This window comes from Pseudoalteromonas sp. ABE4_541 (assembly GCF_056312285.1).
Window position 1 is genome coordinate 57,672 of record NZ_JBSVEM010000018.1, and the last position, 57,671, is coordinate 115,342.

Here is a 57,671-nt window from a genome sequence, read left to right on the forward strand (position 1 = left end):
GTGTATGGCATGAGGTATTATCTAATACCTCATTTTAAAATATTTATTTAAATTAAAAACAATACGTTGTAATCAACTTTTGCAGTATCTCCTGTGTAGGCTTAATCTTCTCCATCGCTAAAAACTCATCTGGCTGGTGCGCTTGTTCAATGCTGCCCGGACCCATCACAATCGTTTCACAACCTAATTGTTGAATAAAAGGCGCTTCAGTGCAGTAATTTACAGCCACAGCTTTAGTATTAGAAAGTTTTTCTGCCATACGTACTAGTGCGCTATCGGTGCGGCCACTAAAAGCGGGGATGGGATCATGTAAATCAATCACTTCAACACTATTCGGGTATTGCTCGTTAATGGGCGAGACGGCATCAAGCAGCAACATTTGTAACTGTTTTATACTCAAACCCGGTAAAGGCCTTAGATCGATATGCAGCTCACAACAACCGCAAATGCGGTTAGCGTTATCGCCACCATGAATGTGCCCTAAGTTTAAAGTTGGGTAAGGAATAGCAAAATCAGGGAGTGAATATTTATTCTTTAATTCTTCTTTCAGCTGTAATAAGTTTGCAATTACTTTGTGCATCACTTCAATGGCATTGAGTCCTCTATCAGGATCGGAGCTATGCCCTGAGCGACCAAGAATACGTATTGCACTACTCATGTGCCCTTTATGTGTGTACACAGGAGTCATATCGGTTGGTTCGCCAATCACACACTGTGCGGGTTTTAAATCAGCGTGCTTTGCTATTTGCTGGGCACCGGCCATGGTTGTTTCTTCATCGGCCGTCGCTAAAATGATGATGGGAGCTGTTTGCGTACTTGATTGCGCATCTAAGCTTTGAATTGCATTCAGTACAAAAGCAAAAAATCCTTTCATATCAATTGAGCCGAGCCCATACAGCTTATTGTCTTGTTCTTTTAGTTGGAACGGATCATGGTTCCAACGACTGTCATCAAATGGCACAGTATCCGTGTGACCCGCAAGCATCAGCCCACCACTTCCTTCGCCTCGTTTGGCGATCAGATTGAATTTCCCTGGAGCTGAATCTAGTTCACTGATCTCTACTTTAAAGCCTAAATTTTCGCACCAGTTAGCTAATAGTTCTATGACTGGACGGTTGCTCATGTTGAGTGTGGGATCGAGTGCACTGACGGAGGGGTGAGCAATTAATTGCTCATACATAGTTAAAAAATTCGGGTTGGTCATAAAAAATCCAAAAATATTTATTTAAAGTATTTGCATAACAATTTAAAGGTGTTTAGTATGAATATCAATTCACTTTTTTAGCATAAATATTTTAGGTGCTGGCATGCGACGATACTCATTCACCATTTAATTTCATCTAGACCCATAAACGCAATATAAAAAGAGAGCTTTAGTAAAAAATGTTGAATGTAGCCTTAGTAGGTGCCAGCGGATACAGCGGCGCAGAGTTAGCCAGTTTAGTAGCAAAGCATCCCAACTTCTCCCTGTCGGGTTGTTACGTGTCAGAGCAAAGCTTGGATAAAAACAAGTTATTGAGCCAGTTATATCCTGAGCATGGAGTTTTGCTCGACACGCCCTTATTACCTTTAAATGAAAAAGCATATCAAGAAATTGAGCTATACGCGGATTACGTGTGTTTATGTACCGATCATAAAGTGAGTGTAGAGCTGGCACCACGCTTCCTTGAAATGGGTAAAAAAGTGTTTGACTTATCAGGTGGTTATCGTTTATCTAACAGCAGTGATTATGATACTTACTATGGCTTTAACCACCCATATCCCCAGTGGCTTGAACAGGCCGAATATGGATTGGCGGAGTGGAACGCACAAGCAATCGCCAAGGCGCAACTCGTAGCGGTTGCAGGTTGTTATCCAACGGCTGCTTTAAATGCGCTTAAGCCACTCAAGCAAGCTGATTTAATCGCTGATGAAAAAATTATCATCAATGCGGTCTCTGGTGTCACTGGTGCAGGTCGAAAAGCCAGTATTAATACGCACTTTTGTGAAGTATCGCTTTCTCCCTATGGTCTGTTTAACCATCGCCACACTCCCGAAATCAGTCAATATCTTGGTCATGAGGTGTTATTCACCCCACATTTGGGCAATTTTGCGCGCGGCATTTTAGAAACCATTTATGTGCAGCTAAAGCCAGAAGTTACGCTTAACCAAGTTGAACAAGCGTATCAGGCCTTGGCCGATGAGCCGCTGATTAGACTTAAAGGGGCACAATTACCTTCAATTAAGAGTGTTGCAGGTTTGCCTTATGTTGATATCGGTTGGCAACAACAAGGTGCACAACTTATTGTTGTTGCTGCCATTGATAACCTACTCAAGGGCGCGGCAGGTCAGGCCTTGCAATGCATGAACCTCGCGAGTCAGTTAAATCCAGAGTTAGGCTTAAAAGGAGCTTGGTAATGCAAACTTGGGTTATCAAAGTAGGTGGCGCGGTACTGGACAAAGAAGATGCGGCCAGCGCTTTATTCAATCAGCTTGCTCAAGTGAGTAAGCAAGATAACAGCAAGCAGTTTGTTGTGGTGCATGGCGGTGGTGCGCTGGTTGACCGTTGGTTAACTGATGCAGGGTTTGCGACTGCAAAACATCAAGGTTTGCGTATTAGCCCCAAAGAACAAATGCCTTACATCGTTGGCGCTTTGGCGGGATGTGCTAATAAGCAGTTGATGGCACAGGCCATTACCGCAGGTTTACAGCCCGTAGGTTGTTGTTTATACGAAGCGGGCCTTTTTGCACAGCAAAAATTGAAAGCGCTAGGGCAAGTAGGTGAATGCATTGAAGGTGCGCCCAGTTTATTGGCGGCAATGCTTGAGCTTGGTCGAACGCCACTGATTAGTTCTGTGGGTATTGGCAAGAATGGACAATTGTTTAACGTCAACGCCGATGAAGCTGCAGCCGCGATTGCCAGCCACCTTAATGCTGAACTGATTTTTATGACGGATGTGGAGGCGGTGCTTGATGCCAATAAGCAACCTCTGCATCAACTCAATCAAACACAAATTGAGGTGTTAGTCGAAACAGGAGTGATAGTGGGCGGAATGGAGGTCAAAGTTAAGACCAGCCTTCGCGCAGCCCAACACTTACGACGTGGTGTGTATATCTCAAGTTGGCAAAAGCCAGAAAATCTTGGTGCGCTACTCGAAGGCGCACACGTTGGTACACAGATCACTCCATAGGAAAGCACATGATACAACACTTTTTAACCGGTCTAGAGTTAGACCAAGCAAAGATTTTGAAACTATTACAACTTGCGCAAAACATTAAAAATCAGCCGCAAGAGTATGCTCATGCATTGGCGGGTAAGTCGATAGTCACGCTTTATGAAAAACCCAGTTTACGCACTCGTTTATCTTTTGACATTGGTATCAATAAATTAGGCGGGCATGCTGTGTATCTTGATCAGCAAAATGGCGCAATGGGCTCTCGTGAGTCGGTCAAAGATTTTGCTTTAAATATTTCCGCATGGGCGGATGGATTGGTTGCGCGCGTCAATCATCATAGCACTTTAAACACTTTGTCAGAACATGCCTCTATTCCAGTGATTAACAGCTTGTGTGACCTTTATCACCCGTGCCAAGCCTTAGCCGATTTTTTAACACTGCAAGAGGTTCATGGTGATGTGAGTCAGCTCAAACTCGCTTATTTGGGGGAAGGTAATAATGTCACTCATTCTCTCATGCTGTTGGCTGCAACGCTTGGTACTGACTTTGTGGCTGTATGCCCGAAAGGCCACTCGCCGGACGCACAAATCGTAAAACAAGCCGAGCAAATTGCGGCAGCTAACGGCGCATCAGTATTGATTAGTGACCGTGTTGAAGCCGCAGTAGGGGCGAATGCTCTGTATGCGGATACTTGGGTGTCGATGGGCAACAACGCGTGCTTGGAACAAGTTAAGCAAACCTTTTTGCCGTACCAAATTAATCAATCGCTATTACAGCAAACGGGGGCGAGTACGGTTTTGCATTGCCAACCTGCGCACCGTGAATATGAGATCACCTCCGAGGTGATGGATGGCGAGAGTTCAAAAATTATTCAGCAAGCAGAAAATCGTATGCATGCCCAGAATGCGCTGCTGGTATCACTGTTAAATCCAAATTACGTGTAAGGAAGTAAAACAAAATGAGCGAAATTAAAAAAGTAGTATTGGCGTATTCTGGCGGGTTAGACACTTCGGCGATTGTGCCTTGGTTGAAAGAAAACTACGGCTGTGAAGTGGTGGCGTTTGTGGCGGATGTTGGCCAAGGCGAAGAAGAGCTTGTAGGCGTAGAAGAAAAAGCCATTGCTTCGGGGGCATCTGAATGTCACATCGTGGATCTAAAAGAACAGTTAGTTAGCGATTACATTTATCCCACTTTAAAAACTGGCGCGATTTACGAAGGTACCTATTTACTCGGTACTTCAATGGCACGGCCAATTATAGCCAAAGCACAGGTTGAAATTGCACGTAAGGTAGGCGCGGACGCATTGTCTCATGGCTGCACTGGCAAAGGTAATGATCAGGTGCGTTTTGAGTCTTGCTTCGCTGCGTTAGCGCCAGATTTAAAGGTGATTGCACCTTGGCGAGAGTGGGACCTATCGAGTCGCGAGTCACTGCTTGAATACTTAGCTGAGCGTAATATTCCATGCGCTGCATCGGCAACAAAAATTTATAGTCGTGATGCTAATGCTTGGCACATTTCTCATGAAGGGGGTGAACTGGAAAACCCTTGGAATCAACCGAGCGAACAAGTTTGGACTATGACGATATCTCCTGAGCAGGCGCCTGATAAACCAGAGTTTGTGTCGGTTATGGTAGAGCAAGGTCAAGTGGTTGCTGTTAATGGTGAGCGCTATAGCCCTTATCAATGCTTGGTTCAACTCAACAATATAGCTGCAGCGCATGGTGTTGGTCGTGTTGATATCGTGGAAAACCGGTTGGTTGGCATGAAATCGCGTGGTTGTTATGAAACGCCGGGAGGCACGGTGATCATGGCTGCATTGCAAGCGATTGATGAGTTAGTGCTTGATAAATCGAGTCGTAAGTGGAAAGAAACTCTCGCCAATGAATTTGCGCACTTGGTGTATGACGGCCGCTGGTTTACACCTTTAAAAGAGTCAATTTTGGCGGGCGCTGAAGCGTTGGCACAAGTTGCTTCAGGCGAAGTCGTGCTCAAGTTATACAAAGGCCAAGTGAGTGCAGTACAAAAACAGTCTATCAATAGCTTGTACAGCGAAGACTTTGCAACATTCGGTGAAGATGATGTATATGACCAATTACACGCTGAAGGGTTTATTCGTTTGTTTTCACTTTCTAGCCGCATCGCGGCGTTAAATAAAAAGTCGTAATACAGAACGTTAGGAGAAACATTATGGCGTTATGGGGCGGGCGTTTTTCATCAGGGCCTGATGCGGCATTTAAACAGTTTAATGACTCACTGCCATTTGATTATCAACTGGCTGAGCAGGATATTGTTGGCTCAATCGCATGGGCTGGTGCACTGTTGCAAGTCAATGTGCTGAGTGAACAAGAGCATCAAGACTTAATTGCTGCATTAAATCAATTGCTTGAGCAAGTTCAAGCCAACCCATTAGAGGTAGCGAGCGCAGGCTATGAAGATATTCATTCATATGTTGAAGCGAAACTGATTGAACAAGTGGGTGATCTGGCTAAGAAGCTGCACACGGGTAGAAGCCGCAACGATCAGGTTGCAACTGACTTTCGGTTGTGGAGCCGACAAAGCGCAGAGCAATTGCTTGCTGCGTTGGGCGCTCTAAAGTCGGCGTTTGTTGATTTGGCAGAGCGTGAATTAGGCACTATCTTGCCTGGTTACACGCACTTGCAGCGTGCGCAACCCATCTTGTTTAGCCATTGGTGTATGGCTTATGTTGAAATGCTTGAACGTGATGAGTCACGCTTGCAAGATGCGTTAATGCGCTTAAATGTTTGTCCACTGGGCAGTGGGGCTTTGGCCGGTACTGCTTACCCGATTGATAGAGAAGTGCTTGCCACCAATTTGGGTTTTAGTCACGCCAGCCGTAATAGTTTGGACTCGGTATCGGATAGAGACTTTGTGGTTGAATTGCTCAGTGTTGCTAGTATTTCAATGATGCATTTATCCCGATTTGCTGAAGATTTAATTTTTTACAATTCTGGTGAAGCAGCATTTATTGAGTTAGCGGACAGTGTGACATCTGGCTCTTCATTAATGCCACAAAAGAAAAACCCTGATGCACTAGAGCTTATTCGTGGCAAAACGGGTCGAGTTTTTGGGGCATTTAGCGCCATGATGATGACTCTTAAAGCTTTGCCGCTTGCGTATAACAAAGATATGCAAGAAGACAAAGAAGGTCTTTTTGATGCGATGCCAACATGGTTGGCATGTATTCATATGGCAGAAGCTTGCATTAAAGGCCTAAAAGTGAATGGCGATGTAACACGTGAAGCGGCAAAAGGGGGGCATTCTAATGCCACCGAGCTTGCCGACTACCTAGTTGCGAAAGGGATCCCATTTAGAGAAGGACATCATATTGTTGGTCAACTTGTGCAAATAGCCATCGCTCAGGGCAAAAGTTTGGAAAGTTTGAGTTTAGAAGTATTCCAAGAAGTTTGTCCTGATATCGATGACGATGTTTATCCTGTACTAGAACTTGATGCCGGTATAGCTGCGCGTCAGGCGCTCGGTGGTACATCAGTGACGCAAGTCGAGCATGCAGTCCGTAGTGCGAAAAAAAAACAGCAAATCTTAGTGAGGGATGCGACTTTAAATGATGTAGATGCGATTGCCGCTTTAATTCAACATTGGGCAAAAGTCGGCGAAAATTTGCCGCGTGCTAAGAGCGATATGATCCATTCAATCAATGAGTTTGCGGTTACTGTGGTTAACGGAAAAATAACAGGCTGTGCGTCATTGTATATTTATGACACAGGACTTGCTGAAATACGCTCTTTAGGTGTTGATCCGCAAACACCGGTAAAAGGGCAAGGTATGCAATTGGTACAGCATTTACTCACCAAGGCCAAAAAGCTCGCACTTAATCGCATTATTGTATTAACGCGAGTGCCAGGTTTTTTTACTAAACAAGGATTTAGCTATTGCACCAAAGACACTTTGCCTGAAAAGGTTATGAAAGACTGTGATCTCTGCTTACGTAAAGAGCACTGTGATGAAGTGGCGATGGAATTCATATTAAAGGTAGCAAAAGGTACGGTGATCCCGTGTAAGTTTGTTGCTTAAACTCCCTGAAAGACGCAAAAAAGCGCTTGGCGGATCCCAAGCGCCTTTTTTATTTCTAACCCTTTAACACCTAAAAACTTTTTGATTTCAATCCCTAACTTTTAGTGTCAATAAAATATTGGCCCAACATTTGCTTCACATTCTTCATGTAACAAAAAGGTTAATTTTTGTACTCTTCCAAAAAGTTAATGAGGTTGAAATGAAACTATTACATTTATTAGGTAAAAATGATAAAAAATTGAATATATCGCAAGATGCTGGTCAAACTTGTCAACTATCTGATAAGGTACTAACAAATAAAAAGTTATTAGTTAATGTCTTCGGATCTCGAGGTGGCGGCGTTTATCCTCCGAGGAAAAATAACTTTAGAAGTTAATAGTAAGGGTGTCACTTGTTTGGTGAGCTAAGTCTACATTTTGATACGATTTTGTTGTTGGGAATGGTTCTGGCGTTTGTGTTTAATTTCTTTTTCTTTTGTTTGAAATTAACACAAAATACGTCATTGCTCATTACATCAGGGGTAATGGCAGCTTCCTATTTTCTGAGTAATCATTTCTTCGATGTAGTCTTCAGCTCTGAGTTTCGTTACTTCTTTTGGTTTACCTTCGATGTATTAACTATCGTTCTTATCGGATGGGGTCATTGGTATTTTAAGTTGAAACATTCGGTTGCTTACTTTTATGTGATGTTTGGCTTAGCTGCCAATGGCAGTCTACTTCTTGCTATGCATGTTGATACTTATATGATTGGAACTCGGGAAGTTTGGTGGTTCTGGCCTTTCTATAGTGCATCTATCAATTTCTTTGATCTGTTAATGGTTGTAGTGCTCATTTTGAACCGGGATGTACTTTTATTGTTGCGCTTTTGTCATCAAATTAAAGGGAGTACAAAAACATCAATGGTGTCTACAAAATAAACAGGCTTTGCTAAATCGCCAGATCGTAAGAGATTAACACTCTTGGCCTTGTTTGTATGTTGCACATAGATTCTTATTTCAATGACTTTAAAAAAATTCTTTTTCTATGATTTGGCAGATATTCTGCTCATGATTAACTTGGCAACGATGACAGTTGCATTTTTCTACTACTTATTTTTTAAGAGTGGGAAACATGAGAACAGAGGCTCTGTACTGCTAACGTTAGGTTTGACGACGGTATCTTATAGCCTGTCTTTTACAGGATTGGACTGGCACGTTACCCCATTTATCATGAACCCTTATATCTTATACATGATATATGATCTTGAGCTAATTTTGTTACTTTGGGCGCTGCATACCTTGCTGCGGCTGCGTTACAGTGTTGCATTTTTCTATTTGTTGGTGTTTTCTATCGCAAACAATATACAGTTTGCTGTTATGTACGTGGATCAGGTCATATATGGTCAAAAAGAGGCATGGTGGTTATGGTATGTTTATGCTGGATTGGGCAAAGTTTTTGCAATATGTTTGAACGTGGGTATATGCACGAATATAGATTTTTTGAAGCTTAGAGTACTTAAGGAAAAGTTATTTTCGCTGTTTGCTCGAAGCTAAGAAGTAGAAGAGCAAAAGTAAAATACAAATTGAGCATTTTATTGTTTAATATTTTTTGATACTTAACCTCAACTTCGCTTACGCGAGGTTGAGGTCAGCTTGCAAAAACAATGCTTGTTTCATCACCCATATTCAAATGTCAGGTTAACTAAAACTGGTATTCCCAGCTTAATTTAAGCGCACCTTTGGTGTCGTTGTCTTTATTAGTATATTTGTCTTGCCAAGCGCTCACACTCGCCTTTAGGAGACCTTTAAACAGGCCCTGTTGGTAGCCCACTTCAATTAAACTGCGTTCGGTATTCAAATTCTCAAAGTCGATAAACTTGAGTTTTACGAAGCCGCCAAACCCGGACATGCGGTGATAATTACTAGCCAAAGTGATACTTTTTGCTTGTGGTCCAATTGCAGCGCCTAGCCATTGCTGGCGCTGAGTATACTCACCACCACCTAGTGCACTACCAAATTGACATTGAAAACTTGGCTGTTGTGCTTTGCAGTCAGTAATGCCATCGGTGTATTCCAAATAGCTTTTTATACGATACTCATGGTTGCCCATAAAATGTTCAATACCAAAGGTATATGACGCCTCATCAGGTAAAATACCAGAATCGTTATTACCAGCAGCTTCGGCATATATCGCTAAAGGTAAAGAGAATAGAGTGCCAGAGTATTTAGCATCAAGGCTACTTAAGCGCTGTTTTACACGTGGTTTATTGTTGAGTGTGGGTTGCTCTAGTACAAAATCGCTTGCGATGGTACTAAATGCTAACTCAAGCCCCTTGATTGGGGAGCTGGATAGACGCAGTCCCCATAAATCACCGCTTTGGGTATCGGTTAACTTTGGTCTTTGTTTCGCTTTGATTGCGGTCAATTGCCATGGGCCAACAAATGAGAACAAACTTGGGCCGGCGTAATTACTATTTGCACGACTTAAGCGTATCGCTTGCATTGGCGCTGCGTTGTTTGACAACATCAGTGCGTTTTCGTTAGCAGGTCCCCACCAATAATTTAGACGTTCAGCACTGAGAGACCAATTGCCAAACAGCAAAGCTAAATGGCTGCCGTAGTGGTTTATCTCTTTCTTATCCAGCGCGTTGTTGGTGTAGTTGACCTGTACTTTAGCGCTGACGTTCTTTTTTGTAATAATGCTATAGCTTTCGATACTTGTTTTGGCTGCATCACGCTGTCCAAAGCCATCTAAAGTTTCAGGTTGACTGTCATAGAGCGCTTTAATACTTGAATATTTCTTGCGCTTAGCTTGTACTAATGCGTGACGCACATGTGCGAGTGCAAATTGAGCCGATTCAGGTACGTTTTCAGCCTCAATCATCGCTAAATCTTGTACTATCCCTTGCCATAATAGTGGAAATTGAGTGACGGGCCGGCTGATCAAGCCCTGGCTTACTAGCAAATCGATAGAGTGTTTGAGCTCGACTTCTTCCGTGTTTATCCAAGGACTAGCAATACTTTGGGCACTAAAGGCGAGTGCAAAACTTAAAGTCAGGTTTTTTATTTTCATCCGTGTAATTTTTCCTGTAAAGCTCTAGCTACAATAGGATGAACAAATTCACTCACGTCACCGTTATGTAGCGCCACCTCCTTAACTAATGTTGAAGAAATGAAAGAGTTACGTTCTGAAGGTGTTAAAAATACGCTTTCAAGGTCAGGATTTAACCTTCTGTTCATGTTAGCCAGCTGAAACTCATAATCAAAATCTGACACGGCGCGTATGCCTCGGAGCAATACATTAGCTTTTTGTTGTTTTGCTAAGTCGACTAAAAGCCCTGAAAAACCAATTACTTTGACGTTTTTGTGTTCGGCCAGTACCTGCTCGGCTAAGGAGACTCTTTGCTCCAATGAAAAGCAAGGTTGCTTGTTGGGGTTATGAGCGATAGCAAGTAAAACGACATCAAACATTTTGGCGGCACGTTTAATTAAATCGGCATGGCCGTTGGTCAACGGATCAAATGTACCTGGGTATAAAGCGGTAACTTTCATAACACTACATCGTTAAAAAATTTGCTCTATGGTAGCAATATTTTACAGACATTTCACTGGTCTGCTTTGCACATTAGGCGCTTATATCATATACCCTTTAGTGCTATTTTCACTTTCGCGGATTGGCTATACTGGCCCAGTTAGCGAAACGCACATCCTAATATTTAACGCGTGTCATAGAGAGCAGGATATGAATACCAAGGAAAAAATAATTCGTACCAGTATTGCGTTGTTTAACCTACATGGTGAACGTGCAATTACCACGAATCATATTGCATCCAATCTGGGGATAAGTCCCGGTAACTTGTATTATCACTTTAAAAATAAAGAGGATATCATTCGCAATATCTTCTCCTTGTATCGAGAGCACTTGAGTACTCACTTTAAACCGCTGGATACGGATTTTGAGCCTCTTGAGCAACTAACTAAATATTTAGATTCATTGTTTGAGCTCATGTGGCGTTATCATTTTTTCTACGATAATCTCACGGATATATTGGCCAGAGATGGTGTATTGAAAAAACAATACATTGAGTTTCAATCGGATCTCTTTGCACAAGTGCGTTTGGTAGTAATCGGTTTAAGAAACAGTCGCGTGATTGATATTAGTGACGCTGATGCGACAGAACTTGCGCATATGTTAAAGATGACAGTGAGTTTTTGGACGCCTTACGTTAAGGCGCGTCGCATGACCGGCGTGCTTGAGCAGCAAGATATTTACAACGGTATTGTGAAAGTATTAATGCTATTCAAACCGTATTGCACTGAGCTAAGCGTTGCAAAAATTCAACAATTACAGACACAATACCAAGAATTGGCTGACCAATCTCTTCCCAGTATTGCCTAGATAAACAACTTATTGGTTTGTTTATTTCCTAGACGCATAGAAATTTGCTATAATCGCGCGCCCGATGTTCCGGCGCGCATTCGCCCGCAAAAGAGTTATTTTCTATGCTTAAATTTATCGTCAAACTACATCCTGAAATTGCTATCAAAAGCAAATCAGTCCGTAAACGCTTCACTAAATTATTAGAGAAGAACATTGAAATCATCTTAAGTCGCTTTGACGATAAAGTAAGGGTAAAAAATAACTGGGACAATATCGCGGTTACAAGCGAGCGTACTTGCGAGAAAACGCGTGCCGTTTTTATTGATAATTTGAAACGTATTCCAGGGATAGTGCAATTTATTGAAGTGCAAGAGACACCGTTTAATAGCCTCGATGATATATATCAACGCACGCTTGAACTAGCTGGACATACCATAGAAAACAAAACATTCTGCGTACGTGTAAAGCGCAATGGTCAGCATGATTTCACATCAAGTGATGTTGAACGCTACGTGGGTGGCGGTTTAAATCAAAATGTACCCGGTGCAAAGGTTAAACTAAGCAAGCCGGAAGTCACCGTAAAAATTGAGATTAAAGGTGAACTTGCCTACATTGTCACTCATACCCACTACGGCATTGGCGGATTTCCATTACCCACTCAAGAAGAAGTCTTGTCTTTGATCTCAGGTGGTTTTGATTCAGGTGTAGCGAGTTATCAGATGATCAGAAAAGGTGCACGTACGCACTTTTTATTCTTTAACTTAGGTGGTGCAGCGCACGAAATTGGTGTGAAGCAGGTCAGCCATTATTTGTGGAAGCGCTTTAGTTCAACGCACCGTGTTAAGTTTATTAGTGTTGACTTTGAGCCTGTTGTGGCTGAAATACTTGAGAATATCGAGAGTGGGCAAATGGGCGTTGTCCTCAAGCGTATGATGATGCGTGCTGGCAGTAAAATTGCTGAAAAATATGGTATTCCTGCGCTTGTAACAGGTGAAAGTATCGGCCAAGTATCAAGCCAAACATTAGCGAATCTTAATGTGATTGACCGTGTAACTGAAACGCTGATTGTACGTCCACTTATCCAGCATGATAAAGCTGATATTATTAAGATTGCCCGTGAGATCGGCACCATAGAAATGGCTGAAGCTATGCCAGAATATTGTGGTGTGATCTCTAAAAAGCCGACGGTTAAAGCCAAACTCGATACGATTATCGCGGAAGAGCAAAAGTTTGACTTTGATGTACTAGATACCGTAGTGAGCAACGCAGTGATTAAAGATATCCGCGACATTGAAGCGGAAGCCAAAGAAGAAGTGAAAGAAGCTGAAACGGCCAGCGAATTACCAGAAAATGGTGTTGTGCTTGATATTCGCTCGCCGGACGAAGAAGATGCCAATCCTCTTGAAATAGAGGGGGTAGAGATAGTGCACTTACCTTTCTTCCGCCTTGCAACTAAGTTTGCCGATTTACCACAAGACAAAGAGTACTATTTATATTGTACTAAAGGGGTGATGAGTCAGCTGCAAGCGTTGATCTTACATGAAAATGGTTTTATGAATGTAAAGGTTTATAAGCCAGAGTGATGAATTAACTTAATACCATCACGAACATTAAAAAAGCCGATTTCTATCGGCTTTTTTAATTTAATGACTTAACCAGCTGAAGTAGTTGCAGGTTATAAGGTGTGGCGATTTGACTTCGCTTGCCAAGCATAACGATGTAACCGCAGATGGCATCTATTTCTGTTGTTCGACTGTTTATGACATCTTGTAGCATTGAAGAGGCATTCAGTTGCGTGCGATCCATCACCTGATATGCGGTCTCTAACGCCTGCCAAAGGGGTATGTGAATGCCCTCAACTTGGGCGACATTACATGCTTCATTCAATAAATCGATAATAGTACCAGCGAACTGTGGCTTTCTGAGTGCGCCGTTTGGGACTTGGTGAATGGCTGTTAGAGGATTAATCGCAATATTGACCAGCAGTTTTTGCCATCGAAGAAGATTAATATCGTTATGAATATCACAAGGAGCAAAGGCATCCGAAAAAAATTCCTGATAAGTTTGCTCTATATCAACTTCGGCCGGCTCGTTGCAGGCGCCAAGATAGGTATCACCATTGCCTGTTGCTTTAACATGGTTAGCTGCCAGCTTTAAAGCCCCCATTGAGGTACTGACAAAATAGAGCCGTTGACTTGGTTGCAGCTGATTTTTTATTTTACCGAGATCTTGCATACCATTATGTGAAATAAATAGGCACGCATCGTGTTGTAAATAGGGTTGAATATCAGAGAATGCTTGCTGCAGCTGATAAGCTTTGACGCAAACAAAACAGTGCGAAATAGCCATTTTAGCAAGCGCGCTGGTATTACAAGGTGTATAAGACGCGTTTATTTTGCTGGTGTGGTTATCTAGAGTGTAAAGTAGCTCGCTTGTTGAGGGCTGCCTGCCGACCACAGTGACCTTGTGCTTTTGACTTAGCTTTTGCGCGAATGAGAGCCCAATTGCCCCTGCGCCAACAATATGCACATTAGCCATGTTTTTTAAGTCGCCATTTGTATATTGCACAATAGGTTAAGTAATAACTGAGCGCGCCGGCAAAGTCGGCGATAAAATCACCCAATGAGGCTTCTCTGTAGGGGAGGCTGTCTTGCATCACTTCAATGCCAATACCATAACTCGCTAATAGCACCAGTTGCGCTATCATTGGCCATTTGAAGGCGTGATGCATGATAAATGCGAGGCCAAAAAAGATAACAAAATGAACGACTTTATCGGCATGCTCGATGCGTATACCGGAATGTTGAAATTCTTTAGCAAATAAAAAAGTACAAATAGCCAAAGTGATTAACAGCAATACTTGATAAACCCGTCTTGTCACAAAAAGTCCTACTAAATGATGAGCTCTAAATTAGGGCCAGTATATCACTGAAAACTGGCTGGTGGGTGAATATCACATTTTTACCCACATTCTAATTTTGATTGATATAATTGCGTTATTCATATTTTAGGAGAGTAACATGCCTTCTTTTGACATTGTGTCTGAAATCGAAATGACAGAAGCAAAAAACGCGGTTGATAATGCTAAGCGCGAACTTGAAACACGCTACGATTTTCGTGGTGTTGATGCCTCAATTGAACTGACAAATGAGGTGATCACACTCAAAGCGGAAGCCGATCCACAAGTCATGCAATTATTTGACATTTTGGCTAGTAAAGCGTCAAAGCGTGGTCTTGATGTGTCGAGTCTTGAATTGAAAGACATTGAGCGAGCTGGTAAAAACGTATCGCGTAAAGTGGCTTTGAAACAAGGGATCGATAAAGACATGGCCAAGAAATTGGTTAAACTAATCAAAGATTCAAAAATTAAAGTACAAGCCGCAATTCAAGGTGAAGAGGTGCGTGTTACAGGTAAAAAGCGTGATGATTTACAAGAAGTAATGCAATTAATTCGTACTTCTGAGTTGGGTCAGCCATTCCAATTTAAAAACTTCCGCGACTAATTCTTTTTGCCCACCTTTCAGTGTTGTAACAGAGCGCACATATACTAAAGCAAGCTAAATATATAGCTTGCTTTAGATTTCTAGACGTCCATTGACAATCTTTTCTAAAGTTCGCACAATAGCGCCTCTTTTCAAGGTGCTTGGCTTGATGATTTTAACGATCACATTTGATTATGGTGTTTTCAAAAATAGCTAAGATAATCGGGAAGTTGGTGACAATCACAGGAGTGAGCGAAATCCAGCACTGCCCCCGCAACGGTGATGCCACTATGGGCTAAGTCCGGAGACCGGCCTTGATGTACTTTACTTGTTTTACTTGTGCGGTGGGCGCAAGTTTGGGGATATCATGCAAAACAAATCTATGCTTGCGGTGGCTGTGTTCGCTGCTGTGTCATCATGTGTATCTGCACAAACAGATACACAATCTATTGAACGTATTACGATTACGGCTAATAAATTTGAACAACCTATCAATAATGCTTTAGCAACGGTTAATGTGCTTGAGCGTGTTCAAATTGAGCAAAGTAATGCCCGTGATTTACCTTCTTTGCTTAATACCATCGCCGGTGTTGATGTGGTTCGAACGGGCGGTTTTGGACAAACTGCTAGCGTATTTCTGCGCGGTGCTGCAACTAAGCATTTGCTGGTCTTAGTCGATGGTGTACGTATAAGTGATGCCAACTCTGGCAGTGTGTCGTTTACCAACATTCCAGTAAACAGCATCGAACGTATCGAAGTTGTAAAGGGCGCGAGAGCCGCTATTTATGGCTCTGATGCGATGGCTGGGGTGATTAATATCATTACGCGTCAAGCACAACAGCATGAAATCGCCCTAACAGCTGGCGGCCATAATTATGTGAATTACCAGCAGTCGGGTAAGTTATCATCGGGAGATTTGTCTTTAAGTTTTAATCTTGGATATGAAGATACTGATGGATATGACGTAAAGAGTAAAGATTCTGCCGCACCACTGAGCAAAGATCATGATAGTGATGGTTATACCAATAAAAACTTTGGGTTTAACTTAAATTATGATCATGCGCTTTTAGGGTCTTTGTCGGCAATTGCACAGTACAGTGAAGGGGATGGTGAGTATGATAATGAATGGGGTAATGATGCCTATGAGTTTGAAAACTACACCGGCCGGTTCGCATGGGAAAAGCGAGTTGATAAACTTGTTCATCACGCTAGTGCGAGCTTCTCACAACAGGAGAATACCCAAACGGGTACGCCCAAGCATGATGTGTACAGCACAGAGCGAGTAGAGTTCGAATATAGAGCATTGTATGACATCAGTGACGCGTTAAAAGTCAGTGCTGGTTTTAATCAGCTAACAGAAGATTTAGGTAACGCGACTGCTGAGTTTACTCATTCAGAGCGAACCAACAAGGCAGCGTTTGTCGGTGGTTTTTATGATGATGGTACGCTGTTGGCTAATGCCGTGGTAAGAACTGATGACTATGACTTTCATGGCCGTGACACAACTTACACCGCAGGTTTGGGTTATGTCGCTAATAAGTACGTGACGTTTAGAGTCAATCACGGTACTGCTTTTAGAGCGCCCACATTAACCCATGCATTCGTAAAAAACAGTCCTTGGTATTTGCCAAACCCCAGTGTAAAACCGGAACAGGCGAGTAATAACGAGTTAGGTCTGTCAGTTAAAACGGCAAGCGCTCGCTTTGATGTTGCCGTTTTTCATAACAAAATTGACAAAATGATTGTTAGTTTGCCAAACACTACGGGTAAGTATGTCGCACAAAATGTGGAACAAGCCACTATGAAAGGGGTTGAGCTATCGGCATCGACTTCAGCTTTTGGCTTTGAGCATGATATGAATTTGACTCTACTTGACGCGAAAGACAAGTCGACTGGCAAGAAATTGGTTCGTCGCCCAGATACAGCGTTTAATTATACCTTGTCTAAATCATGGGATAATTTGGATGTGAGTCTGGCTATGGTATATCGTTCTTCACGACCAAGTATCACACTGTATAACAGCACAACATTTAGTAGTTTAGAAACTAAGTTGGGAGGATATACACTGTTCAATTTAGCTGCGAATTATGCGTTGTTTGAAAACTTTAAACTGACCGCGCGAATTGAGAATTTAACCGATGAATCATACTTTACTGCCGCGACTGGCGTAGCCAGTAACGGAGACATTTTAGGATATGTACCTATTGGTAGACAGGCATTTGTGGGTGCAAATTTCAGTTTCTAAATAATGAAGCTTTTGATTTAACGTGCAAAAGGCGAGTTCAGAACTCGCCTTTTTTAATGGTTAGTCATTGATATACTCAGCATAGGCGTCTTTAAACTTGGCGAGCTTGGGAGCAATTAAAATGCTGCAATAACCTTGGTTAGGGTTATTTTCATAATAATTTTGATGGTAATGTTCAGCACCATAAAACACAGAGGCTGGGCTAAGCTCAGTCACAACCGGCTCAGCGTGGTATGTTTGTGCTCGCTCTGTGGCTTTTTTTGCTTCCTCATGCTGTTGTTCGTCATGATAAAACACCACGCTACGATATTGTGTACCGATGTCATTGCCTTGACGGTTCAGTTGGGTTGGATCATGCAGTGCAAAGAACATATCAAGCAAAGTTCGATAACTGACGATACGTGAGTCAAACGTCAACTCGACGACTTCAGCATGCCCTGTATCACCGCGACAGATCTGCTCGTAACTGGGTTGCTCAGTACGGCCACCACTATAGCCAGAATGTACCTCTAGTACACCTTTGACTTTGCGAAATGCAGCATCAATACACCAAAAACAGCCGCCACCGAAGGTAGCGATTTGACTATGACTCATGATCAAATTCCTTATGTTTGCTCGCCTGCTCATTGAGTTTTTGAGTTATGAATTCAGGCGACTGTGTGTGTTTAGCCAACAAATTATAGGCACAAGGAATAACAAATAGTGTCAGTATGGTTGCGACACTGACACCCGCAAATATAACAACCCCGATAACCATGCGACTTTCTGAGCCAGGACCTGTGGCAAGCACCAGTGGAATGGCACTCATCACAGTTGTTAGTGAGGTCATTACGATAGGTCTTAAGCGTTGTACCGACGCATCCAAGATCGCTTGTTCAAAAGCAACGCCTTGATCGCGTAATTGATTTGCAAACTCAACAATTAAAATGCCGTTCTTAGCGCTTAAACCAATCAACATAACGATGCCAATTTGGCTATAAATATTCAAAGTACTGTCAGTTAAGTACAGGCCATACATGGCCCCAACGAGCCCAAGAGGTACTGTTAGCATGATGACTAAAGGATGCACAAAACTTTCAAATTGTGCTGCCAATACAAGGAAAGTGACTGTCAGAGCAAGAATAAAGACGTAGGTCATTGCCGACGCGCCTTCATAAAACAATTGAGATTCGCCTTTATAATCTACAGCGCCGTCAATATGATTTTCTTCGCTGGCAACCGTATTCAAGAATGTGAGAGCTTCAGCCAAGGTGTAGTCATCAGCTAGGTTTGCCGTGATGGTAATAGCACGCATACGGTTGTAGCGGTTAAGTCGAGCTGCGGTGGCTTCTTCGGTAATGGTGATCAAGCTATCCAGAGGCACCAGTTCTTGTGTGCGAGACTTAACGAAAATGTCGTGAATATTACTGGGCGCACTGAAGTCCGATTTTGTGCCTTTTAAGATCACATCATATTCTTCACCACGATCAATAAACGTTGTAACGCGTCGCTGACCTAGCATTGTTTCCAATGTACGGCCAATGTCACTAACAGACACGCCTAAATCTGCCGCTTTGGTTTTGTTTATACTAACCAAAAATTGTGGAAAGGTTTCTTTGTAATCGTGATCAATACGTACAAGCCCCGGATTTTGACGTGCACGATTGATGATTTTATCGCGCCACTCTACAAGCTCGTCGTATTCGTTTCCTTGTAACACAAATTCGACTGGACGAGATTGACCGCCACCACCGATACCACGACGCATAATGGCAAATGCACGGACATCTGTGACTTCTCTCATTTGTGCACTGATCTCACCCATAACCTCCCAAGTTGAACGCTTTCGCTCATCCCAGTTAGGCATACCAATGATAGCAACGCCACCGCGTCCGCCCCAACCAGGAACCCGGACTAAAACTCGGCTGATCTCTTCTTTATCAACGTAAGGAAGCAGACGTTGCTCTATTTGCTCCATGTTGGCAAGGTTATTTTCATAGCTTGCGCCTTCAGGGCCATTCATCATGACGAAGAACGTCCCTCGGTCTTCTTTTGGGGTCAATTCTGACGGTATCTGTTGCAGCAGGGCGTAACTTGCAAAACCTGCCAGTGCCAATGTCGTGATTAGACTATAGCGACGTTTCAGGTTATCTTGCAGTACCTTTCGATAGCTGCGTTCTAACCCATTGAGCCGTTTCTCCATCCACTGGCTTAAGGCTCTTTCCTTTGCGCTCGGCTTGAGTACTTTTGAACATAAAGCTGGTGATAGAGTCAGTGCTGTGACACTTGAAAACAACACAGCGGCGCTAACGGCCATTGCAAACTCCGTAAAGAGCGCGCCGATACGACCATCCATAAATACCAATGGTACGAACACTGCAATTAAAACTAAGGTGGTGGCAATAATGGCGAAACCGACTTGTCTAGCACCACGAAATGCAGCAAGTAATGGTGGTTCACCCAGTTCAATACGGCGGTGAATGTTTTCCAGCATAACGATGGTGTCATCAACGACTAAACCTATGGCTAAAACCAACGCAAGCAAAGTGAGTAAGTTGATTGAATAGCCCATGGCTAACAAAAACATAAAGGTAGCAACGAGTGCGACTGGTACAGTCACGGCCGGCACCATAGTGGCGCGGATATTACCCAAGAACAAAAAGATTACCAGCACAACCAAGCCCATGGCAATTGCTAGTGTTCGATAAACTTCTGTAATAGACTCGCGAATAAAAATGGATGAGTCGTAGCTATCTTGAATGGTGGTGCCTTCGGGCAGGTTGCGCTTTATTTTTTCAAGTTCAGCGCGGGCATTGTCTACAACATCAAGGGTATTGGCTTTGGCCTGTTTTACGATACCCAAACCAATCATATTTTTTCCGTTACCTCGAAAGGTACTTTCGTCATCCACCGCTTCAAGGTGTACATCGGCGACTTCTTTGAGTCTTACCAAATACCCTTGTGCACCGCGTTTGATGATCAAATTAGCAAAATCTTCCTGCGTTTTATAACTACGTGCGATCCTAACTGCAAAATCCCTATCTAATGATTCAATTTCACCTGCGGGTAGTTCAACGTTTTCTCTGCGTAATACTTGCTCAATGTCACTGCTCGTGACATCTCGTGCCGCCATAGCCCGCCTATCGAGCCAAATTTTCATGGCATATTGACGTTCGCCGCCAATTCTTACATTGGATACACCATCGACTACAGCAATTCTATCTACGATAAAACGCTGCGCATAATCAGACAGTTGCAAGGTGTTCATAGTCTCACTATTTAATACAAACCACGCTATAGGGCTTTCATCCGAATTGGACTTGGACACCTCCGGCGGGCGTACTTGTTCTGGCAAGCTGTCTAAGGCGCGCGATACTCGCTCTCTTACATCGTTAGCGGCATCATCGATGTCCCGATCGATATTAAATTCAATGGTAATGTTTGAACGACCATTCCTGCTTGAGGAGTTAATACTCTTGATCCCCTCGATGCCGGAGATACGATTTTCTAAAACCTGTGTTATTTTGGCTTCTACTACCTCACTTGAGGCTCCTGTGTAGTTAGTGCTTACACTGACTATCGGCGTTTCTATGTCTGGATACTCTCTGAGTGGTAGCATGGTAAAGGCAACGATGCCAAAGGTCAGTAATAGTAGGTTGACTACAATGGCAAAAACCGGGCGTTTTACAGCCGTATCTGTGATTTTCACGCGCTTCTCCTAGCCTTTCACTAATACTTTGATGCCAGGACGGATTTTAATAACTCCCTCCGTGATCACTTGTTGACCCTCTTTTACTCCGCTCGATATCGCAACCCAGCCGTTGAAGCGAGCCAAAATGTCGACTTGTATTTGTTGAGCTTGAGATTTTTCATCGACGATAAAAACAAAGTGTTTGTCTTGACGGGGAATAATACTTTTTTCAGGCAACATTACGGCTTCAATATTCTGTAGCTCAATATCGACGTGTAGTAGCATACCAGGTCGTAACAAGCTGTCGTTATTAGTAAAGCTTGCTGCAATTTCTACACTACGGGTGTCGCTGTTTATGCGTGGGTCAATATGGGTAATTGCACCAGAAAAGCTTTTGTTTGGGTAAGCATCGCTGCGTGCGCTGACAGTCATACCCACTTTTAAGTCTGCAAGGTGCTTTTCCGGGACTTGAAAATCAACCTTAATAACGCTGATGTCATCTAATGTTGTAATGGCGGTGTTTGAATTTATATAGCTGCCCACAGACACTAGCCTTTTGCCTAATACCCCTGTAAAAGGCGCTGTAACCAGCCGTTCATTGAGTTTCGTTTTTTCTAACTCTAATTGTGCTGCGAGTGCCTCGACAACCGAACGTTGTGTCTCGAGTTGTGACTGAGCCGTGGATTGGGTTTTTGCGAGCTCTACTAAGCGCTTCAATTGTCGTTTTTGCTCTTTCAAGTTGATTTGCAATGACTTAAGCGCTAATTGCTCTTGTTTATTTTGTAATTGAACCAGCTTTGCACCTTGTTTTATGGTATCGCCGTCGCTAAAGTAAATGTCTGTAACATAGTCACTTTGTGAACTGTAAACGTAAATGGCGTTATTTGCTCTAGCACTGCCAACAGCAGATAACATAACTGCCTGACTTTTTAGTGTTGCAGTTTCTGCAGTTACCGCAGTGGTAGCGGAAGACAACCTGTTTCCTTGTCCTTGAGAGGCTGGAAGGTAGAGATAACCAATGATGATAACTAATATTAAAATAATAAACGGAAATAATGCTTTACCAGCTTGTTGTCTATACATATAAATATACCGCCTGTTGAATTAGTTATTAGTTTACAAAATAAGGCTCTCGTGCATAGAGGTGGTATCCCATAATTTTGTGATTTGACCGAAAACTATAGGGTAATATCAGGGCTTATTTGTAAATGAAAACAAAGAGATCAAAACGAACACCATGTAGCACCTGTCTAACATTACGTTATATAGTGCTTTGGGCGATCATTATGTTCATTTTTTACTTTGGCTATTATGAATAACAAGCAAGCTAAAATTCGTCCTTCTGCTAATCGATACAGTATAGAATTTATGTTGGTCGGCGGTATAGGTTTAGTCGTGATCATGTTGTTTGTTTCTCTACGAAGCACGCCTATTACTGTGGTTGAGATCTTTTTATGTGCTGCTGCGATCATGTCAATTTGGCTAGGGTTTTTAAAAAGCCAAGAGCCATTTTATAGTTTACTTATTGATAGTAAAGGAATATGTTATGTGCACCGTTATGGAAGCTGGTCTTTGACTCATGATAACTTTCATTCGTGCGGTATTCCTACAGTCACTCAGGGGGTTGAAATTCTTGAGTTAAATGCGGTTGCTATTAAACTTAAGAATATAGATGAGTTTTTACAAGCATTAAATCCTAGGCTAGCAGGAAAGTTACTGATTGAGCAGCGTTATATTTTTTTACAAGTTGTTAAAACCCATTGCAAAAATGGCAACTGCCCATCAGAATGGTTAATAGAACCAAGTAAGTATCGCTCTGCTTCGGGCCATGTTTATGCAGGCTTGATAGCGATGTTTGCAAATAGAATGCATAATCTTAAAACGTTAACAGGGTATGATTTATTGCTACCGGGAAACGTTTTGGATAGGGATATATGGCATTTCTCAACCTTATTAAACCGCTGGAAGTTAAATCCAGATGAAGTGGTAGGAATTTTGCTGGAGCAGCAAACCACTTCAAAGCAGATGTAACAGGAACAACCCATGAGCGCAGAAAAAGCCTTTATTAAAAGTGGACGAAACACCGTCATTCATAAAGAGAAAAAGCTCGATTTAGTGATTGTCAATGGTGAAGCGCACCCAAAAATAAAAGTGACCCCTATGGGGCTTGTGCCTTTTAAAGAAGAACTACCAAGAAACCGCCGAGAAGCGAAAGAGCGCTACTTGGAGGTGGTGCAGATTTCTAGTCCTGATGTATTTGGAGAAGTAAAACGTTTGCTGTTTATTCAAGCGCTAGATGGTCGCGAATACAAAGTTGATTACTCTAAAATAGGTACGAAACTGTTTGTTAGAATTCATCAAGACAGTTATCTTTAATACTTTGCTAAGGAGCATAAATGCAAAGTTATAAAGCGCTTTCTCTACTCTTTTGTTGCTTTTTGACCGCTTGCGGTGGTGGCTCAGATGGAAAAGCCAGTACAGAAAATGCCAGTATCAATGCTGGTGAAGACATAACTGTAGTAGAAAAATCAGAATTTACGCTGACAGCTCGCACTTCTCCTAGCGGTGGTACCGTGAGTTGGCAAGTGATCAGTGGTCCCAGTGTCGAAGGCTTCCCACAAGATGGAGAAGAAATTTCGGTGACAGCGCCCGATATTAAATCAGATAGCACAATACTGTTTAAGGCAGGTTATATCGCGCCAAATGGTCAAACCGTTTCAGATCAAGTATCAGTGGCCGTTACTTCTCAAAACCAATTGCCTTTACCCGTTGTCACGCAGACACTGCCCGAAGAAGGTCAGGCAAAGTACTTAGACACAATAGAACTTAGTGCTGCGGATTCATCAGATCCAGATGAAAATGGCCAGGTTGTTGGTTACACATGGCAGTTACTCTCAGGGCCAACTTTGACATTTGCTTCAACGTCAGAGCAAACGTTACGCTTTGTGCATCCATTATTAGTGAATAATAGCGCCGCTAAGTTTCGCTTAACTGTGACTGACGATGAGGGCGGGAGTGCAAGTACAGAATACAGTGTTGCTTTATCTCAAGCCACTAACCCAGTCATTGCACATGCAGGTGAAGCTAAAACAGCAACCGAGTTTGATACCGTTGTATTAGATGCTTCAAAAAGCAAAACAGCTTCTGGTCAATTTAATTGTATTTGGCAGCAAGTAGGGCAAAGTACTTCGGTAGCAATTAAGCAACCTCAGCTATGCATAACGGAATTTGTCGCACCTGATGTGGATGTAGTAACTGCGATTTCATTCCAAGTAACGGTGACAGATCCCAATGGTTTAAGTGCTGTGGATACGACAACGATTAGCTTGGAGCCCAAAGCCTTGGGTTATTTGCAAGATACTGGACTAACCAAATGCTACAGCAACACTGTAGAGATTGCGTGTGGTGACAATAACTATCCTCGCCAGGACGCGGATATGGGCAGAGATAGTGTTGCCGCATTTTTAGATAAAGTGGGTACTGGTCGTGTTACATTTGACTACACAAAGTTGAACCAGTTTGCCGATGAGTTACCAGATAATACCAGTGAATTTACTTGTGTCAGAGACAATGTTAATGGCCTTATTTGGGAGATAAAACAAACCAATACAGGCGTTATCCCTAACACTGAGTTAAGAGATGGTGCCAATCATTACACTTGGTACCTAAATTCGAGTGGAGCAGCTCTTCCTGGTAGCGTTGCAGGTTTACCAGATTCTACATGTCCCAGTGATGCAAACTGTGGTATTCAAGCTTATATTGACGCTGTAAATAGCAGTAATTTTTGTGGCGGTAGTAATTGGCGTCTACCAACCTATGTTGAATTAATGACTTTAATTGATTTTGGCCGAGAAGGCGGCGAGCATCTGCTTGACCCTAGTTTTTTTCCTAATGTACCATCGGTGTCAGCACTGGGCCATCTGTATTATTGGACTACACAAACGAGTGTGGATGGGCGTAGCTTGAGCCAAGCCTTTATTTTAGATATAAAAACAGGTAATGATTTGGCTTATCCTAAAGCAAATACTGCGTATGTGCGTTTAGTAAGAACACCATAGAGGATTTATGAGAGTTTTATTGCTAACAACTGCACTGTTGGGTGCGTGTTCATTACAGGCTGAGCAAACATGTGTTGATGAGGCGTCTGCACCAAAAACAACGCCATCGGATCGATTTGTTGTGAATAGTGATGGCACTGTACTCGATAATAAGACGGGGTTAATGTGGCAAACATGTGAGTTTGGACAAAGCTATGATGCACAGAATAAAACCTGTAATAGTGCTGCTTTACAAGTGGACTGGCAACAGGCGTTAATGGCTGCAAAAAATAGCGAACATGCCGGTTATAAAGATTGGCAAGTACCTAATATTAAAGAGCTAGCAAGTATCGTAGAGCATGCTTGTGTAGAACCCTCCATTAATCTTCAAGTCTTTTTATCAACACAAAACGATAACTATTGGACGAGCACAACAGCAACCACGCAAGTTGATCACGCTTGGGCTTACCAGTTTGCTGATGGTAAAAACAATATTAAGGCGAAAACGTCGGACATTTTCGTGCGTTTTGTTCGTTATGCCAAATAGCTTTGGCATTGTATAAAAATTTGCTACTCTTCATGTCGATTTTTGATGAGGAGTTGCACGCTTTTGTTTCGTTCAGTTAGTTTATCTCTCCTGTTTTTGGCTTTTTCTAGCTCTGCAATTGCAAAGAATAAATGTGATGTGGAACTAGGACATGGCTTGATCATTACTGATACTGAGATCCGTATAGTCGATAACGGACAAACTCGTGTGCAGATCAATAACGACAACCAGTTGCTGGTTCGAGGCTATTGGATCCAAATGTCTGACCAAGAGACTCATGTTTTGCAAGAGTACGCCAGAGGTATTCGAGATACCGTTCCTGAACTCGTAAATTTGGCAACTGATGGTGTGAACCTGGGGCTCAGTGCCATCGAACAAATGGTCGAAGGGATGTCTGACAAAGAGCCCGAAGTGCTCAAAACGCAGCTTCAATACGTTGAACGAGCGCTGATGGATAAGTTTAAACGTGGCGATGACTTTTTTTTTATAGCACCTCAATCACTGTCTAAAATAGACGACTTTTTTACTAAAGAGATCAGCAAAAAAATCCATTCTGCGGTGCATGGATCTCTAGGGGCGATTCTGATGTCGCTTGGTGATGCGTTTAAATCGCGCGAGGGAAATATTGAAGAAAGGATCACAGACATGGGACAGCGAATGGAAATTATTTCTAGAGAAATTGATAAGTCATTGCAAAAGAAAGCACAACAGCTGGAAAGTAAAGCAGAAGAATACTGTGAGTGTTTGAATACACTTGATAAAACAGAAGAGCGTTTACAGGCAATTGTGCCAAGTATGGTGGCCTATGACTTGGTGCAGATCCGTTCTTAAAAGCGATACACCCGCTTAGCGTTGTCATGGCTCAGTTTTTGCCACAAAGCATCATCATCGCAGAGCAGATAGTATGCTTGCCAAACCTGCTGATAATGATTGCGCATCAAACATACAGGATAATTTGATGCAAACATCACCCGTTGCTCACCAAACTCATTTAGTAGTACTTGCAATAACTGTTTAGCGTCTATTGGGCTGGCAACGTGCTCTTGCCCTGAATACTTGATGGCTACATTGTCGCATTGTGCCATGCAGATGAGGCCTACTTGCCAGTTTGTCTGTGATTGAATAAAGCCAGCATGATTTATCACGACGCGTAGTTTTGGAAGCGATCTACAAACTTGTGCAAACCGGGAAACAATATCTTGATGATGTAATTCAAATTGTGCTTCAAATAACAAGCGATTATGCGCAAGTAGTGTGAGGTTATGCTTCACATTCGGATGGAGCAAACGCTTGGCATCTTCGCCTTCAGTAATATCTCTTATGCCACAAAAGTGAGGAGCTTGTAGCAGTTGATTAAGCTGTTCTGTAAATTGTGCTGTGGGTTGTGTGATGTCTAAATAGGCAACTGCTTTATAGGGAAGCTGGCTGACAATAGAAGAAAGCCAATAGAGCTCTTTACTTGGCTCTTGATTATCGAACCCCGCTTCAATGTGTACAAATCCCCCGAGCTCAAAGTGTTCCAGCTTCAGGTCGCTAATATCATGGTTCTGTCGAATTTTATCGAGATTTGGCCAAGGAGGGGGGTTATTACCAACGAGCCAGTGATATTGACCCTGCGATAAATCAAAAAGATGCAAATGAGGGTCAATAATTTTCTTCATTGTGTCGTATATCCACCATCAATGCTTTGCAGACTACCCGTGATAAAGCCTGCGTCATCACTGATTAAAAACGCAACCAGAGCTGCGACTTCATGGGCTTGACCGAGTCGACCGAGTGGTTGTAATTTAGCTTCTTCAGCAACGATGTCTGTTTTGTCAGCGCCAGACTTTTCGCAATATTTGTCAATAGCAGCGTGAAACAAAGGTGTTTCAATTGTGCCCGGACACACTGCATTGGCACGAATATTAAATGCTGCGTAATCAAGCGCCGTTGTGCGAGCCATGGATGCAAGCGCATTTTTTGTTAGGTTGTAAGCGAAAGAGTTAGGCTTGCCAACCAGCGCCTGATCAGAAGAAATATATACAACTGCACCATGCCCTTGCTGCTTCATAGCAGGTAGCACTGCTTGCGTAGCTGCATAGGCTCCTTTTACATTAAGTGCAAAAAGCGCATCTAAGGTTGCTTCATCTGTTTGTTCAATGGTGGCGCTTAGGTGCTTACCAGCGTTGGATATAAGTGCATCAACACGTCCTGTTTTGTCAATGACAGCTTGTATTGCTTGCTTAACTTCATTTACTTTGCTGACATCACAGGCAATATAATTACCGACATCAGAAGTTTGAATGTCTAAGTTGAACACTTGGTATTGTTGACTGAGCAGCTTTTCGACAATGGCCAAGCCAATGCCAAAGCTGCCACCTGTTACAATGGCAACTTTTTCCATTATTTGTATTCCTTAGTGTCCGCAGCCACCATCACCATGCACATGTCCATGCGCTAATTCGTCAGCGGTTGCTTCGCGTACAGACACAACTTCAACATCAAAAGTCAGCGTCTTACCTGCAAAAGGGTGATTTAAGTCACAGTCAGCATTGAAACGGCCAACTTTAACCACAGTAACTTGATGACGACCTTGATTAGATTCAACAATGGCAGACATGCCTGGTTTCCAAACTTTACTGTTGCCAAGTCCTTGTAAGTGTTTGATTGGAATACGTTGAACTAAACCTTCTTGATATTCGCCATAAGCATCTTCAGGAGATAATGTTACGCTGAATTTATCACCAACACTTTTTCCATCAAGTGCTTGTTCAAGACCTGGAAGCATACTGTCGTTGCCGTGTAGGTAACTAAGGGCTTCACCAGTTGTGCTGGTCTCGATTTGTTCACCCGCTTCACTTAATGTGTAGTGAAACTCAACGGCGGTATCTTTTACGATTTGCATAGCGCTATCTCATTTATTGACTGTTTGCCCGCATTTTACGTGAGCAAATGCACTAGCGCTAGCGGTTAGAGCGTGTTTCTGGTTTCACGAGTTGCTCCAAGTCGGATAAATAGACTTTTGATGGAGGTTTTTTTTGTGTTGTTTGTGCTTTGGGCAAGTGCAAGATCAGAACTTTGTCTGTTTTGAGTACTTGGTTAGCTTTGAGCTTATTCCATACGATCAAGTCTCGTACAGACACGTTATAGCGTTTGCTTATTTTCCATAATGAATCACCTTCACTAACTTTATGGTGAAACTCCATGGTCATTGGCTCTGGCTTTAATTGTTGTGCTAAGTATGGGCTCAGGTGGTTCTCAACTACCAGACGGTCAAACTTTTGAGCTTGTGTCACTCGGAGTTGCTCGCCCGCGCGTATCATGTCACTGGTTTTGTTATTAAGGTGCTTAATCGTTTTAACATTGGTGTTGAAGCGCCGCGCTATTCGGTACAATGTATCGTTTTGTTTGACTGTGTAGGTATAACTAAAGTAGCGTTTAAAAAACTCACTTTGATGCAGCTTTACGGGTGTCATGGGTAATAGAACTTTATGAGGTCCATTGGGGGAGCTTTGGTGCTTAAGATAGCCAGTATTAAGCTTATGTAAACGTGACTTATCAATACCCGTAAGTGAGGCTAAAACAGAAAAGTCAAATTGTTGGCCAATGTCTAATTGAGTTGTTAAGGCATAGTTTGGTAGTTTTGGCCGTTTAAAATGCGCATTGCCCGTTTGTAGTAGGTAACTTAACGCTACCAACTTAGGAACATAGTCTGCGGTTTCTTTTGGCAAAGTAAGGTGCCAAAAGTCGGTGCTTTTTCCCCTTCTTCTATTTTTGGCAATCGCTTTCTTCACTCGACCTTCACCGCTGTTGTATGCAGCAATAGCGTGAAGCCAATTACCTTTAAATCGTTTGTGTAGATCACTCAAATAATCCAGTGCAGCTTCAGTTGAGGCCAGTACATCTTTACGTCCGTCATACCAGTGATCGGTGGTGATGCCAAAATGATAAGCGGTAGCGTTTACCAGTTGCCAAGCCCCCACGGCATGCTGTGTAGACGAAACACTTGGCCTAAAGTCACTTTCAACAAAGGGAAGTAATACCAGTTCCATGGGCATCTGTCGTCGTTCGACCGATTCAACAATGTGGTAGAGGTATGGCTCAGCCCTTTTTGAGACGGTCGTCAGATAATGAGGTTGTTTCAAATACCAGTCTATTCTTTCGTTTAATCGCTTGTTAGGCTTAATGTCAAACCGCAATTGCGAGCTGATCCGTTGCCACAAGTTGGTAACGGGCTTGGGCCTTGGGTTGGTTGAGCCATCAACTAAGGAAATAGAAGCCGTTTTTTCAGCTACTTGCTTTTCTTCAATGTCTTTGTGATGTGTAGGCGCTAATGCCGTGAGTGATTGCGCAATGGCGACCACATCATTCTTCGACTCAGGTGCTGCATCGTGCGTGCTTTGACAACCAGTTATAAATAGCAGCAAAGCGAAGGTGGCGTAGTTAAGTTGTTTTACCGCCTTTAAAAAATAAAGATGATTACTGAACATGGCGCGCAGCCTCTACTTGTTTACTCATATGGGCCAGTGCTAATTGATAGTGATTGAACAGACGAGTTTGTGTTTGTTCATCAGTATCGTAATTGGGCGCAAGTTGAAGCTTGGCTAGACTAAAATCTAATTGTTGTTCTAAAGCGGTTAAAAAGGCGATAGAGTGACTCAATGCTTGAGTTTTGAAGGGCTTTCCGTGCGCGGGTAATAACCATTTTATTGCTTTATTTGCAGACAGCGCACGTAGCTGTGTTATCCACTTGTTTAGGTTGGCATGTTGTACTATCGGCAATGGATCGGCACTGTTTCCGGCGATCATAGCCCCATTTTGAGTGTTAAATACAGTTAGATCCCCTGCACCAAAAGCATTGCTAGCGTTGACTGTGAGTTTGATGCCACCAAGATTGAGCGAGATATGTGCGCCTTCTGTCAGACCTTTAGGTGGGCTCAATTGCAGTTTTCGCCAATCGGCTAAGCGAGCCTGAGCCAACTGTAGCCTACTTTGCCATTGTTTTTGAACTTCTTCATTTGATTGGTTGAAACGTTCACGGCTTAAAGAGAGGCTTTTTTCTAGTGCGGCCATTTTTTCAATCAGCTCGTTTTGATATTCGGGTAAGGTTTGCAATATGTGATCTGCGGCATACCATTTGGCACTTGGAAATGCTCTTTGCAGCAATGCCATTCCAAGTATCTGCTCTTTTTGAGCAGAGGTACTGAGCAAATAGCAAACCGGTACTTTAAGTGTATTTTTAGCGGTTAGGATCATCTGTTCAAGCGCAGTAAAGTCGCCATGCGCATTAACGATAGCTGCACAATTATGGCCAACAAAGATAGCTTGATTTTCTTGGATATAAGAGGCAGCTTTATCTGGTGAAATTAGCCAGGTTGATTGATCAACCTGATGCCATTGACTTGCCCAAGTGGCACTTGAAAATATGCTGAATAAAACTGCAAAAATAAACTGCATAGCTGGCCACCAATTACAACCCTAAAGGTGATAATTTAACCGATATTATGCTTCATTGGAAGTTGCTAATTGCCTGCTAGGTGGTTTGTTAGCTTATCTATTAGGCTTTGCTGTTGTTCTTTTTGAAATTTTTCTTGTCGTGCGCAAGCTTGCAAATCATGGCATAAATGCAGCGCCGCAAGCAGAAGGGCATTTTGCTCATTCTTTACTGTTGATTTCTTTTTCGTTTCTTCAACGCGTTGATTGAGTAGCGCAACAGCGTCGAGGAGCACTTGTTCCTGCCCCTCGGTACAAGCAAATTGGTGGGTCTTGCCTAGTAAGGTGACCTCAACTTGAGTGTTATTGTTACTCATTAGCTAGCCTGAGTGGCACTTTGTAGTTTTTCTAAAAGATTAGACAGAGTGTTACTAGCATCTTTTTGCTTTTCTTCACTTTCAAGCACTTCTAACTGTAAAGTTTCGTTTTCGTCGATAAGTTTACTGTTTAGTTCTTTAAGCTCTGAAAGTTCATTATTTAATCGCTGATTTTGGGCAATTAGTTGGTCAATTAGCTGTTCGAGTTGGGGAAGTGTATCGTTATTCATAAATGCGCTCTTATCACAGTGTTTTGTCATGCAAATGTAAAACAAAGTGGCTAAGGATGCTAGTAAATACGCGGCTTTATACTGATTTTTATGTCACTTTGGGTGATAATAGTACCAACTCCTAATTTTATTCAGAAACGGTTCAGCAAAATGAGGCCGTTTGTTATAGGCGACCGTTATGCTCAGTTATCGACATTCGTTTCATGCGGGTAATCCCGCTGATATTTTAAAACATCTTGTACTAGCTCAAGTGCTTGAGTATATGACTCGTAAAGAGAAAGGTTTTGACTACATTGATACGCACTCTGGGGCTGGTTTTTTTGAACTGAGCGGGGATGATGCGCAAAAAACGCAGGAGTATTTAGATGGCATTGCCAAGCTTTGGGATTATCGTGGTGACAATGCGTTAATTAACGATTATGTAGCGCTTATCAAATCATTTAATGAGCAGGCTTTAGCTTTCTACCCAGGCTCGCCAAAAATAGCCGAACATTTCTTACGTCGTCAGGACAAAGGGTGGTTTTTTGAGTTACATCCAAAGGATTTAGTTTCACTGCAAAGCAACATGGCTGGCAAAAAGTCACTAAAAGTGCGTGGTGAAGATGGCTTTAAAGGTTTAATGGGTCTCGTTCCGCCAGCCTCGCGTCGAGCGTGTGTATTGATGGACCCACCTTATGAGATTAAAACGGATTATCAGCAAGCAGCTAATATGATCATTAAAGCACACAAGCGCTTTAGCTCAGGTACTTACATGATATGGTATCCAGTGGTATCTCGCGAACGCATTGACTTGTTAGAGCAAACTTTGATGGACTCAGGCATTCGTAATATCCAGCTATTTGAATTAGCAACTGAGCAAGATACCGAGCGCCATGGTATGACCGCATCAGGTATGATTGTGATCAACCCGCCTTGGACCTTGAAAAATAATATGGATGTTGCATTGCCGGAGTTGGTCAAGTTGTTAAGTACACAGAGCGGCTTTTATCGAAGTGAGCAGCTCGTTGCAGAATAATGTTGCGAGGCCCTATAAAGGGGCCTTAGCTTATTATTTTTTTACAAACTTAGTCAAAATAACAATTCGTTGACCTTCCACGCGTCCTTCAATATGTTCAGGGTTAGAGGATAAACCAATGTTGCGAACTGCGGTGCCTCGTTTAGCAACTAAGCTGCTGCCTTTGACGTCAAGGTCTTTTATCAGCACAACCGTATCACCCGCTTGTAAACGAACACCATTACTGTCTAAGTGGACGATATCTTCTTCTGCGAGTGCTTGCTCGGCCCAAGCTCTTGTATCGTCCTCTAAATACAGCATATCTAAAGCGTCTTGTGCCCAACCATGCTCAGCAGCTAGGCGTTTTAGCATACGAAATGCGACTACTTGTACTGCAGGCACTTGGCTCCACATGCTGTCATTTAAACAGTGCCAATGATTGGCTTGCAGATCACTGCTTCCTTCAATTTGAGACTGACAAGTGTGACACAGGTATACACATTTATCCGAGTGTGCTTCTGTAACTGGTGGTACTTCATAAACAGATAGCTCGCTCTTACTTGTACACAACTCACACTGGTGATTGCTGCGCTCTTGTAAGGTCGCTTCGATACTCATAATTCATTTCCCGAGGCCAAAACGCCATTATACTGCTCAGTCGTACACAGCACCAGTGTTGGGGAGCGTTTGTACATAATGTAAGGTGATCGCTTCAAAGTGTTTTTTTGCATGCAGTTTATCGATGGCTTGGTTGATCCTTGACAGCAAAGTATGATGTTTTGCTTGCAAACGCATATGCAGTTTGCCTTTGGAATGTATTTGAGTGAAAAACATTTTGACGCCGAGCTTATGCGCCCAATACAAAGTGGGAAGATCCCCGATGATCGCGTACTCGATGCGACCTCTTGCAAGGGCCTGAACAAGTTCTTTCTCTGAGTTAAAGTCAATGCGCTCAAACTTATGGTCATTGTGGTAATAATAACCTCGAACAGTGCCGATATTTTGTCCGTGGAGCACTATCGGCTGCTTCATTTTTTTACTAGAGACGATATATTCGTCTACTGAAATAATGGCATTAGAAAAAACATAGCGAGGGTCTTCTTTTTGTTCTTTGGTTAACCAGCTAGGGCTGATCAGGTCAAAATCTACTTTCCCTTCTTGCAAATACAAGATGGTTCGTTTGGCTGGGAGCAATAAATTGATCCCCTCGATATTGGCCGTTTTTAGGATCGCACTCACCGCCTCTGGCAAAATACCTGGGTGCGTATTATCGTGAGTATAATAGGGGAAATAGTTTCCCGAGCCGCTCACGCTATATGTCAGTTGCGTTTTTGAAGTTGCATTTAGCAAGCTAGAAAAGCAAAAACAGACTATGATTAGTAAAGTTCTCATACGGTTATACTAGCTCATCAATTTAACATTGAGCAATGCTGTGTTTGAACATCAAAAATGGGCGAACAGAGCAAATTCCATCATCGATAAATTTTTATTTGCTCGGTTACCTTGCATCACGTATTCTGAGACCGTCTGCGGCTGACGATAAGCTTGAGAAGGATATAGATGTTAATGAGTGGCACTGTTGCTAAAGTAAAGAACTCAGCGGTTCAATATATTGCGCGCCAAGCAATTCTTGATGTAAATCAGGAACTTTATGCGTATGAACTGTTGTATCGGGATTCTAACAACAATGCTTTTCCAATGGGGGTGTCGGATGGACAGGCCACGGGAAGGATGTTTTTTAATTCATTAATGTTTGTGGGTCTGGAGCGTTTAGCAGCAGGACATAGAGCTTTTATTAATGTATCTGATGAATCTTTATTCCAAGAACTTCCCAAATTGCTTAAGCCCGAAAACCTTGTTGTTGAGATAGTCGAGCGTTCGCAAAACATTCCTGAGTTAGTTAAAAGTGTCGTTGCGCTTAAAAAGAAAGGCTATCACTTTGCGCTTGATGACTATGATGGGGATGTTAAATGGCAACCTTTGATAGAGCACGTAGCTTACATTAAGCTGGAGATTGAGCAGCCGATCATTAAAACTACGATGATGATCAAAAAACTCAAACGCGCGAACCCAGATATCAAAATTATTGTAGAACGAATTGAAACTCAAGAGCATTTTCATTTCGTGAAAAGCGCTGGGGCTGATTACTTCCAAGGCTTTTTCTTTGCTAAGCCCGAAATGCTAAATCATGGCAATATAGAGCCATCCAAGTTTATCGTTTTTGATTTACTGCGCTGTACGGCAAAGAAGGATTTGTGCTTTAAAGAGGTACAGTTACGGGTTGCCAAAGACTTAAGTTTAACTGCAAGAGTACTTAAGTTGGCTAACGCCAAAGCGGGTGAGAATAAAATAGAGATGAAATCAATTTCTCAGGCCGTTGTGTATCTCGGTGAAGATGCGATCCGTCAATTTGTACGTGTGCTTGCTTTAAGTGAACTGGGTGTCGATAAGCCAGCCGAGCTTACTAAAATGGGACTTATGCGTGCTAAGTTTATGCAGCTGTTTTTAGAGCCTGGCGGCGATGATATGGCTGAACAAGGTTATTTGATAGGATTGATGTCAGTGCTAGACGCTGTTCTTGATGTCGAACTTTCAACGATTATTTCTGAATTTTCACTTGATAATGAGTTAAGTAGTGCACTGCTTAGTTACCAAGGGCTACTGGGTGGAGCATTGCGACTGACAGTTGAAATCGAGCGAAATGATTGGCAAGAAGCTCGTTTGATCTTAAAAGCGATACGTCCAGCGACCAAAACTAAATATTTGTATGGGCTTGCAATGGAAAGCCGTGACTATGCCGATGAAGTATTCTCTGTAGTCAAAAGTTAGCTGTAAGACAATGTTAGGTTGAGTTTTTTCAAATAACGTTGCTCTTGGGCTAAGTCGGCATCCATCAGTGTATGTTCAGCCAACCAGTCTTCTTCAAACTCGACCAATAAACTGTCTGCATAACTACTGAGCTTTACTTTAGGGCACAAATCGGACTGGCGTTTGGCATTGAGTAAAATAGCTAACCTAAACAAGCATAACATTTTAGAAAGCTTGTTAAACTCCAAGCTGTTAGCTAATGCTAACTCGTTTACGCGAATTTTTTTGCGATAAAAGCGGATCAAGCTACTTAAAGTTTGTTGTTGTTCTTGAGTAAAGCCTGGTAGTTGGCTATGGCTTACTATATAGGCGCTATGTCTATGTAATCCTGAAGAGTTAATCACTAATCCCACTTCATGCAAATGAGCGGCCCAACACAACTGTTGTAGGTCTAGCTTTTGTAGCTCCCAGCTTTTGCCTACTTGCTCATAGAAATCTTTCAGCGTGGCACAAATTCCTTCGCTATGCTGTACATCAACAGAGTAATGTTCACTGAGTGCTTGAATAGTGCGAGTACGAATATCAAACTCACTATTTTGGGATGTTTCGTGAAGCAAACCTTCTCGCAGGGCATAGTCACTATATATGAGCTTTTCAATTTTCAACTGTTTAAATACGGCCAGTAAAACGACAAGTCCTCCTGCAATGGTTTCTTTTCGCTCTTCAGGTAAGCCATCAAAAAAGAGTGACTCTGTATTATCAAATTGTAATAGCAGCGCTTTTATTTTTAATAACACGTCGAGTGTTAGGTAAGTTTCGTCGAATTGTGCTGTGGCAATCGCCAACAACGCTTTTATTGTGCCAGAAGTCCCGTAGCACGTTTGCCATCCCATTTTTATGAAGTTTGCAGTAATGGGCTCCAATTGTTGTTCAGCTTTGATGAGGGCTTTTTGAAAGCGCTTTGTGTTGAGTTTTCCGTGAGTAAAAAATTGGCTACTCATGGTTACGCAGCCCATATTTCTGCTAGTCAGTAGTTTATGAGTAAAATGTTCGCCAATGATAAGCTCTGTGCTTCCTCCGCCAATATCAACTACAAGACGATTACCCTCACTATGTTCGTAGTTGGCAACGCCTTGGTAGATCAGTCGTGCTTCTTCTTGCCCTGAGATAACATTAATTTTAAATGGGAAACACTGTTTCGCCTTAGCAAGAAATTGCTGAATATTTTTGCAGTTGCGTAGTGTATAGGTGGCAACGACTTGTACATTACTTTTTGGGAAATTTTGTAATGTGGCTGCAAACTGTTTGAGTACAGCTAAGGCTCTATTCATTGCCGCTGAAGAAAGCGTCATATCGCTGCCTAGCCCAGCAGCTAGGTTTACACGTTGCTTTTCTTTGTGTAGAACCTGAAAGCTGCCGTCTATTTCTCTTGCAACCATTAAATGAAAACTGTTCGAACCGAGATCAACGGCTGCAATAGAAGGGTACTCTGTCATAGTTTACTCTTGTTTACTTTCCCATTTTTTCAAATGGTCGTAGATGGCAATTTGTGCGCGAATTTTTTTGCGATTGCCCCGTCTTACATAATTGTTTTTTTGTTCAGCATCAATGATCCTCGCTTTGGTACGGTCTTTAAACTGTAACTCGAGAATATCAATGATAAGTTGCTTGAGCTCTTCGCTATATATTGGCACACCCACTTCAACACGGTGATCTAAATTGCGTGTCATCCAATCTGCAGAAGAGATAAAAACTTGAGGATCGCCATTATTTTCGAAAACCATCACACGGGGGTGCTCAAGAAAACGATCGACAATACTGATCACTTTAATGTTTTCACTGAAACGTGGCAAGCCTGGAACCAAAGCGCACATCCCGCGAACAATCAGGCGTACTTTAACTCCATGGCGTGCTGCGAAGTAGAGTTTATCTACTAGCTGCTTATCAACCAAATTATTGATCTTAATTGAAATACGAGCGTTTTTACCTTGTTCCGCATGTTTTACTTCTTGATCAATTAAATCCAAGATCCTATCGCGTGCATTCAGTGGTGAAATCATTAAGTGATCGAAGTTGAATGGCCGATAGCTACTTTCAATGAAGCGAAAGACACTATCACATTCCTCACAAATTTCCGGGTGTTTGGTAAACAAGCTAAAGTCGGTATAGATCTTGGCTGTTTTTTCATGAAAATTGCCCGTACCAATGTGTGCGTATTTGACAATTTTGCCTTTCTCCTTGCGATGAATGACGCACAATTTACTGTGCACTTTTAGTGCCGGGATACCGACCATGACTTTGATCCCAGCTTCGCTTAAACGCTTTGCCCACTCAATATTGTTCTGCTCGTCAAAGCGAGCTTTTAGCTCAACCATTACCGTAACACTTTTACCGTTCTTGGCAGCATTGATCAATGAGGAGACAAGTCGAGAGCGGCTAGCAACACGATAAATGTTGACTTTTATTTGGGTCACATTAGGGTCAAATGCGGCTTGACGAATGTACTCTAGCATGTGGTTGAAAGTGTGATACGGGTAATAGAGTAAAATATCTTGTTCAGAAATGGCCGAAAACACACTGGCATGTTGATTAAAAGCATGGCTTTGCAAAGGAGGCAATGGTTTGTTTTCTAGATGGCTTCTGCCTATGTTTGGAAAACTAATAAAGTCTCTAAAGTTGCGATAACGGCCACCGGGAATAAGTGCATCTTGATGAGTTACGCCAAGGCGCTTTTTCATTACCTTGAGCATTTCTTCAGGCATGGATTCATCGTAAACAAGTCGTACAGGCTCGGCATACAGTCGCTGCTTGAGGCCCTTGGACATTTTGTCGAGTAGACCTTCTTCTATTTCGTCATCGAGATTGTATTCTGCATCCCTTGTAAGCTTGATTGCATAGCCTTCAATGCTGTCAAAGTTAAAGAAGCTACGAAATACATCGGCCAAGAAAAACTGAACGATATCATCAAGCATTACGATGTGTTTTTGTCTGCGTGAACGCTCGGGTGGGAGTTTTACGAATCGCTCAAGTCTGTCGGTTGGGATCTCCAATAATGCATGATGTTGTTTTTCACCATTCATGTGAACGAACAGGTAAGTCATGGTGTCGTTCATATTGTCTGAATAATCTTTGTTTTCTGTCAGTAGCATGGGTGACATATGCGGCAGTACTTGGTCAAAAAAGTAGTCTTTGAGCCAGTTTTGGTGAAACTCCGACAGTGCGCTAGGCTGTGATAAATAGATATTGTACTTGGCTAAGTCGTCTAAGATTTGCTGGTGAATATGATTAAACTTTTTACCTAATTGTATGACTTTTTGGTTTATTCTACTTAGAAGTGCTTCGTCTTCGTCAAAGTTGGTATCAGGTAAATTATTTAATAATACACGGCGTTTTACATCCGCAACGCGTACTTGAAAGAACTCGTCTAAATTATTTGAAAAAATGCCTAAAAAGCGAATACGTTCAATGATTGGGTTACTGTTATCTTTCGCTTCTTGTAAAACGCGTTCGTTAAAAGAAAGCCAGCTGAGTTCTTTGGCAAAGTAGCTAACAGTCTTGGGTTCAGAAGGTAGAGCTTGCATTTTTATATCCACGGCAAATTGGCTGCCGTAAATATAGGTCCAAATTATTACGTAGGTATGACAACTGTCATTTTAGGTACAAGTTGCCATACCTCTATTTAGCTCCATGCTATTTACAAATAAAAGGTTACTCTGATTCAACATCAACGATCAGATCGCTGGTGATCTGCTCTAATGCTTCGATGACGTTGTCTTTATTCATACCAGTTGGCAAGGTGACCGTTGCGAATGCACTAAATATTGGGACTCCCCAATTTGGCGCACTTTGCTGTCGTGAATTCAAATGGGTTATGTTTGCGCCTTTATGGCGTATTACGGTCGCAAGCTCTTGCACTATACCGGGCCTATCGTTACCAGTGATCACAAGGTTAAGTGTTTCAGGTGACTGTTGCTCGGTTAAACTGTCACCTGATTCTATTTTCACTTCAAGTCCCACTAAGCTTTGCAGCCCATCTTGAAGTTGTTGTAGATGCTCTTCGGCAACCTCCACTTGAACTATCCCTGCGAATTGTCCTGCTAAATGGCTTAGGTTGCTTGTTAACCAGTTACCGTGGTGTGACAGCACGGCTGAAGATATTTCTTCGACAAGACCGGGTCGGTCTTTTCCTATTATTGTTAAAACTAACTGCTTCATAATGCGTGTCTCTTATTATTCTGCCAGGCCATAAACCTAGCTGTGGAAAAAAGCGGCTTTAGCAAAGAGGGTACTATCCTTATACATAGCCTCCTAAGATAGAGTCCGCGTTCTAAGATTAGTTCAGCCTAATGTGATGTCCATCAAATAATTATTAAGTTTGTAAACAAATGAAAACGCTTTGAGTTAAATCAAATGGGAACATGAAGTGTCACAAAATGTACCTGATTTTATAATATTCGGTCGACTGCGTTGTAACACAACTGTCATCTTGGTGAAATATAATGCGCGACAACTTTATAATGAAAGGGTGTTTTGATGTCTTCAAATCCGCAGCAACCGTCTTTCAAAACGGATAGAAGCCGTCTATTCAAAGACAGGTTTGCACAGTTTGGTATCTCAGCTGGTGGTGTGATGGTATTGATCGCATTATTGCTGATCTTCTTTTATCTACTTTATGTTGTTCAGCCTATCTTTGAATCTGCAAAAGTTGATAAGCGTGTTGATGTGCCATTAAGTGGTACTCAACAGTACGTAGGGATCGGTATCGAGGAGCAAACGGAAATTGCCTATTTACTTAGCCGCTCAGGTCATGTCGATTTTTATCAAGTGAAAGGTAATCAAGCGGGTGGATTAGTTGAACGTTTAGCCGTAAACCTCGATGGCTTGGTAACCAGTGCGGCTAAGAGTGCCCCTTTCCTTGGTCAATACGCATATGGTTTAGATAACGGTCAAGTGCAACTAGTTAAACCGTCTTTTCTTGTCACCTTTCCTGGTAATGAACGTGTTATCTCACCTCGTTTGAGCTACCCATTGGACGGCAAACAATTACTCGTTGATGCGCAAGGTAAAGCAATCAAGCGTTTTGCGTTTAGCCATTTTGAAGACAAAACAGCTGTTGTGGCACAGACTGCGGATAAACGCGTTATATTTGCATCGTTTGTTGCTGAAGAAAATATGTTCAGTGGAGAAGTAGAGTGGGTGGTTGAGCGCACGGAATTGGATATTGACGGACGTATTGATGAGTTATTGATCACGCCAGATACCACACGCACATTTGTACGTTCTGCAAATCAAATCTACATTTTTGACACGCGCTACCCTAGCGAAGTTAAACAAATTCAAATACTCGCAGCAAATGAAGAAAACGCGAACTTAGTGGGGACGACTTTATTAGCGGGTGCCAACTCTCTCATGCTGGCTAACGATAATGGTGAAGTTTCGCAGTGGTTTGAAGTGAATACCGAAAATGGTCGCAAATTTCAAAAGATCAGAGCCTTTGAAACTAGCAAAAATAGTAATGTAGATATCTATAGTGAATTCTACCGCAGAACTTTCTTTACCACGAATAATAGTGGTGACTTGGGGATTTATTACACCACCAGCCAAGCACATTTATGGCAGGGTAAAGTGAGTGAAGGTGCAATTGAATCATTTGCTGTTTCACCTCGGGCGAATGCTGTCTTGGTGTTAGCAGACAACAAACTGTCAGTATTTAATATTCACAACGAACACCCTGAAGTAACTTGGTCTGCGTTATGGCAAGAGGTGTGGTACGAAGGTTACCCAGAGCCAGCTTATACTTGGCAGTCTACATCAGCATCAGATGATTTTGAGTCGAAATTTTCATTAGTGCCTATTTCATTTGGTACCATTAAAGCGGCTATGTATGCGATGTTATTTGCTGTGCCAATCGCATTATCTGCGGCAATTTATACGGCCTATTTTATGTCGAGTGAATTGCGCAGGGTTGTAAAGCCGACAGTGGAAATTATGGAGGCATTGCCAACGGTTATTCTTGGTTTCCTTGCCGGTCTTTGGTTAGCACCACTTATCGAAGAGAATTTGCCAGCAATTGTGGCCTTACTTCTATTATTGCCTGCTGCCATGATTGCAACAGCGTTTTTCTGGACAAAACTACCAGAAAAAATTCGTCACTTGCTGCCAGAAGGCTGGCATTCAATCGTACTTATCCCAGTTGTTCTGTTAGTTGGCTGGGCATCATTTGCGGTGAGCGGTAGCATTGAAGAGTGGATGTTCGGTGGTAATGTTCGTCAATATTTGACCAATGAACTGGGCCTAACTTTCGACCAGCGTAACTCGCTAGTTGTTGGTATTGCAATGGGCTTTGCGGTTATTCCAACTATTTTCTCAATAGCTGAAGATGCGGTATTTAGTGTGCCAAAGCATCTTTCGAACGGTTCATTAGCATTAGGTGCGACTCAGTGGCAAACCCTAGTGCGTGTTGTATTACTAACTGCAAGCCCAGGTATTTTCTCTGCGGTGATGATGGGGTTAGGTCGTGCAGTAGGCGAAACCATGATTGTACTCATGGCAACGGGGAACACGCCCATCATTGACTGGAGTATTTTCCAAGGTATGCGTACGCTTGCTGCAAATATCGCGGTTGAAATGCCTGAATCGGAAGTTGGTAGCTCTCACTACCGGATCTTGTTCTTAGCGGCATTTGTCTTATTTATTTTCACCTTTGTATTTAACACGGTCGCTGAGTTTGTACGTCAGCAACTTCGTGAAAAATACAGTTCAATGTAATTATTGGAGTTCATGACATGGTAAAACAGTGGTTTAAGTCAGGGTCTCCTTGGATCTGGATGACAGGTGGTGCGGTTAGTATCAGCTTGATTTCAGTACTGGGTTTGTTGGCTATGATTGCCTGGAAAGGCTTAAGTTTTTTCTGGCCATCGCAAGTTGTTGAATTGCATCTCGATGGATCAGTACCAAAGCAAGTTGTTATCGGTGAAATTTACGATAGAGAACAGGTTCCCAAATCTCGTTTAGAAGCGGCTGGCTTTGATTTGTCAGGCTACAATGAAGAATTTATTGAGCGCTTGCTAGTAAAAACCGGTAACCGTGAATACGTGGAGTTGGACTTTCGTTGGGTTCTATCGACAGATATAAAACAGCAATTGTCGCCAGCAAACTTGGCCGTATTTGAACGTAGTAAAAACGGAAACTTCTACGGCTATGTTGAACAAGTAGTTGAAGATGGCAAGGTCGTGACAGACAATGCCACCGAGCGTTTGCATGAACTTGTTGAACGAGCGGTCGAGTTAAACGAAGAAGCACTTGACCTACAAAATGGCGACATTGGTCATATCAACTATGAATTAGAGCGCCTTCGTTTAAAAGAAAAAGGGTATGTATTGAACGATGCCCTCACTGATGAGCGTGTTGCTGAGCTACAAGCGCAAAGAGCGCAGCTTAGAGACGAATATAAAGTACTCGAAGAGCGTTTGTTTGAGCTGCGCAAAAAAGCAAAACGTGATCAAGTTATCGTACGAGACATGCGTGGTGAACTTGTCACTTTACCTCTATACCAAGTACTTGATGTATGGTTCCCAAATAATATGGGCTACTTTGCGAAGGTAGGTCATTATATTTCACAAATTGGTAAATTTGTGAGCGATGATCCGCGTGAAGCTAACACTGAAGGTGGTGTGTTCCCAGCCATATTTGGTACCGTGTTTATGGTTATGCTGATGGCTGTTATTGTGACGCCGTTTGGTGTTGTTGCAGCGATTTACTTACACGAGTATGCCGCGAAAAATGCGGTGACGAAAATGATCCGTATCGCAGTAATTAACTTAGCGGGTGTACCGTCAATTGTATACGGGGTATTTGGTTTAGGTTTCTTTGTATATATGCTAGGTGGTTCAATTGACCAACTGTTCTACCCAGAAGCTGCGCCAAGCCCAGTATTTGGTACTCCAGGGGTTATTTGGTCAGCATTAACATTGGCTATTTTGACTCTGCCTGTTGTGATCGTATCAACTGAAGAAGGTCTATCTCGTATTCCAAGCTCTGTTCGCCATGGCTCACTTGCCCTTGGTGCAACAAAAGCTGAAACTTTATGGCGTATTATCGTGCCAATGGCGAGCCCTGCCATTATGACAGGTTTGATATTAGCAGTTGCTCGTGCAGCAGGTGAGGTTGCTCCATTAATGCTCGTAGGTGTAGTGAAGATGGCTCCAACATTACCACTTGATGGCAACTTCCCTTATATTCATTTAGATCGTAAGTTTATGCATTTGGGCTTCCATATTTATGATGTTGGCTTCCAAAGCCCGAATGTTGAAGCGGCAAGACCATTAGTGTACGCAACCGCATTTTTGTTAGTGACCGTGATCATCGCATTGAATATCACCGCGATTGGTATTCGTAACCATTTGCGTGAAAAATTCAGATCACTAGAACATTAATAGTAAAGATTTTAAGTAGGTAAAAGTAATGATTACAGTAGCTCCAGAAGTTAATCAGGCCAATGGCCAAAAAAAGCTAGATCTCGCAAACTTGACGCCAGAGCAAACCTCTCTGCAGATCAAAGACCTCGATCTTTACTATGGCGAAAAACAAGCCCTTAGCAAGGTCAACATGTTGATACCTAAAGGGCAAGTAACTGCATTCATCGGGCCATCAGGCTGTGGTAAGTCAACGCTACTGCGTTGTATCAACCGCATGAATGATTTGGTTGATAGCTGCCGTATTGAAGGTGAGATCATTCTTCAAGGACAAAATATTTATGACAAGCGTGTCGATGTGGCTGCGCTACGTCGAAATGTGGGCATGGTGTTCCAACGCCCAAACCCTTTCCCTAAATCAATATACGAAAACGTGGTTTATGGTTTACGCTTACAAGGTATCAAAGATAAGCGTAAGCTTGATGAAGTAGTGGAAAAGTCATTGCGCGGTGCTGCGCTTTGGGACGAAGTGAAAGATAGATTGCATGATAGTGCGTTTGGTCTATCTGGCGGTCAGCAGCAACGTCTAGTGATCGCACGCTCAATTGCAATTGAACCTGAAGTACTGTTGCTTGATGAACCAACCTCAGCACTTGACCCTATTTCTACTTTGGTGATTGAAGAGCTCATCAACGACTTGAAAAATAAATACACTGTGGTGATTGTAACGCATAACATGCAACAGGCAGCACGAGTGTCAGATCAGACTGCGTTTATGTACATGGGTGAGTTAATTGAGTATGCGGATACAAATACGCTATTTACGACCCCATCAAAAAAGAAAACCGAAGACTACATCACTGGTCGTTACGGTTAAGCGTCTGCTATAGGGGGATTTTATGGAACATAACTTAAACAAACACATTTCTGGCCGTTTTAATGAAGAGTTAGAAAGTGTTCGCAATCATGTATTGAGCATGGGTGGTTTGGTAGAGCAGCAACTAAACCTTGCATTGGATGCCGTTAATGACTGTGATGCTGAAAAAGCAAGGGCTGTGAGTGAGAATGACTACAAAGTCAACGCGATGGAAGTCAACATTGATGAAGAATGTACGCGGATTATTGCTAAACGCCAACCAGCCGCGAGTGACTTACGTTTGGTTGTTGCAATCGCAAAGACTATTGCGGATTTAGAGCGAATTGGTGATGAAGCTGAGCGCATTGCGCGAGTTGCTCTAGATTCATTTACGAAAGATCAACAGGACTTATTAGTCAATATCGAAAATATGGGTCGTCAGGTTTCGAAAATGTTGCATGATGTGCTAGATGCGTTTGCGCGTATGGATGTTCAAAGGGCTTTTGAGGTTCATAAAGAAGATGCAAAAGTTGATCGCGAGTATGAAGCGCTGACTCGTCAAATCATGACTTATATGATGGAAGATCCTCGCTCCATACCAAAAATAATGGACTTAATTTGGTCAGTTCGTTCATTAGAACGCATTGGTGATCGTTGTCAGAATATTGCGGAATATGTCATTTATTTTGTAAATGGCAAGGATATTCGTCATACATCTCAAGAAGATATAGAAAAGTCACTGTAATCTTTTCACTATATTTTGGACCCCAGCATGTGTTGCTGGGGTCTTTTTGTTTTTATCTAACCGATAAAAATCATTCACAACAGCGCTCAATGCTGTAAAATTGCACGCTGCAAAAGCATATAAATATGATTTAAGGGTCAGTTATGCCGACTAATGCATTTTTAGGAGTATTTGCAAAATCTCCTATTAAGCCTATTGAAGAACACATAAAAATCGTACATAAAGCGAGTAAAGCGTTAGTACCATTTTTTAACCATGTTTTTAAAGGCGAATGGACTGAAGCAGAAGCGCTTCGAGTTCAAATTCGCAACTATGAGCGCGAAGCAGATAAGCTCAAACGAGAAGTTCGTTTGCAGTTGCCACGTGGTCTATTCATGCCTGTAGAAAGAACCGATCTTCTAGAGTTAATTACCCATCAAGATAAAATTGCCAATAAAGCAAAAGATATCGCTGGACGCGTTGTCGGTCGCGAAATGGTGATTCCAGAATCAATTCAAGTTGACTTTTTAGCTTATTTACAACGTTGCGTTGATGCGACTAAACAAGCTTCAAAAGCCATTAATGAACTTGACGAGCTACTCGAAACAGGTTTTCGTGGCCGTGAAGTTACTTTGGTTGAAAACATGTTAGTTGAACTGGATGCAATTGAACAAGATACGGATGAAATGCAGATTAAAATCCGTCAAGAGTTGCGTGCAGTTGAAAGTAATTTAAACCCAGTTGATGTAATGTTCCTATATAAGATCATTGAATGGGTTGGTGAATTAGCTGACATTGCAGAGCGTGTAGGCTCTCGACTTGAATTAATGCTCGCGCGTTAATTTTTTAAAAAGAATTAAGTAGTTTTAAAGTAAGGTTTTACAATGGATATCATTGCATCCTACGGTAGTATGCTGGTGCTTGTTGCGGCGGCAGTGGGTTTTTTTATGGCTTATGGTATAGGTGCGAATGACGTCGCAAATGCTATGGGTACTTCGGTTGGCTCAAAAGCGCTAACCATTAAGCAAGCAATTTTAATTGCTATGATTTTCGAATTCGCTGGCGCTTACTTAGCCGGTGGTGAGGTAACATCAACTATCCGCAAAGGTATCATTGATGCCACACCATTTGCTGATATTCCAGAATTAATGATTTTGGGTATGATTTCGGCATTGTTCGCGGCGGGTGCTTGGCTATTATTGGCGTCAATGCTAGGTTGGCCAGTATCAACAACGCACTCGATCATCGGCGCAATTATTGGTTTTGCGTTGGTAGCCGTTGGCAGTGAGGCAATTCAATGGGCTAAAGTAGCCGGTATTGTTGGTAGCTGGATTGTGACGCCAGCCATTTCGGGCTTCATTGCGTATCTTATTTTTATGAGTGCGCAAAAGTTAATTTTTGATACTTCAACGCCATTACAAAATGCAAAACGCTTTGTGCCTGTATACATGGGTCTTGCGGGTTTTGTGATGTCATTGGTAACCATTAAAAAAGGCTTGAAGCATGTTGGTATCAATCTGGGCACCTTTGAAGGTTATGCCTTAGCAATTGGTATTGCCATCTTAGTTGGTTTCATCGGTAAACTTGCAATTGCGCGTTTGAAAATGGACCCTAAAGCAGACAAGCAAATGCAATTCAACAATGTTGAAAAAGTATTCGCAGTTTTGATGGTACTAACAGCATGTTGCATGGCGTTTGCACACGGCTCTAACGACGTTGCTAATGCTATCGGCCCATTAGCAGCTGTAGTGAACATCGTAGAGAACGATGGTGTGATGGCTAAAAAAGCAGCCCTAGCGTGGTGGATCTTACCTCTAGGTGGTTTGGGTATCGTTGCGGGTCTTGCTATTTTAGGTAAGAAAGTAATTAAAACCATTGGTGAAGGTATTACTCACTTAACACCAAGTCGTGGTTTCGCTGCTGAGCTTGCGGCAGCTTCTACAGTCGTTATTGCCTCAGGAACTGGTCTACCTATTTCAACCACTCAAACGCTTGTGGGGGCCGTTTTGGGCGTGGGAATGGCACGCGGTATTGCGGCACTGAATATGGCAGTTATCAGAAACATCGTAGTTTCTTGGGTGATTACATTGCCAGTTGGCGCAGCACTTGCTATTGTTATATTCTATATTCTAAGAGCCGCTTTCGGCGTATAACTTAGAAAGACAGACTTTTAGCTTGAAAAGATCTCAGCACTTAGTGCTGGGGTCTTTTTATTTATGTAGCTGACCCAGATCCAGTTTTAAAGAATACGCATCAGCGTTATACTGCTCACTATCGTAACTCTCTGAGCTAATTAGTGGCAACGTGAATAACTTACCTAGCATCAAGCAATTACAGTACCTTATTGCAGTACATCAGCATCAACACTTTGGCCGTGCAGCAGAAGCCTGTTTTATTGGGCAATCTACGCTCAGTAGTGCAATCCAAACTCTTGAAGAGACATTAGGCTGCCAGCTTATTGAACGAGAAAATCGTAGCCTTATGTTTACTGATATTGGTGAGGAAGTTGTTGTCAGGGCGAAGAAAATTATCGCTGACACGATGAGCGTTAAAGAGCTTACGAAAAGCTATAAACATCCTCTGTGTGGCAAGCTTACACTTGGGGTTATTCCAACTATAGCGAGTTTTATCGCAGCACCATTACACCAGTTTTGCCAGCAACAATTTTGCGATTTACAACTCGTATTGGTTGAAGACACCAGTGACAAGTTGCTTGATAAGCTGGAGCACGGGCATATCGATATGGCCATGCTCGCACTACCTTATCAAACTGAGCGATTTCACACTCAAGTATTAGCAAAGGACTACTTTTCTTTGGTGCACCACAAGGAGTACCATGTGGACGACGATATAAACGATTTTAATTTATTACCAGATAACAGTGTTTTCCTGCTAGAGAAAGAGCACTGTATGACTGGGCATGCGCTAAGTGCTTGCCATTTAAATCGCACGGCATGCATTAATCCGTTCGAGGCGGCCAATCTTCATACGCTATTAAGTATGGTTGAGTATCAACATGGCGTCACTTTTTTGCCTCAAATGGCGATCAATGCAGGTATTTTGCAAGGTAAAAATGTGGTCGCAAATACGCCTTTAGCTGATGCTTATAGAGAGATTGGATTGCTGTGGCGCAAAACCACGGGACGTATAAGAGATTTTCGCTTATTTAGTGATAAGGTGAGCTCTTTTGTACAACAACGCTCCGAACAGCCAAAGTAGCCGTTGCTTAGGAAGGCTCGTATTTATTCGCCGCTGTAAGATTGGGTAAGAACAACAAATACACCCAAACAACCAAATTGAAGTAAGGAATTAAGCCAAGAAAGGTAAACAACCTACTTGGGTAGCCTTTTAGTTTCGCATTTCGATGACATTGATATGCAACTAATAGATTGATAAAAAATAAAAAAATCATTAACTGGTTCATAATTACACTCCTAGATGTCCATAAGGTGATGTGTCGCAATCCTTTGAATGTCCAGTTAAAAAGTGAAAATCAACGACTTAGCTGGACAACCTCATATAGAGTTATTATAGATGAATTAATGACAAGCAAAAGCCGACTTTTGTATAAATTTGTTATCGGATTGTTTTGCGGGATAAAATAGTTGGAATTGCTTTTTTGAGTTTTTCAATGGGCATGGGCTTTGCAATAAAAAAGCCTTGCCCATAGTCGACACCTATCTCTTTTAAGGTTTTGAATATTTCAATATTCTCAACATACTCCGCAACAGAGCGCTTATCTAGTGAGTGACTTATATCATGAACGGCTTTAACCAGAGCAAGATCTATCGGATCATTCAACATATCACGTACGAACGAGCCGTCGATTTTCACATGTTGTGCAGGTAATTGTTTTAAATAACTAAATGTGCTGAAACCCGTGCCAAAGTCATCAATTGAGAAGTGGCAACCTAGCTCATTTAATTTACAGATCATTGCTTGTGTCGCGCTTAGGTTATTAATACTTGCTGATTCGGTGATCTCAAAAATGATGCTATGTGCGCTGACTTGATATTCAACCAAGCAAGCTTGAATATGAGGCAAAAGGCGTTCATCTAGGAACGACTGAGCCGATAAGTTGATAGCAACTTGATTCAATTCAGGATTCTGCGCCACTGCCGCAATGGCGTGTTTGATCACGCATTGATCCATTAAAAATGTATCATTTAGCAGCTCAAGAGCAGGGATAAACTGATTTGGTAGAATAAGCTCTTCCCTAACTTTCAATCTTAATAAAGCTTCATAATACGCGATGGTGTTGTTCTTGAAATCCCAAATAGCCTGATAATGCAATTCTATATTATTATTTTGCAGTGCCTCGCGAACATTATGTCCCCACTCTAAACCAGATTGCAGCGTGTTATTGTCTGCATCATCTTTGCTGTAGCAGTGTACTAGGTTTCTACCAAGGCTTTTGGCAATGTATAGCGCGATATCGGCTTGTTTTAAGCACTCATTGGCGTCGTGGTTTTCTTTAGTGATTTGGGTTAAACCAATGGAGCAACTGATTGAGTAGCTATTTTCTTCTGAATGAAATTTGTGCTTCTCAATCGCCATGCAAACACTTTCTGCTGCCAAATGGGCATCAAGTAGGTTGGTATTGTTTAAAATGATGGCAAACTCATCACCCCCAATTCTAAAAATTAAATGCTCATCACCAATGTTCTTACCAAATAATTGCGATACTTCTTTAAGAACAATGTCTCCTTGCTGATGACCTTTGCTGTCATTGATGATTTTGAAGTGATCTAAATCGATATAGAGTAGCGCATGTTCTACCTCGTTTTGTTGTGAGATAGATGAGCAAAAATGGTGTAACTGTTGATCAAAATAGTAGCGATTATGAAGCCCCGTTAATGTGTCATGTAGAGCGAGATGACGCAATTGCAGCTCTGCTTGTTTGCGCTCATGTATATTATCGAGGGTTGCTGTGATTGTGGCGCTGCTAGTACTATTTTTAATAAGCTGAAAGCGGCACTCAACCCAAATTTGACGCTGCTGCTGGTGATTAATTTGCAGCTCTATTTTGGCTTGATCTTGATGACCTACGATGATGTTATTGAGTACTTTATTCAATGCTGACTGATACTCGTTACTAACAAAATCACATAAATGGTTATTCAAACTCGTTTTAATAGCATAACCAGATAGGCCTTCCCAAGCGGGGTTAATAAACCGGATCAAGCCTTGTTCATCTAGCTCCATCACGACGGTATTGAGATGTAACAATATGCGTTGATGCGCTGAAAATAGCTCTTTATAGCTTTGTTCACTGCGGCTTAGTTGAGATACTTTTTCTTCGAATTCGGCGTAACTGACCATGAAGTCTTCGCGTCGAGCTGCGTGATCACAGACTTTGCTAAGAATTGAAATGTCATACGGCTCACGTACAAAATCAGTAACCCCCAGTAACAAGAGTTGTTCAGCATAGTCTGCATCTCGGCTATCGATAATGGTCACAATTGCCTGATTAGGGTTGTACTTAAGAATACTTTCAACCAAATCTTTGGTTGCATTGGCTCGTGTTGCGGTGGCATCAAGTAAAATAATGGCGTAGCTAGATTGCCTAAATAACGATAATGCTTCATTGGTTGAGGTGACATGCGTACATGCAAAATTCAGCGAAAGATGCTGGCAGATCTCATCCGCACGTTGTTGGTTTGGCTCAAGTAGTAGCAGTGTTAAACGGCTACTTTTTTCTAAATGCGTTGACAGAACATTGGCAAGTACATGAGGCAGTCTATGATGACGTTCAAATGGTAGCACGGCATCAATGCTGTAACTGCGGGCGGTGGTTTCGGCAATTCGTTCACAGTAAACGGGTGGGATCAATAAGATCGGCGTGTTTTTGGGCGTTTTTAATAAACCAGAACGAACCATGCGAGAGAATCGCCAGCCATCAATTTTACCTACATCAAGGCCAGTGATCACAACATCAACAGCTTGCTGTTTTAAAACTTGCAATGCAGATTGGCTATCTTCACATTCTATAAAGGTAAATACATCCAGTTTTTGTAGCGTGTCGATTATTGCACTGCGCTCATGTTTACTAGAGTTTACAATCAATAAATTTAATTGTCTGGCCACGATTAACGCTTTAACTCCATATCAACAAACGACACCTCTATTAATGCTTAAAATATAAGCTTCTGTTTTAAATGATTAATAAATAAATTTGTAGGGGTTTATAAAACAGCATCTCAGTGGCGTGTTTTATGCAACATTCAGCCTCGCTAGGTTAATGCTATTTGCACTTGGTTACAAGCACTTGATTTAGCCCTGTAGGATCACTAGACTTGGCGACTATTTTCCTACAAGAGATGTAGCCATGCGCGTAGCTGACTTTAGTTTTGAACTTCCAGATGAATTAATTGCCCGTCATCCAAAAAAAGAACGTTCGAGTAGTCGCCTGTTGTCACTCGATGGTAATAGCGGACAGCTTGAACATAAGGTGTTCACCGACATTGTTGATATGTTGAATCCAAATGACATCATGGTATTCAACAATACCAAAGTGATCCCTGCGCGTATGTTCGGCCAAAAATCCACAGGTGGTAAGGTTGAAGTCTTAGTGGAAAGGGTGCTTGACGACCATCGTGTATTGGCGCATGTGAGATCAAGTAAGTCGCCAAAAGAAGGTGCGACACTCATCTTAGAAGGCAAAGCCGAAGCAACGATGTTGGGTCGCCACGGTGAGTTGTTTGAGTTGCGTTTTAGTGGTGAGCAAAATGTGTTTAGCATTTTGGAAGATATTGGTCATATGCCTTTACCTCCTTACATTGACAGACCTGATGAAGAAGAAGATAAAGAACGCTATCAAACCGTTTATAATGAGAAACCGGGTGCTGTGGCTGCGCCCACAGCAGGTTTGCATTTTGATGAAACGTTATTGCGAAAAATAAAAGCTAAAGGTGTAGAAACGGCGTTTATCACATTACATGTAGGTGCGGGGACTTTTCAGCCTGTAAGAGTTGACTCGGTTGACGAACATATTATGCATTCTGAGTATATTGAAGTGCCCGAAGATGTGGTAGAAGCGATTAACAAAGCCAAAGCTAACGGTGGACGAGTGATTGCTGTAGGCACGACTTCTGTACGTTCATTAGAATCAGCGGCTAAGATACACGGTGGTGAATTAAAAGCATTTTCCGGTGACACGGATATTTTTATTTATCCAGGCTATAAATTCAACGTGATCGATGCCATGGTGACTAATTTTCATTTACCCGAATCAACCTTGATCATGCTGGTCAGTGCTTTTTCTGGTCAGCAGCATATAATGAATGCTTATCACACAGCGATAGAGCAACGTTATCGTTTCTTTAGTTATGGTGATGCGATGTTTTTAACAAAGAAAACAAGTTAATTAAAAGAGACCCAGCTAAGGCTGGGTTTTTTGTGCCTGTTTACTTTGTTTTACCCGTCATTGTCTTTAAAACAGAAATTTCGACCCAATAATTAGAATTGCACCGTTAAACAAGGTAGAATTGAGCGATTTTTCCACCTGATTGTTAACACACATGGTGTTAGCAGCTACTAACGTTGGACTGTTTTTCCGACTTTGAGGTAACAATGAAATTTGAATTAGATCGCACCGATGGCAAAGCGCGTCGTGGCCGCTTGATTTTTGACCGTGGTGTAGTTGAGACACCTGCTTTTATGCCCGTAGGTACTTACGGTACAGTGAAAGGCATGACTCCTGACGAACTTAAAGGCACGGGGGCTCAGATTTGTTTAGGCAATACTTTCCACCTGATGTTACGTCCAGGTACTGAGATTATTAAGCAGCATGGTGACTTGCATGATTTTATGAACTGGGACAGACCAATCTTAACTGATTCGGGCGGTTTCCAAGTGTTTAGTCTTGGTGCAATGCGCAAAATCACCGAAGAAGGCGTATTGTTTAAATCGCCAGTTAATGGTGAGAAAATTATGTTATCGCCAGAAAAAGCGATGCAGGTACAATGTGACCTCGGTTCTGATATCGTAATGATTTTCGATGAATGTACGCCATATCCTGCGACGGAGAAAGAAGCGCGTGACTCGATGGAACTTTCTTTGCGTTGGGCTAAACGCTCTAAAGAAGGCCATGGAGATAATCCTGCCGCGCTATTTGGTATTATCCAAGGTGGTATGTATCCTGAGCTACGTGCTGAATCACAAAAAGGCTTGGAAGAAATTGGTTTTGACGGTTATGCACTTGGTGGATTGTCTGTAGGTGAGCCAAAAGAAGATATGATCCGCATTTTGGATCATTGTGCTTATAAAATGCCAGAGGACAAACCTCGCTACCTTATGGGGGTCGGTAAACCGGAAGATTTAGTGGAAGCGGTACGCCGTGGTATTGACATGTTTGACTGTGTGATGCCAACGCGTAATGCGCGAAACGGTCACTTGTTTATTACTGGCGGTGTAGTGAAGATCCGCAATGCGGTCCATAAAACAGATACTGGCCCTTTAGACCCTGAATGTGATTGCCATACCTGTGAAAACTACTCACGCGCTTACTTACACCATTTAGATAAGTGTAACGAGATTTTAGGTGCACGTCTTAACACTATCCATAATCTTCGTTACTATCAGCGTGTTATGGAAGGTTTACGCAACGCGATTAGTGAAGGCAAGTTAGACGACTTTGTAAAAGATTTTTATGCACGCCGAGGCCAAGAAGTGCCACCGCTTGCAAATACTGAACAAGATTGAATATAAAAATTTAAAGAGGAAGTGTTATGAGTTTATTTATCTCTAGTGCGCACGCGAGCACAGCAGGTGCTGCGCCAGCAGGTGGTGGTATGGAAATGCTGATCATGCTCGGTATTTTTGGTTTGGTATTTTATTTTCTAATTTACCGTCCTCAAGCAAAACGAGTAAAAGAGCATAAAAACTTAATGGGCGCGTTAGCTAAAGGTGATGAAGTGCTAACGCAAGGTGGATTGGTTGGAAAGATCACAAAGGTAGCGGATGACAAAGATTTTGTTGTGATTGCGCTCAATGATCAGGCTGAAGTAACGGTTCAGAAGTCAGCGGTGTCTGCAGTGTTGCCCAAAGGCACAATGAAGTCGCTTTAAGACAATAATAATAACAACAAAGGGATAATCCAGTGTTAAATAAGTATCCAATGTGGAAATACTTGCTGGTATTGGCGGTGTTAGCGGTTGGTATTTTATATGCCACACCAAATTTGTATGGCCGAGATCCGGCCATACAAGTATCTGGTACTAAAGGTGCCAGCGCTGACTTAGCTGTACTTGACCAAGTTAATAACACACTTGCACAGAACAACATCACAGTAAAATCTTCCGTTCTTGAAAATGGTCAAGTGCTCGTTCGCTTTAAAAATGTTGAGCAACAATTGAAAGCACAAGACTTACTTCGTGGCAGTTTAAGTGACGATTATATTTCTGCCATCAATATGAGCCCTGCACAGCCAGAATGGCTAAAGAGCTTGGGTGGAAACCCAATGAAGTTGGGCCTTGATTTGAGTGGTGGTGTTCATTTTACCATGGAAGTCGACATGGTTACGGCGCTAGATAATGCGCTAGAAACGATGGAACAAGATTTTAAAAGCGACTTGCGTGGTGAAAAGCTCCGTTATCGCGCAGTGCGCAGAGTTGCTGGCAGCGAAAGATTGCAAGTTACTATGCGCAATGAAGAAGACAAAGACGCTGCAGAACGTTTTTTAAAAGGTCGCTACCCTTTATACAATTTTGTTAATGACAGTAGCAATGACTTGGCGTTTTACGTGAGCTTAAGTGAGCAAAAGCTTAAAGAGATCCGTGATTATGCAATCAAGCAAAACGAAACGATTATTCGTAACCGTATTAACCAACTAGGTGTTGCGGAGCCAAATGTACAGCGCCAAGGTGCCGAGCGAATTATTGTACAATTGCCGGGTGTTCAAGATACCGCGCGTGCAAAAGAAATTTTGGGTGCAACCGCAACACTAGAATTCAGAGAAGTTGACGAAAATGCTGACGTACAGGCCGCAGCGCAAGGTCGCATACCGCCTGGTACTGAAGTGATTAATCACAAAGATGGTTTCCCTGTCGTACTGAAAAAGCGCGTCATTCTGGAAGGTAGCCACATCACTGGCGCACAATCTGGCTTAGATGAATACCAACGTCCACAGGTAAGTATCAATCTAGACAGTAAAGGTGGCGCCAAAATGAATGCCTTTACTAAGCGTGCAATTGGTAAGCGTATGGCTACCGTATTCATCGAATATAAGCCATCAGGTAAAAAAGATGCCAATGGTAAAGCACTTCCACCTATAAAGGTTGAAGAAGTTATCAACGTTGCAACCATTCAAGCGCGTTTGAACAACTCTTTCCGTATTACTGGTATTGATAATCCTGCAGAAGCGCATAACTTAAGCTTACTATTGAGAGCAGGTGCTTTGGTTGCACCAATTCAGATTGTAGAAGAGCGTACGGTTGGTCCAAGCCTTGGACAAGAGAACATTGAAGCGGGTATGACAGCTGTTGTACTAGGCTTTGCATTTGTTCTGGCTTTCATGTTGATTTATTACAAAGGTTTTGGTTTAGTTGCAAACCTTGCCCTTGCTGCAAACTTAGTGATGATTGTGGGTGTTATGTCGATGATCCCAGGCGCAACGCTTACATTACCTGGTATTGCAGGTATCGTATTAACCGTAGGTATGGCGGTAGATGCCAATGTGTTGATCTTTGAACGTATCCGTGAAGAGCTTCTTGAAGGTCGTAGTCCTCAACAAGCCGTACACCATGGCTATGATAGTGCATTTAGTACTATCTTCGATGCAAATATCACAACCCTGATCGCAGCGATTATTCTGTTCTCTGTCGGTACAGGCCCTATTGCTGGTTTCGCAGTGACGTTAGCGATTGGTATTATCACTTCAATGTTTACGGCCATTGTTGGTACCCGCGCGGTTATCAACCTGTGTATTGGTGGTAAGCGTATTGAAAAGCTTTCTATCTAGGAGACGGATATGCAGTTATTAAAATTAAGTGACACTATCCGCTTTATGTCGGCAAGAAAGTTGACGATGGCTTTATCTGCTTTGTTGATAGTGGCATCGATTGCTTCAATAGCTATTCGGGGATTAAATTTTGGTTTGGACTTTACTGGGGGCACTGCCGTTGAAGTTGGTTTTTCTCAGCCAGCTGATCTGACTAAGATCCGAGAAGTACTGGCCAAAAATGGTTTTGCTGATGCGTCCGTGCAATTATTTGGTACTAGCCAAGAAGTGTTGGTTCGTTTAGCCCCTCGTGGAGATGGTGTAAAAGCAGAAGTCATTGGCAACCAGCTTATTGAAGCACTTAAGCAGGCAGACAGTAGTGTTGAAATGCGCCGCATTGAGTTTGTTGGGCCAAGTGTTGGTGAAGATTTAAAAGAGCAAGGTGGCTTAGCGATGCTTACGGCGCTTATTTGTATCTTGATCTATGTTGCTTTTCGATTCGAGTGGCGTTTTGCTTTGGGTGCCGTAGCCGCATTATTTCACGATGTGATTTTAACCATGGGTTTGTTCTCAATTTTAGATCTTGAATTTGATTTAACTATATTGGCAGCAATTCTTGCTGTAATAGGTTACTCACTGAATGACACCATCGTTGTATCGGATCGTATCCGTGAAAACTTCAGAAAAGTACGTATTGATGACACGATTGAAATCATCAATATTTCACTGACACAAACATTAAACCGTACTTTAGTTACATCAATTACCACTATTCTTGTGTTGATCGCCTTGTTCGTATGGGGTGGTCAAACAATCCATGGCTTTGCGACAGCGTTGCTATTTGGTGTGTTTATTGGTACGTATTCTTCAATTTATGTTGCAAGTTCGGTTGCAGTGGCAATGGGGGTGAGTAAAGAAGATTTAATCCCTGTTGAAGTAGAAAAAGAAGGTGCAGATTTAGACCCAATGCCTTAGTTTCTTAGTCAAATTGAAAAAGCCGCGTAACCGCGGCTTTTTGCTCGAGCATGATTTTAGAATGGTATAGTCACATCTAAGATACATCAATACGCCTTTTTTCTGTTAGCGCAATTAGTCGAGTAAAATAAAGGGCTGACCAGTTGCCTTTGCTTGATACATTGCTTTGTCAGCATTGCCTAAAAGCTCAGATTCACTCACCCCATCATTAGGAAATATCACAGCGCCTATGCTCACTTCCAACTCCACTTCATGAACTCTCTTGTTCGCACCTTCGATACAGTAAGTATCTGCGAGTAATGTATACTTGTTTTGCGTAAGCTGTAAAAGCTGTTCTTTACTCGAGACATGCGGTGCGATAATCACAAATTCATCACCACCATAGCGAGCAA

At 42.3% G+C, this 57,671-nt stretch carries 53 protein-coding genes and 1 riboswitch (1 of these 54 only partly in view); of the genes, 30 read left to right on the forward strand and 23 right to left on the reverse strand.

All coding sequences use genetic code 11. The features are described 5' to 3' along the window. Positions 1 to 52: 52 nt before the first annotated feature. Positions 53 to 1,204, reverse strand: coding sequence for an acetylornithine deacetylase (gene argE, locus ACW689_RS16425; protein ID WP_476293033.1), 1,152 nt, complete (start codon positions 1,202 to 1,204; stop codon positions 53 to 55). A gap of 182 nt (positions 1,205 to 1,386) precedes the next feature. On the opposite strand from argE, the gene argC reads away from it, so the two are divergent. The 7 genes from argC (at position 1,387) to ACW689_RS16460 (ending at position 8,739) form a co-directional block, all read left to right on the forward strand. After that, entirely contained in the window at positions 1,387 to 2,397 is a 1,011-nt protein-coding gene (gene argC, locus ACW689_RS16430; RefSeq protein ID WP_476293118.1) for an N-acetyl-gamma-glutamyl-phosphate reductase, read from the forward strand. Next, complete coding sequence (gene argB / locus ACW689_RS16435) at positions 2,391 to 3,170, forward strand: acetylglutamate kinase (protein ID WP_476293034.1); 780 nt, start codon at positions 2,391 to 2,393, stop codon at positions 3,168 to 3,170. Before argC ends, argB begins: the two co-directional genes overlap by 7 nt. An 8-nt stretch (positions 3,171 to 3,178) precedes the next feature. Continuing rightward, positions 3,179 to 4,099, forward strand: coding sequence for an ornithine carbamoyltransferase (locus tag ACW689_RS16440; protein ID WP_476293037.1), 921 nt, complete (start codon positions 3,179 to 3,181; stop codon positions 4,097 to 4,099). A 14-nt stretch (positions 4,100 to 4,113) separates the two neighbouring features. After that, positions 4,114 to 5,319 (forward strand): argininosuccinate synthase, encoded by a 1,206-nt coding sequence (locus ACW689_RS16445; protein WP_476293038.1) that lies wholly within the window; start codon positions 4,114 to 4,116, stop codon positions 5,317 to 5,319. 23 nt (positions 5,320 to 5,342) lie between these two features. Further along, positions 5,343 to 7,208, forward strand: a complete 1,866-nt coding sequence (gene argH, locus ACW689_RS16450) for an argininosuccinate lyase (RefSeq protein WP_476293040.1) — start codon at positions 5,343 to 5,345, stop codon at positions 7,206 to 7,208. A gap of 391 nt (positions 7,209 to 7,599) precedes the next feature. Further along, entirely contained in the window at positions 7,600 to 8,124 is a 525-nt protein-coding gene (locus ACW689_RS16455) for a hypothetical protein (RefSeq protein ID WP_476293042.1), read from the forward strand. A gap of 81 nt (positions 8,125 to 8,205) precedes the next feature. Beyond that, a complete protein-coding gene (locus ACW689_RS16460; protein ID WP_476293044.1) occupies positions 8,206 to 8,739 on the forward strand; it encodes a hypothetical protein in 534 nt (177 codons plus the stop codon). A gap of 148 nt (positions 8,740 to 8,887) precedes the next feature. On the opposite strand, the gene ACW689_RS16465 is transcribed toward ACW689_RS16460, so the two are convergent. After that, the gene (locus ACW689_RS16465) at positions 8,888 to 10,258 is read right to left on the reverse strand and encodes a capsule assembly Wzi family protein (protein ID WP_476293046.1); all 1,371 of its coding nucleotides are present in this window, start codon (positions 10,256 to 10,258) and stop codon (positions 8,888 to 8,890) included. Beyond that, positions 10,255 to 10,737 carry a pantetheine-phosphate adenylyltransferase gene (gene coaD, locus ACW689_RS16470; protein ID WP_476293048.1) on the reverse strand — a complete coding sequence of 161 codons (483 nt, stop codon included), beginning with the start codon at positions 10,735 to 10,737 and terminating at the stop codon, positions 10,255 to 10,257. The genes ACW689_RS16465 and coaD overlap by 4 nt, the downstream gene beginning before the upstream one ends. Before the next feature lie 190 nt (positions 10,738 to 10,927). Here coaD and ACW689_RS16475 point away from each other — a divergent pair, with 190 nt between their 5' ends. Together ACW689_RS16475 and thiI are read left to right on the forward strand one after the other, a co-directional pair. Continuing rightward, positions 10,928 to 11,584: a TetR/AcrR family transcriptional regulator gene (locus ACW689_RS16475; protein WP_476293049.1), complete on the forward strand. Its 657-nt coding sequence runs from the start codon at positions 10,928 to 10,930 to the stop codon at positions 11,582 to 11,584. Positions 11,585 to 11,688: 104 nt separating this feature from the next. After that, positions 11,689 to 13,149 (forward strand): tRNA uracil 4-sulfurtransferase ThiI, encoded by a 1,461-nt coding sequence (gene thiI / locus ACW689_RS16480; protein WP_476293051.1) that lies wholly within the window; start codon positions 11,689 to 11,691, stop codon positions 13,147 to 13,149. Between the two features lie 55 nt (positions 13,150 to 13,204). Here thiI and ACW689_RS16485 read toward each other — a convergent pair whose 3' ends face one another. Both ACW689_RS16485 and ACW689_RS16490 read right to left on the reverse strand, forming a co-directional pair. After that, on the reverse strand, positions 13,205 to 14,104 hold the full coding sequence (locus ACW689_RS16485; RefSeq protein ID WP_476293053.1) for a ketopantoate reductase family protein: 900 nt from the start codon (positions 14,102 to 14,104) through the stop codon (positions 13,205 to 13,207). Next, positions 14,097 to 14,447, reverse strand: coding sequence for a VanZ family protein (locus ACW689_RS16490; RefSeq protein WP_476293055.1), 351 nt, complete (start codon positions 14,445 to 14,447; stop codon positions 14,097 to 14,099). The genes ACW689_RS16485 and ACW689_RS16490 overlap by 8 nt, the downstream gene beginning before the upstream one ends. A 139-nt stretch (positions 14,448 to 14,586) precedes the next feature. On the opposite strand from ACW689_RS16490, the gene ACW689_RS16495 reads away from it, so the two are divergent. Both ACW689_RS16495 and ACW689_RS16500 read left to right on the forward strand, forming a co-directional pair. Further along, complete coding sequence (locus ACW689_RS16495; protein WP_476293056.1) at positions 14,587 to 15,069, forward strand: YajQ family cyclic di-GMP-binding protein; 483 nt, start codon at positions 14,587 to 14,589, stop codon at positions 15,067 to 15,069. A 157-nt stretch (positions 15,070 to 15,226) separates the two neighbouring features. After that, a riboswitch (cobalamin riboswitch) is annotated at positions 15,227 to 15,379 on the forward strand. Between the two features lie 36 nt (positions 15,380 to 15,415). Then, on the forward strand, positions 15,416 to 17,293 hold the full coding sequence (locus tag ACW689_RS16500; protein WP_476293057.1) for a TonB-dependent receptor domain-containing protein: 1,878 nt from the start codon (positions 15,416 to 15,418) through the stop codon (positions 17,291 to 17,293). A gap of 60 nt (positions 17,294 to 17,353) precedes the next feature. Here ACW689_RS16500 and msrA read toward each other — a convergent pair whose 3' ends face one another. The 3 genes from msrA to ACW689_RS16515 are packed head-to-tail and all read right to left on the reverse strand — an operon-like array spanning position 17,354 to position 22,046. Then, complete coding sequence (msrA, locus tag ACW689_RS16505; protein WP_476293119.1) at positions 17,354 to 17,890, reverse strand: peptide-methionine (S)-S-oxide reductase MsrA; 537 nt, start codon at positions 17,888 to 17,890, stop codon at positions 17,354 to 17,356. Continuing rightward, positions 17,877 to 20,981, reverse strand: coding sequence for an efflux RND transporter permease subunit (locus tag ACW689_RS16510; protein WP_476293059.1), 3,105 nt, complete (start codon positions 20,979 to 20,981; stop codon positions 17,877 to 17,879). The genes msrA and ACW689_RS16510 overlap by 14 nt, the downstream gene beginning before the upstream one ends. Before the next feature lie 9 nt (positions 20,982 to 20,990). Then, positions 20,991 to 22,046 carry an efflux RND transporter periplasmic adaptor subunit gene (locus ACW689_RS16515; protein ID WP_476293060.1) on the reverse strand — a complete coding sequence of 352 codons (1,056 nt, stop codon included), beginning with the start codon at positions 22,044 to 22,046 and terminating at the stop codon, positions 20,991 to 20,993. Positions 22,047 to 22,274: 228 nt separating this feature from the next. Here ACW689_RS16515 and ACW689_RS16520 point away from each other — a divergent pair, with 228 nt between their 5' ends. The 5 genes from ACW689_RS16520 to ACW689_RS16540 are packed head-to-tail and all read left to right on the forward strand — an operon-like array spanning position 22,275 to position 26,378. Beyond that, entirely contained in the window at positions 22,275 to 22,994 is a 720-nt protein-coding gene (locus ACW689_RS16520) for a DUF2982 domain-containing protein (protein ID WP_476293062.1), read from the forward strand. 12 nt (positions 22,995 to 23,006) lie between these two features. Continuing rightward, on the forward strand, positions 23,007 to 23,339 hold the full coding sequence (locus tag ACW689_RS16525) for a hypothetical protein (RefSeq protein ID WP_476293063.1): 333 nt from the start codon (positions 23,007 to 23,009) through the stop codon (positions 23,337 to 23,339). 20 nt (positions 23,340 to 23,359) lie between these two features. Then, positions 23,360 to 25,021 (forward strand): Lcl C-terminal domain-containing protein, encoded by a 1,662-nt coding sequence (locus tag ACW689_RS16530; protein WP_476293065.1) that lies wholly within the window; start codon positions 23,360 to 23,362, stop codon positions 25,019 to 25,021. Between the two features lie 7 nt (positions 25,022 to 25,028). Further along, a complete protein-coding gene (locus ACW689_RS16535) occupies positions 25,029 to 25,547 on the forward strand; it encodes an Lcl C-terminal domain-containing protein (RefSeq protein WP_476293066.1) in 519 nt (172 codons plus the stop codon). Positions 25,548 to 25,592: 45 nt separating this feature from the next. Then, complete coding sequence (locus tag ACW689_RS16540) at positions 25,593 to 26,378, forward strand: YggN family protein (RefSeq protein WP_476293068.1); 786 nt, start codon at positions 25,593 to 25,595, stop codon at positions 26,376 to 26,378. Here the strand turns inward: ACW689_RS16540 and ACW689_RS16545 are convergent. The 7 genes from ACW689_RS16545 to ACW689_RS16575 all read right to left on the reverse strand — a co-directional run bounded on the left by ACW689_RS16545 (position 26,375) and on the right by ACW689_RS16575 (position 31,569). Beyond that, on the reverse strand, positions 26,375 to 27,208 hold the full coding sequence (locus ACW689_RS16545) for an amidohydrolase family protein (RefSeq protein ID WP_476293070.1): 834 nt from the start codon (positions 27,206 to 27,208) through the stop codon (positions 26,375 to 26,377). The genes ACW689_RS16540 and ACW689_RS16545 overlap by 4 nt on opposite strands. Further along, positions 27,205 to 27,933, reverse strand: a complete 729-nt coding sequence (locus ACW689_RS16550; protein WP_476293072.1) for an SDR family NAD(P)-dependent oxidoreductase — start codon at positions 27,931 to 27,933, stop codon at positions 27,205 to 27,207. The genes ACW689_RS16545 and ACW689_RS16550 overlap by 4 nt, the downstream gene beginning before the upstream one ends. A 12-nt stretch (positions 27,934 to 27,945) precedes the next feature. Continuing rightward, a complete protein-coding gene (locus ACW689_RS16555; protein ID WP_476293074.1) occupies positions 27,946 to 28,434 on the reverse strand; it encodes an FKBP-type peptidyl-prolyl cis-trans isomerase in 489 nt (162 codons plus the stop codon). A 58-nt stretch (positions 28,435 to 28,492) separates the two neighbouring features. Continuing rightward, positions 28,493 to 30,019 carry a LysM peptidoglycan-binding domain-containing protein gene (locus tag ACW689_RS16560; protein ID WP_476293076.1) on the reverse strand — a complete coding sequence of 509 codons (1,527 nt, stop codon included), beginning with the start codon at positions 30,017 to 30,019 and terminating at the stop codon, positions 28,493 to 28,495. Continuing rightward, entirely contained in the window at positions 30,009 to 30,986 is a 978-nt protein-coding gene (locus ACW689_RS16565) for a hypothetical protein (protein WP_476293077.1), read from the reverse strand. Before ACW689_RS16565 ends, ACW689_RS16560 begins: the two co-directional genes overlap by 11 nt. Before the next feature lie 65 nt (positions 30,987 to 31,051). Next, entirely contained in the window at positions 31,052 to 31,339 is a 288-nt protein-coding gene (locus ACW689_RS16570; protein WP_476293079.1) for a cell division protein ZapA, read from the reverse strand. After that, positions 31,339 to 31,569: a DUF904 domain-containing protein gene (locus ACW689_RS16575; protein ID WP_476293080.1), complete on the reverse strand. Its 231-nt coding sequence runs from the start codon at positions 31,567 to 31,569 to the stop codon at positions 31,339 to 31,341. The genes ACW689_RS16570 and ACW689_RS16575 overlap by 1 nt, the downstream gene beginning before the upstream one ends. Positions 31,570 to 31,747: 178 nt before the next feature. On the opposite strand from ACW689_RS16575, the gene ACW689_RS16580 reads away from it, so the two are divergent. Next, positions 31,748 to 32,584: a 23S rRNA (adenine(2030)-N(6))-methyltransferase RlmJ gene (locus tag ACW689_RS16580; protein ID WP_476293082.1), complete on the forward strand. Its 837-nt coding sequence runs from the start codon at positions 31,748 to 31,750 to the stop codon at positions 32,582 to 32,584. Between the two features lie 33 nt (positions 32,585 to 32,617). Here the strand turns inward: ACW689_RS16580 and ACW689_RS16585 are convergent, their stop codons facing one another. Continuing rightward, positions 32,618 to 33,181 (reverse strand): PhnA domain-containing protein, encoded by a 564-nt coding sequence (locus ACW689_RS16585; RefSeq protein ID WP_476293083.1) that lies wholly within the window; start codon positions 33,179 to 33,181, stop codon positions 32,618 to 32,620. Positions 33,182 to 33,217: 36 nt separating this feature from the next. Beyond that, a complete protein-coding gene (locus ACW689_RS16590) occupies positions 33,218 to 33,955 on the reverse strand; it encodes a substrate-binding periplasmic protein (protein WP_476293084.1) in 738 nt (245 codons plus the stop codon). A 168-nt stretch (positions 33,956 to 34,123) separates the two neighbouring features. Between ACW689_RS16590 and ACW689_RS16595 the strand changes: the two genes are divergently transcribed. Then, complete coding sequence (locus ACW689_RS16595; protein WP_476293086.1) at positions 34,124 to 35,392, forward strand: EAL and HDOD domain-containing protein; 1,269 nt, start codon at positions 34,124 to 34,126, stop codon at positions 35,390 to 35,392. Here ACW689_RS16595 and ACW689_RS16600 read toward each other — a convergent pair. The 3 genes from ACW689_RS16600 to ACW689_RS16610 form a co-directional block, all read right to left on the reverse strand. Next, positions 35,389 to 36,867 (reverse strand): Ppx/GppA phosphatase family protein, encoded by a 1,479-nt coding sequence (locus ACW689_RS16600; RefSeq protein WP_476293087.1) that lies wholly within the window; start codon positions 36,865 to 36,867, stop codon positions 35,389 to 35,391. The genes ACW689_RS16595 and ACW689_RS16600 overlap by 4 nt on opposite strands. A gap of 3 nt (positions 36,868 to 36,870) precedes the next feature. Then, on the reverse strand, positions 36,871 to 38,952 hold the full coding sequence (gene ppk1, locus ACW689_RS16605) for a polyphosphate kinase 1 (RefSeq protein WP_476293088.1): 2,082 nt from the start codon (positions 38,950 to 38,952) through the stop codon (positions 36,871 to 36,873). A 127-nt stretch (positions 38,953 to 39,079) separates the two neighbouring features. Then, positions 39,080 to 39,586, reverse strand: a complete 507-nt coding sequence (locus ACW689_RS16610; RefSeq protein ID WP_476293090.1) for a glycine cleavage system transcriptional repressor — start codon at positions 39,584 to 39,586, stop codon at positions 39,080 to 39,082. Positions 39,587 to 39,904: 318 nt separating this feature from the next. Here ACW689_RS16610 and ACW689_RS16615 point away from each other — a divergent pair, with 318 nt between their 5' ends. The 7 genes from ACW689_RS16615 (at position 39,905) to ACW689_RS16645 (ending at position 48,584) form a co-directional block, all read left to right on the forward strand. After that, complete coding sequence (locus ACW689_RS16615; RefSeq protein WP_476293092.1) at positions 39,905 to 42,139, forward strand: ABC transporter permease subunit; 2,235 nt, start codon at positions 39,905 to 39,907, stop codon at positions 42,137 to 42,139. A gap of 17 nt (positions 42,140 to 42,156) precedes the next feature. After that, positions 42,157 to 43,806 carry a phosphate ABC transporter permease PstA gene (gene pstA, locus ACW689_RS16620; RefSeq protein WP_476293093.1) on the forward strand — a complete coding sequence of 550 codons (1,650 nt, stop codon included), beginning with the start codon at positions 42,157 to 42,159 and terminating at the stop codon, positions 43,804 to 43,806. Positions 43,807 to 43,834: 28 nt separating this feature from the next. After that, positions 43,835 to 44,662 carry a phosphate ABC transporter ATP-binding protein PstB gene (gene pstB, locus ACW689_RS16625; RefSeq protein ID WP_476293094.1) on the forward strand — a complete coding sequence of 276 codons (828 nt, stop codon included), beginning with the start codon at positions 43,835 to 43,837 and terminating at the stop codon, positions 44,660 to 44,662. A 22-nt stretch (positions 44,663 to 44,684) separates the two neighbouring features. Next, complete coding sequence (phoU, locus tag ACW689_RS16630) at positions 44,685 to 45,386, forward strand: phosphate signaling complex protein PhoU (protein ID WP_476293096.1); 702 nt, start codon at positions 44,685 to 44,687, stop codon at positions 45,384 to 45,386. 143 nt (positions 45,387 to 45,529) lie between these two features. After that, the gene (locus ACW689_RS16635; RefSeq protein WP_476293097.1) at positions 45,530 to 46,207 is read left to right on the forward strand and encodes a TIGR00153 family protein; all 678 of its coding nucleotides are present in this window, start codon (positions 45,530 to 45,532) and stop codon (positions 46,205 to 46,207) included. Between the two features lie 42 nt (positions 46,208 to 46,249). Continuing rightward, complete coding sequence (locus ACW689_RS16640; protein ID WP_476293098.1) at positions 46,250 to 47,518, forward strand: inorganic phosphate transporter; 1,269 nt, start codon at positions 46,250 to 46,252, stop codon at positions 47,516 to 47,518. A 151-nt stretch (positions 47,519 to 47,669) separates the two neighbouring features. Then, the gene (locus tag ACW689_RS16645) at positions 47,670 to 48,584 is read left to right on the forward strand and encodes a hydrogen peroxide-inducible genes activator (protein WP_476293100.1); all 915 of its coding nucleotides are present in this window, start codon (positions 47,670 to 47,672) and stop codon (positions 48,582 to 48,584) included. Positions 48,585 to 48,591: 7 nt separating this feature from the next. On the opposite strand, the gene ACW689_RS16650 is transcribed toward ACW689_RS16645, so the two are convergent. Then, positions 48,592 to 48,789 (reverse strand): hypothetical protein, encoded by a 198-nt coding sequence (locus tag ACW689_RS16650; protein ID WP_476293101.1) that lies wholly within the window; start codon positions 48,787 to 48,789, stop codon positions 48,592 to 48,594. A gap of 152 nt (positions 48,790 to 48,941) precedes the next feature. After that, on the reverse strand, positions 48,942 to 51,452 hold the full coding sequence (locus ACW689_RS16655) for a GGDEF/EAL domain-containing response regulator (protein ID WP_476293102.1): 2,511 nt from the start codon (positions 51,450 to 51,452) through the stop codon (positions 48,942 to 48,944). A gap of 241 nt (positions 51,453 to 51,693) precedes the next feature. Between ACW689_RS16655 and queA the strand changes: the two genes are divergently transcribed. The 5 genes from queA to secF all read left to right on the forward strand — a co-directional run bounded on the left by queA (position 51,694) and on the right by secF (position 57,279). Continuing rightward, complete coding sequence (queA, locus tag ACW689_RS16660) at positions 51,694 to 52,731, forward strand: tRNA preQ1(34) S-adenosylmethionine ribosyltransferase-isomerase QueA (protein ID WP_476293104.1); 1,038 nt, start codon at positions 51,694 to 51,696, stop codon at positions 52,729 to 52,731. 206 nt (positions 52,732 to 52,937) lie between these two features. Then, positions 52,938 to 54,068: a tRNA guanosine(34) transglycosylase Tgt gene (gene tgt / locus ACW689_RS16665; protein ID WP_476293105.1), complete on the forward strand. Its 1,131-nt coding sequence runs from the start codon at positions 52,938 to 52,940 to the stop codon at positions 54,066 to 54,068. A 26-nt stretch (positions 54,069 to 54,094) separates the two neighbouring features. Continuing rightward, positions 54,095 to 54,433: a preprotein translocase subunit YajC gene (gene yajC, locus ACW689_RS16670; protein ID WP_476293107.1), complete on the forward strand. Its 339-nt coding sequence runs from the start codon at positions 54,095 to 54,097 to the stop codon at positions 54,431 to 54,433. Positions 54,434 to 54,465: 32 nt separating this feature from the next. Continuing rightward, positions 54,466 to 56,325: a protein translocase subunit SecD gene (gene secD, locus ACW689_RS16675; protein ID WP_476293108.1), complete on the forward strand. Its 1,860-nt coding sequence runs from the start codon at positions 54,466 to 54,468 to the stop codon at positions 56,323 to 56,325. A 9-nt stretch (positions 56,326 to 56,334) separates the two neighbouring features. Continuing rightward, positions 56,335 to 57,279 carry a protein translocase subunit SecF gene (gene secF, locus ACW689_RS16680; protein ID WP_476293109.1) on the forward strand — a complete coding sequence of 315 codons (945 nt, stop codon included), beginning with the start codon at positions 56,335 to 56,337 and terminating at the stop codon, positions 57,277 to 57,279. Positions 57,280 to 57,393: 114 nt separating this feature from the next. Here the strand turns inward: secF and ACW689_RS16685 are convergent, their stop codons facing one another. Beyond that, positions 57,394 to 57,671, reverse strand: partial view of a GGDEF domain-containing response regulator gene (locus ACW689_RS16685; RefSeq protein ID WP_476293111.1) — the end only. 634 nt of this gene lie beyond the right edge of the window; the window shows 278 of its 912 coding nt (coding positions 635-912); the start codon falls outside the window, past its right edge — the gene reads right to left on this strand; the stop codon is at positions 57,394 to 57,396.

Coding starts and splice junctions, on each gene's coding strand:
- argE (WP_476293033.1), bottom strand. CDS start 1,204: ATGACCAACCCGAATTTTTTAACTATGTATGAGCAATTAATTGCTCAC.
- ACW689_RS16440 (WP_476293037.1), top strand. CDS start 3,179: ATGATACAACACTTTTTAACCGGTCTAGAGTTAGACCAAGCAAAGATT.
- ACW689_RS16445 (WP_476293038.1), top strand. CDS start 4,114: ATGAGCGAAATTAAAAAAGTAGTATTGGCGTATTCTGGCGGGTTAGAC.
- argH (WP_476293040.1), top strand. CDS start 5,343: ATGGCGTTATGGGGCGGGCGTTTTTCATCAGGGCCTGATGCGGCATTT.
- ACW689_RS16460 (WP_476293044.1), top strand. CDS start 8,206: ATGACTTTAAAAAAATTCTTTTTCTATGATTTGGCAGATATTCTGCTC.
- ACW689_RS16465 (WP_476293046.1), bottom strand. CDS start 10,258: ATGAAAATAAAAAACCTGACTTTAAGTTTTGCACTCGCCTTTAGTGCC.
- coaD (WP_476293048.1), bottom strand. CDS start 10,737: ATGAAAGTTACCGCTTTATACCCAGGTACATTTGATCCGTTGACCAAC.
- ACW689_RS16475 (WP_476293049.1), top strand. CDS start 10,928: ATGAATACCAAGGAAAAAATAATTCGTACCAGTATTGCGTTGTTTAAC.
- thiI (WP_476293051.1), top strand. CDS start 11,689: ATGCTTAAATTTATCGTCAAACTACATCCTGAAATTGCTATCAAAAGC.
- ACW689_RS16485 (WP_476293053.1), bottom strand. CDS start 14,104: ATGGCTAATGTGCATATTGTTGGCGCAGGGGCAATTGGGCTCTCATTC.
- ACW689_RS16495 (WP_476293056.1), top strand. CDS start 14,587: ATGCCTTCTTTTGACATTGTGTCTGAAATCGAAATGACAGAAGCAAAA.
- ACW689_RS16500 (WP_476293057.1), top strand. CDS start 15,416: ATGCAAAACAAATCTATGCTTGCGGTGGCTGTGTTCGCTGCTGTGTCA.
- ACW689_RS16515 (WP_476293060.1), bottom strand. CDS start 22,046: ATGTATAGACAACAAGCTGGTAAAGCATTATTTCCGTTTATTATTTTA.
- ACW689_RS16520 (WP_476293062.1), top strand. CDS start 22,275: ATGAATAACAAGCAAGCTAAAATTCGTCCTTCTGCTAATCGATACAGT.
- ACW689_RS16525 (WP_476293063.1), top strand. CDS start 23,007: ATGAGCGCAGAAAAAGCCTTTATTAAAAGTGGACGAAACACCGTCATT.
- ACW689_RS16530 (WP_476293065.1), top strand. CDS start 23,360: ATGCAAAGTTATAAAGCGCTTTCTCTACTCTTTTGTTGCTTTTTGACC.
- ACW689_RS16535 (WP_476293066.1), top strand. CDS start 25,029: ATGAGAGTTTTATTGCTAACAACTGCACTGTTGGGTGCGTGTTCATTA.
- ACW689_RS16540 (WP_476293068.1), top strand. CDS start 25,593: ATGAGGAGTTGCACGCTTTTGTTTCGTTCAGTTAGTTTATCTCTCCTG.
- ACW689_RS16545 (WP_476293070.1), bottom strand. CDS start 27,208: ATGAAGAAAATTATTGACCCTCATTTGCATCTTTTTGATTTATCGCAG.
- ACW689_RS16550 (WP_476293072.1), bottom strand. CDS start 27,933: ATGGAAAAAGTTGCCATTGTAACAGGTGGCAGCTTTGGCATTGGCTTG.
- ACW689_RS16555 (WP_476293074.1), bottom strand. CDS start 28,434: ATGCAAATCGTAAAAGATACCGCCGTTGAGTTTCACTACACATTAAGT.
- ACW689_RS16560 (WP_476293076.1), bottom strand. CDS start 30,019: ATGTTCAGTAATCATCTTTATTTTTTAAAGGCGGTAAAACAACTTAAC.
- ACW689_RS16565 (WP_476293077.1), bottom strand. CDS start 30,986: ATGCAGTTTATTTTTGCAGTTTTATTCAGCATATTTTCAAGTGCCACT.
- ACW689_RS16570 (WP_476293079.1), bottom strand. CDS start 31,339: ATGAGTAACAATAACACTCAAGTTGAGGTCACCTTACTAGGCAAGACC.
- ACW689_RS16575 (WP_476293080.1), bottom strand. CDS start 31,569: ATGAATAACGATACACTTCCCCAACTCGAACAGCTAATTGACCAACTA.
- ACW689_RS16580 (WP_476293082.1), top strand. CDS start 31,748: ATGCTCAGTTATCGACATTCGTTTCATGCGGGTAATCCCGCTGATATT.
- ACW689_RS16585 (WP_476293083.1), bottom strand. CDS start 33,181: ATGAGTATCGAAGCGACCTTACAAGAGCGCAGCAATCACCAGTGTGAG.
- ACW689_RS16590 (WP_476293084.1), bottom strand. CDS start 33,955: ATGAGAACTTTACTAATCATAGTCTGTTTTTGCTTTTCTAGCTTGCTA.
- ACW689_RS16595 (WP_476293086.1), top strand. CDS start 34,124: ATGTTAATGAGTGGCACTGTTGCTAAAGTAAAGAACTCAGCGGTTCAA.
- ACW689_RS16600 (WP_476293087.1), bottom strand. CDS start 36,867: ATGACAGAGTACCCTTCTATTGCAGCCGTTGATCTCGGTTCGAACAGT.
- ppk1 (WP_476293088.1), bottom strand. CDS start 38,952: ATGCAAGCTCTACCTTCTGAACCCAAGACTGTTAGCTACTTTGCCAAA.
- ACW689_RS16610 (WP_476293090.1), bottom strand. CDS start 39,586: ATGAAGCAGTTAGTTTTAACAATAATAGGAAAAGACCGACCCGGTCTT.
- ACW689_RS16615 (WP_476293092.1), top strand. CDS start 39,905: ATGTCTTCAAATCCGCAGCAACCGTCTTTCAAAACGGATAGAAGCCGT.
- pstA (WP_476293093.1), top strand. CDS start 42,157: ATGGTAAAACAGTGGTTTAAGTCAGGGTCTCCTTGGATCTGGATGACA.
- pstB (WP_476293094.1), top strand. CDS start 43,835: ATGATTACAGTAGCTCCAGAAGTTAATCAGGCCAATGGCCAAAAAAAG.
- phoU (WP_476293096.1), top strand. CDS start 44,685: ATGGAACATAACTTAAACAAACACATTTCTGGCCGTTTTAATGAAGAG.
- ACW689_RS16635 (WP_476293097.1), top strand. CDS start 45,530: ATGCCGACTAATGCATTTTTAGGAGTATTTGCAAAATCTCCTATTAAG.
- ACW689_RS16640 (WP_476293098.1), top strand. CDS start 46,250: ATGGATATCATTGCATCCTACGGTAGTATGCTGGTGCTTGTTGCGGCG.
- ACW689_RS16650 (WP_476293101.1), bottom strand. CDS start 48,789: ATGAACCAGTTAATGATTTTTTTATTTTTTATCAATCTATTAGTTGCA.
- queA (WP_476293104.1), top strand. CDS start 51,694: ATGCGCGTAGCTGACTTTAGTTTTGAACTTCCAGATGAATTAATTGCC.
- tgt (WP_476293105.1), top strand. CDS start 52,938: ATGAAATTTGAATTAGATCGCACCGATGGCAAAGCGCGTCGTGGCCGC.
- yajC (WP_476293107.1), top strand. CDS start 54,095: ATGAGTTTATTTATCTCTAGTGCGCACGCGAGCACAGCAGGTGCTGCG.
- secF (WP_476293109.1), top strand. CDS start 56,335: ATGCAGTTATTAAAATTAAGTGACACTATCCGCTTTATGTCGGCAAGA.